This window comes from Homoserinibacter gongjuensis, from assembly GCF_030161875.1.
GTDB lineage: Bacteria > Actinomycetota > Actinomycetes > Actinomycetales > Microbacteriaceae > Homoserinibacter > Homoserinibacter gongjuensis.
The window spans coordinates 1,234,210-1,290,871 of sequence record NZ_BSVA01000001.1; the positions used below are offsets into that span (position 1 = coordinate 1,234,210).

Genomic DNA, 56,662 nt, shown 5'->3' on the forward strand with positions numbered 1-56,662 from the left:
ATGCGACTCGTGCTGATCATCGTGCTCTTCCGGCTCGCGCTGCTGTTCACGCAGCTCTACGGCCTCTACTTCGTCACGCGTGCGCGCTCGCAAGTGGGCAAGATCACCGCGATCCTGACGATCGGTCTGGTGTGGGTGACGGCGCTCATCCTCGCGATCCCCGCCGCGTTCCCCGAGCCCGAGTGGCCCGACTGGTGGTGGCGGGTGGCTGGCGCGGCGACGCTCGTCGCCGTTGTTACCACGGTGATCCCGCTCATCGTGCGTGCGTTCGAGCCGAAGGCGCCGAAGCCGGCCCAACCCGTGCAGACCGTGCAGCAGCAGTACTACCAGGCGCCCGGGTACTACGCGCAGCAGCCCGTGCAGGTGCAGCCGGTGCCGCCGGGGTGCAGCAGGTGCAGCCGACGCCGCCCGGTGTTCAGCCGGTGCCGCCGCAGGCCGCGCCGCAACAGGCGGTTCCGCCCGTGCAGCAGCAGGGCGTGCCTCCCGTGCCGCCGGCTCCTGGCGCCCCGACGCCTCCCCAGTAGGCGTCAGTCGGCGTAGTCGCTGAGTTCCTCCCGCAGCGATTGCAGTGCACGCGAACGGGCGATCCCCGTGGCGGCGCGCTCGCGGCCGAGGCCGGGGACGGATGCCGTAGTCGCGGTGATCTCGTCGAGGGCCCGCAGCCGCGCCTCGGTGATGAGGGTGCTGACGGTCGTGTCGTCCTGCATGAGCCGCCGCAGCTCCTCGACGAGTTCCTCGAGCACGCGTGCTCGCCGTTTGAGGTGTCGGCTGTCGGCCGCGCGGTAGTCGTCCGCCGCCCGCGCGACCCCGCGCCGCCGCCGGGTCGCCTCGCGTACCTCGCGCAGGCGCGCCGCTTCCGCAGCCGCCTCCCCCGCGAGCTCCTCGAGTTCGCGGCGGGCGGCATCCGCGTACCACTCCTCGTCGAAGTCGACGTCGTCGCGCAGCGCCCGCACGAGCATCACGTTCTTGACCGCCTGCCGTACCGCCGCGAGCGACACGAGCGTCGCATCGGCGACCATCTCGGATCGTCGTGGTCGTGGGGGCACGGGCCTCACGCTAGCCGCGCTCGAGCGGTGGGTGTAGAGGCGGAAGACCTGCAGCGGGAGTTCAGCGGCGTCGTGAGGGCGCGCGGCGCGCGAGCACGCGCACGAGGTTGCGACGCTCCGCGGTCGCGGGCAGCGTGATCGGCTGCGTCACGATCGCGTCGACCACCATCGAGCCATCGCTCGGGCCGACGACCGGGATCGGCGTGGTCGGGGTGACGAGCGCCGGGGCGATGGGCTCATGGGCGAGCGCGCGGTGCGCACGCACGTAGGCCGGGATGAGAATGACCATCGCGCCGAGCCAGGCGAGCGGGTTGCTCCAGACGACGCCGACGTAGCCGAAGGCGGCGCCCAGCACCACGGCAGCACCCACGCGCATGACGAGCTCGACCACGCCGGTCACCGTCGGGATCATCGTGTGGCCGAGGCCCTGCAGGGCACCGCGCAGCACGAAGAGCACCCCGAGCGCGGTGTAGCACGCGCCGTTGATGACGAGCATCTCGGCGGCCATCGCAGCCACCGCATCCGACTGGTCGCCCACGAACAGCCGCACGAGCGGGGTGCCGAGAGTGATGAAGACGGCGCCGAGCAGCACCGCCGCGCCGATCGACATCCAGGTGCCCTGCAGCACGCCTCGGCGGATGCGGTCGGGTCGGCCGCCGCCGAAGTTCTGCGCCACGAACATCGACACCGCGAGACCGAGCGACTGCAGCAGCGCGACCGCGAGGCCGTCGACCCGCGACGCGGTCGTGTACGCGGCGACCGCATCCGCTCCGAGATCATTGAGGCGGATCTGCACCGCGAGCGTGCCGATGGCGATGATCGAGGCCTGAAAGCCCATGGGCAGTCCGAGCCGCAGGTGGACGGCAAGGTCGGTGCGGCTCACTCGCCAGTCGGCGCGACGCACGTGGAGGGCCGGAACGCGACGGCGCACGTACTCGAGGCACAGCAGCACTGACACGGCCTGCGACACGACGGTGGCGATGGCGGCGCCCGCGACGCCCCAGCCGAGCGGTCCCACCATGAGGATGACGAGGCCGATGTTGAGCCCGCACGCGATCATGAGGAACACGAGCGGGGTGCGCGAGTCGCCGATGGCGCGGATGATCGCCGCCAGGTAGTTGAAGAACATGATCGCGCCGGCGCCGAGGAAGTTGATCTGCGCGAAGATCACGGCCTCGAGCAGCAGCTCGGGCGGGGTGTTCATGATGCGGAGCGCGGCCTCGGCGATGAGCGGGGCGCCGATCGTCAGCACCGCCGTGGCGCCGGCGGTGAGGATCGTGCCGGCCGCCACGGAGCGGCGCACGCCAGCCATGTCGCCCGCGCCGAACGCTTGCGCGGTGGGGATCGCGAACCCCGAGGTGAGCCCCCAGGCGAAGCCGAGCAGCAGGAACAGCAGGCTGCCCGTCGCCCCCACAGCGGCGAGCGAGCCGATGCCGAGGTAGCGCCCCACGACGACCGCATCGACCACCTGGTACAGCTGCTGCACCACGTTGCCCACGAGCAGCGGGGCCGAGAACAGCAGGATGACGCGCCAGGGGTTGCCCGTGATGAGCGAGGTGGACATGAGGGTGCTCCGGTAGAGGACATGACGAAAGCCCCCGGCGTTGCGGGGGCTTTCCGTGGTGGCTCCGACGGGCGTCGATCCCGTGACCTCACGATTTTCAGTCGTGCGCTCTACCAACTGAGCTACAGAGCCTCAGCGGTCGCCCGCTGATTGTTCAAGAGCCTCCCCTTTCGGAAAGGCTCTCGATCAGCGACCCTGACGGGACTTGAACCCGCGACCTCCGCCGTGACAGGGCGGCACGCTAACCAACTGCGCTACAGGGCCTTGCATATGAAATTGTACGGTGCGATTTGGTGACCCCAACGGGATTCGAACCCGTGCTGCCGCCGTGAAAGGGCGGTGTCCTAGGCCACTAAACGATGGGGCCATGGCGGCGAACCGCATAGCAACCGACGCTCAAGCATACGTGGCGATCCGCCTTAACGCTAATCGACGCCGAAGCGCCACGACGCGAGGTGGATGCTGCCCCGGCAGCCTGCGTCGCATCCGTTTTTCGTCGGATGCGGCCGCGCCGGGCGCGCCCTCCGCCACAACTTCAACTCATAGTTGAGGCTTGACCCGCCGCAGCATGCCTTGGCGACCGCGGCTCATGTTGTTAGTGTGAGTGATGTTGCTCATGTGACATAACGCCGAGAGACGACGTCACGGGACGGGGAGAGATGCAACACCGGGGGATCAGCCGCGCACAAGGCGCCGGATCGCGCGCGACCGCGATCGTGGCGGGAGCCGCGTCGATCGCGCTCGCCTTCACCCTCGGCGTGCAGCCCGCCGTCGCGGCTCCGACAGCCGACTTCCCGAGCTGGACGGACGTACAGGCCGCCAAGCGCGACGAGGCGGCCGCCAAGGCTCAGCTCAAGTCGCTCAACGCGAGCATCGCCGCGGCGCAGGTCGAGGTCGACCGCACCCAGGCGGAGGCCGAGCGGCGCGGCACGGAGTACGCCGACGCGCAACAGAAGTTCGACGAGCAGTCGATGGTCACGCAAGCCGTGAAGGATCAGGCGGCCGCCGCTCAGGCCGAGGCCGACAAGGCGCGGCTCGAGTCGACGCAGCTCATCGCCAACCTCGCCAAGCAGGGCGGGGGCGGCGACCTCACCGCCGGACTGCTCGGCGACTCCGGGAACGCCGACGGCTACCTCTACCGCATCGGCACGATGCAGAAGGTCACCGAGCACAGCGACGCCGTGTACTCGAGGGCCGTGCAGCTGCAGAAGACCGCGAGCTCGCTCGCCGAGCAGGAGGTGCTCGAAGAGGCCAAGCTCGACGAGCTGCGGGCCGATGCGCAGGCCAAGTTCGAGATCGCCCAGGCGGCCCAGATCGACGCGCAGCAGAAGTTCGACGCGTTGCAGGTGGCCAAAGCCCAGGCCGAATCCCTCGTCGCCTTCCTCACCGAGAAGCGCGAGGTGACCGAGGCCGACTACCTCGAGGGGCTCAAACAGCAGTGGGGCTCGGGGGCCGCGGGCGAGGTCAGCGCGAGCGGATGGGCGCGCCCAGCCGGCGGCTACATCTCGTCGAACTTCGGCTGGCGCTACGACCCGATCAACGGCTCGCGCGCCTTCCACACCGGCGTTGACCTGGCGGGCGGATGCGGCATCCCGATCTACGCGGCTCACGCCGGCACCGTCGTGTACGCCGGCTGGTACGGAACCTGGGGCAACTACATCCGCATCGAGCACGGCAACGGCACCAACACCGGCTACGCGCACATCATGCCGGGCGGTATCGGCGTGCACGTGGGTCAGCAGGTCGGCCCCGGGCAGCTCATCGCGCGCACCGGCACAACGGGCCACTCCACCGGATGCCACCTGCACTTCATCGTGCGGTACGGCGAGACGCTGACCGACCCGGTGCCGTTCATGCGCAACCAGGGGATCACGCTTGGCTGATCGCCCCGATCGCCCGGAGCGTCCGGGAGGATCCGCGTTCCGCCGACCCGCCGGGCCGGCGGCGACCGCGGCTGTCTCGATCGCCGCGGCCTTCGCGCTGACCGCGACGGGCGGGATCTCGGTCGCGGCGGCACCGGGCGATGACTATCCCACGTGGGCCGAGGTGCAGGCGGCCAAGCAGAGCGAGTCGGCGAAGAAGGCCGAGATCGCCAAGCTCGAGGGCCTCGTCGGCGAACTGCAGGCCCAGGCGGCCGCGCTTGAAAAGGTCGCGATGCAGAAGGCGGAGGACGCCCTGCTCGCCCAGAACGAGCTGCAGGCCGCGGAGGCGAAGACCACCCGCCTCTCCGACCAGCTGGCCGATGCGACGCAACGCGCCGAGTCATCCGCGAAGCTCGCCGCGAGCCTGGTGGCGCGTCTCGCCCGCACGGGTGGGAGCGACGCGATGAACTCGCTCGTCTTCTCGTCGGAGGCCGACGCCGACAGCCTGCTCTCGCGGCTGGGAACGATGTCGAAGCTCAGCGAGTCGTCGGCGGCGCTCGTGGAGCAGGCCGTGTTCGACCAGAAGGCAGTGTCGTCGCTCACCGCCGAGGCGGAGCTCGCCGAGAGCGAGCGTCGTGCGCGGGCCGAGGCTGCACAGCAGGCACAGTCGGATGCCGAGCAGGCCGCCGCGGACGTCGAGACGCAGGTCGCGGCGCAGCAGGCGAACCAGTCGGTGCTGTACGCGCAGCTCGCCAGCCTGAAGGGCACCACGGCTGAGCTCGAGCGCGCCTACGCGGAGGGTGTCGCGGCGCAGCAGCCGCAGCCGCCCGCGGGCGGCACACCCGGCGGCGGAAACGGCGGCGCGCCGGGTGGAACCCCCGGCGGCGGCTCGTCCGACCCTGCCCCGCCGCCGACACCCGTGACCTCGGCGGTCGACGGCGCGATCGCGTACGCGAAGGCGCAGCTCGGCGAGCGGTACCAGCTGGGCGGCATGGGCCCCGACGCGTGGGACTGCTCCGGTCTCACCAAGGCGTCGTACGCATCCGTGGGTGTCTACATCGGCATCCACAGCTCGACCGACCAGTACAACTACATGGCCGCACAGGGGCGTCTCGTGCCGTTCAGCCAGGCGCTGCCGGGCGACCTGATCTTCTACTCGGATGGCGGCTCGGCCACGATCGCGCGCAAGTACCACGTCGCGATCTACCTGGGCGGCGGCATGATGATCGAGGCCCCGAACCCGAGCGCGCCCGTGCGCATCGTCTCGGCGCGCGCCTACGACCGCGTGCCCTACGTGGGGCGCCCGACCGGCTGAGCTCCGCCGCGCCTGCCAGCGGGTTGAGGAGCGCGGCGAGGCCGCGCGTCTCGAAACCCCGCGCCACGCCCGAGCGCCGCGGATTACCGCGGGGCATTGGAACTCAGTGCCCGGGGAACGCCTCGATGCCCGCCTGCACGATGGCCTCGGCCTCGGCGGCGTCGCCCCAGCCCTCGGTCTTGACCCACTTGCCGGGCTCGAGGTCCTTGTAGTGCTCGAAGAAGTGCTCGATCTCCTTGCGGGTGTACTCCGGGATGTCGGAGACGTCCTGAATCTGCGCCCAGCGCGGGTCCTTGGCCTGCACGGCGATCACCTTGGCATCCGACCCGCCGTCGTCGGTCATCTTGAACACGCCGACGGGGCGCACCTTGACGCCGACGCCGGGGAAGAGCGGGTAGTCCAGAAGCACGAGCACGTCGACGGGGTCGCCGTCGAGGCCGAGGGTGTTCTCGAAGTAGCCGTAGTCGGTGGGGTAGACGAACCCGGTGAAGAGCACGCGATCGAGGAAGACGCGGCCGGTCTCGTGATCGACTTCGTACTTGTTGCGGCTTCCTTGGGGATCTCGATGACGGCGGCGTACTCGGCCATGGGGGCTCCTGTCGTTGCTGCGGTGCGCGCAATAACGTTAGCTGATGCCCGCCGACGCCCCGCGACCCCGTCTCACGCCCGCTCGGGCCGACATCCGCCGTGCCGTGCGCGTGTCGCTCGCCGACCTGACCGCCGCGTCCGCCTCCGCCGCCGCCGCCTCCGTCAATGTCGAAAATGCAGGAGATTCTGCGGCGACCGCCCGAGAATCCGGGGCGCGGCCGACGACACGCGCGGGTTCTCCTGCATTTTCGACACAGACGACCGGGGGTGAGGCCGCGCCGCTCGTGCTCGTGGCGCTCTCCGGCGGCGCCGACTCACTCGCGCTCGCGGCGGCGACCGCGTTCGAGGCGCCGCGCGCCGGCATCCGGGCGGGTGCCATCGTCGTCGACCACGGGCTGCAGGAGGGCTCGGATGCTGTGGCCGCCCGCGCCGCGGAGCAGGCCCGCACGCTGGGGCTCGACCCCGTGATCGTCACCCGCGTCGAAGTCGGCACCGCAGGCGGCCCCGAGGCGGCGGCCCGCGAGGCGCGGTACGCGGCGATCCTCGCGGCCGTCACCGAGACCGGCGCGAGCGCGACGCTGCTCGCGCACACCCTCGACGACCAGGCCGAGACGGTGCTGCTCGGGCTCGCGCGCGGCAGCGGCGGCGCGAGCCTCATGGGAATGGAAGCGGATGCCGGCACCCTGCGCCGCCCGCTGCTCGGCATCCGGCGGGCGACCACCTGGCAGGCCTGCCTCGACGAGGGACTCGAGCCGTGGGACGACCCGCACAACCTCGATCCCACGTACGCACGGGTGCGCGTGCGCGAGCGGGTGCTGCCCGTGCTGGAGGCAGAGCTCGGGCCGGGCGTCGCCGAGGCCCTCGCGCGCACGGCCGAACTGCTGCGGCAGGACGAGGAGGCGTTCGTGCACCAGATCGAGGAGGTGGCCGAAGACATCTGCGAGCCGGCCGAGGCCGGGATCGCGGTGTCGGTGCCCGCCCTCGCGGCGAACCCCGCAGCCGTGCGCCAGCGCGTCATCCGCTACGTCGTGGCGTCGGAGTTCGGGGTGTCGCTCAGCTGGGCGCACACCGTCGAGGTGGCACGCCTCGTGACCGACTGGCACGGCCAGGGCCCCATCGACCTGCCGGGCCTCACGGCACGCCGTGAGGGACGGCTGCTGGTGTTCTCGGCCCATGGGGCACCGTCGGCACGCAAGTAGGGTTGACCCATGGAGCCGGCCGACATCACAGGTGACCTGACAGAGGTGCTGCTCAGCGAGGCGCAGATCCACGAACGCATCGCCGAGCTGTGCCGCGAGATCGAGCGCGACTACGAGGGCCGTGAGCTGCTGCTCGTGGGCGTGCTCAAGGGCGCGGTCATGGTGATGGCGGATGTATCGCGCGAGTTGCGCAGGCACATCGAGATGGACTGGATGGCGGTGAGCTCCTACGGCGCCGGCACGCAGTCCTCGGGCGTGGTGCGCATCCTGAAGGACCTCGACTCCGACCTGACCGGCCGCGACGTGCTCATCATCGAGGACATCATCGACTCGGGGCTCACCCTCTCGTGGCTGCGCGAGAACCTGTCGTCGCGCGGCGCTGCGACGGTGGAGATCTGCGCGCTGCTGCGCAAGCCGGAGGCCGCGAAGGTCGACGTCGACGTCAAGTACGTGGGCTTCGAGATCCCGAATCACTTCGTCGTCGGCTACGGCCTCGACTACGCCGAGCGATACCGCAACCTGCGCGCCGTCGGCATCCTCGCTCCTCACGTGTACTCCTGACCCGTCTCAAACGCTGCAGCGTTTGACCCAGGGCGGCAGAGATTGCTGGCGCGGGGGAGGGAGCGCTGCAGCGTTTGGCAACCACTCCATCCGCCTTGGGCGAACGTCCAGACGGGATAAAGGAGCCGGGCGGTAGCCTGAGGGGCACGTCTCAGAGGAAAGGATGCGGGTTCCCGCCCGCACGCACATGGACTTCAAGCGCATCTTCCGTGGCCCGCTCATCTACATCCTGCTGGGCGCGGTCATCCTCATCGTCGGCTTCAACCTGCTGACGGCATCCGGCTTCCGCGCGATCACGACCCAGCAGGGCCTCGAGCTGCTCAATGGCTCGACGGTCGAGAAGGTCAAGATCGTCGACGGCGAGCAGCGCGTCGACCTCACCCTCTCGAAGGCGTACGTGGCGGATGACGTGGAGCTCGGCACGCAGGTGCAGTTCTACTACGTCACGCCTCGCGGCGAGGAGATCGTGCAGGCGATCACGGCGTCGAAGGCCGAGTTCGACGACGAGGTGCCCCAGACCAACTGGTTCACGAGCCTGCTCGGCATCCTCATCCCGTTCCTGCTCATCGGCGTGATCTTCTGGTTCCTGTTCAGCTCGATGCAGGGCGGCGGCAACCGCGTCATGCAGTTCGGCAAGTCGCGCGCCAAGCTCGTGAGCAAGGAGAGCCCCAAGGTGACGTTCGCGGATGTCGCGGGCGTCGACGAGGCGGTCGAGGAACTGCAGGAGATCAAGGACTTCCTGAAGGACCCGTCGAAGTTCCAGGCCGTGGGTGCCCGCATCCCGAAGGGCGTGCTGCTGTACGGCCCTCCCGGCACCGGTAAGACGCTGCTCGCGCGCGCCGTGGCGGGCGAGGCCGGCGTGCCGTTCTACTCGATCAGCGGTTCGGACTTCGTGGAGATGTTCGTGGGCGTCGGCGCGAGCCGCGTGCGCGACCTCTTCGAGCAGGCGAAGCAGAACGCGCCGGCCATCATCTTCGTCGACGAGATCGACGCCGTCGGGCGTCATCGTGGCGCCGGCCTCGGCGGTGGCCACGACGAGCGCGAGCAGACGCTCAACCAGCTGCTCGTGGAGATGGACGGCTTCGACCCGAAGACCAACGTCATCCTGATCGCCGCCACCAACCGGCCCGACATCCTCGACCCCGCGCTGCTGCGCCCGGCCGCTTCGACCGGCAGATCGGCGTGGACGCGCCCGATCTCAAGGGCCGCGAGAAGATCCTCGAGACGCACGCCAAGGGCAAGCCGATGTCGAAGAACGTCGACCTCGCCGTGCTCGCCCGCAAGACTCCCGGCTTCACCGGCGCCGACCTCGCGAACGTGCTCAACGAAGCCGCACTGCTCACGGCGCGCAGCAACGCGCAGCTGATCGACGACCGCGCGCTCGACGAGGCCGTCGACCGCGTGATGGCCGGTCCGCAGCGCCGCACCCGCGTGATGAAAGACAAGGAGAAGCTCATCACGGCCTACCACGAGGGCGGTCACGCGCTCGCGGCGGCGGCGATGAACCACACCGACCCCGTGACGAAGGTCACCATCCTGCCGCGCGGCCGGGCCCTCGGCTACACGATGGTGCTGCCGCTCGAAGACAAGTACTCGGTGACCCGCAACGAGCTGCTCGACCAGCTGACCTACGCGATGGGCGGCCGCGTTGCGGAAGAGATCGTGTTCCACGATCCGACGACGGGCGCGTCGAACGACATCGAGAAGGCCACCGCGACGGCCCGCAAGATGGTGACCGAGTACGGCATGAGCGCCACGATCGGCGCCGTCAAGCTGGGTCAGTCGCAGGGTGAGGTGTTCCTCGGTCGCGACATGGGCCACCAGCGCGACTACTCCGAAGAGCTCGCCGAGAAGGTCGACCTCGAGGTGCGCGCGCTCATCGAGCAGGCGCACGACGAGGCCTACCAGGTGCTCACCGACAACCGCGACATCCTCGACCGCCTCGCGCGCGAGCTCATCGAGAAGGAGACCCTCGACCACAACCAGCTGGCCGAGATCTTCGCCGAGGTGCGTCGCCTGCCCGAGCGCCCGCAGTGGCTCTCGAGCACGCATCGTCCGCTCAGCGACCTGCCTCCGATCGAGATCGCCGCATCCGCGCCCGTCGACCCGGGCGCCGTGGATGCGGGGGTCGACTCCGAGCCGCCGGTGAAGCCGCAGCGCACCCCGCGCCCGCGGCAGACGCCCGGCATCGCGCCCGCGTAAGGCTCGCCGTGCCCATCGACTCGGGACGCATCGAGGCGGCCGTCGTCGAATTGCTGCGTGCGATCGGCGAAGACCCGGCGCGCCCCGGACTCGCGCGCACCCCGCAGCGGATCGCCGCGTCGTACGCCGAGCTGTTCGCCGGCATCGACGAGGATCCGCTCGCACACCTGGCGGCATCGACCGACTTCGCCGACGAGCACAGCGCGGGTGAGCTCGTGCTCGTGCGCGACATCGCGTTCCGCTCGACCTGCGAGCACCACCTGCTGCCCTTCACGGGCGTCGCCCACCTCGCGTATGTGCCGAACGAGCGCATCGTCGGCCTCGGCAAGCTCGCGCGCGTGGTCGAGACGCTCAGCTCGCGCCCTCAGCTGCAGGAGCGGCTCGGCGAGCAGATCGCCGACACGCTCGAGGAGGGGCTCGCCCCGCGGGGCGTGCTCGTGGTGCTCGATGCCCAGCACGGATGCGTCACCGCGCGTGGCACGCGCCAGGCATCCTCCACGACGGTCACGGTCGCGAGCCGCGGCACCCTCGCCGAGCCCGCGAATCGCGCGGGCGTGCTCGCGCTCATCGGGCGTGGAGCGGATGCCGCAGAGGCTTCGGAGGTGCTGTGACCGCGATCCTCGGTGTGCTCAACGTGACGCCCGACTCGTTCAGCGACGGCGGTCGGTGGCAGCGCCTCGACGACGCCGTGGCGCATGCCGCGCGGATGCGCGACGCCGGCGCCGACTGGATCGACGTGGGCGGCGAGTCGACGAGGCCGGGCTCGATCGCGATCGACCCCGACGAGGAGCAGCACCGCGTGCTGCCGGTGATCCGAGCGCTCAGCGACGCCGGCATACCGGTGTCGATCGACACCCGCAACTCGGCCACGGCGCGTGCGGCGGTCGAGGCCGGCGCGACCATGATCAACGACGTCTCGGGCGCGCTTCACGACCCGCAGATGGCGGTGGTGGCGGCCGAGACCGGCGTGCACTTCGTGGTCATGCACTGGCGCGGTGGCGTCGACGTCGAGCCGCGGTACGACGACGTGGTGGCGGAGGTGCGCGCCGAGCTCAAGGCCCGGCTCGCCGAACTGCTCGTCAGGGGGTGCGCCGCGAGCAGCTCATCATCGACCCGGGCCTCGGCTTCGCGAAGTCGGCCGAGCACAATTGGCAGCTGCTGCACGCCCTCCGCGAGCTCACGCCTCTCGCCCCCGTGCTGATCGGAGCTTCGCGCAAGCGATTCATCGGGCGGCTCCTGCCCGACAACGCCCCGCTCGGCAAACGCGACGCCCCCACCGCCACGATCAGCGCGCTCGCGGCGGCCGCAGGAGCCTGGGGGTTCGCGTGCACGACGTGGCAGCGACGAGACTGGCACTGGATGTGGAGGAGCATTGGAACCCGAGAGGACGCCATGAACGCTCGCGATGAGATCGCCCTGACCGGGCTGCGCGCGATGGGCTACCACGGCGTGCTGCCGCACGAGCGGGTCGAGGGCCAGCTGTTCATCGTCGACGTCGTGCTGCACCTCTCGCTCGCGCCCGCCGCCGAGGGCGACGCGCTCGCCGCAACCGTCGACTACGGCGAGCTCGCCAACCGCGTGGTGAAGGCCGTCGAATCCGACCCCGTCGACCTCATCGAGACGGTGGCCGACCGCGTCGCGGGCATCGCCCTCTCCTACGAACGGGTCGACTCGGTCGACGTGACCGTGCACAAACCGAACGCGCCCATCGAGGTGCCGTTCGCGGATGTCGCGGTCACCCTGCGACGGGACCGCGCATGAGCAGCGACCTCACTCCGGCCGTCGTCGCGTTCGGCGCGAATCTCGGCGATCGCGCCGCCACGATCCAGGCCGCCGCCGCTGGCCTCGCCGCGACCGAGGGCATCGAGCTCGTGACGCTCGCGCCGCCCATCGAGACACCGGCGGTGCGCCCCTATGGGGTGGACCGCGAGGCGCCGCCGTACCTCAACACGGTGGCCGTCATCCGCACCTCCCTCGCCCCGCACGAGTTGCACGCCGTGTTGCGTGCGCTCGAGGATGCGCACGGCCGCGTGCGCACGGAGCGCTGGGGGATCGCACGCTCGATCTCGACCTCATCGTCTACGGCGATCTTCAGCAGGACGATCCCGTGTTGACGCTGCCGCATCCGCGGGCCCACGAGCGTGACTTCGTGCTGCGCCCGTGGCTCACGGCCGATCCGCACGCGGAGCTGCCCGGCAGGGGGCGGGTCGACGAGCTGCTCGACGCGCTCGATGCCGGGCACGAACTCGGCGGGGGAGCGGCGTGACACGCACCCGGGCGTCGTTGCTCGTCGTGCTGGCCGCGGTCGGCGCGGTGGGCGGGTTTCTCGTGCAGCTCGCCCTCGGCGCCCTCGGCGTGCAGAAGCTGCTGCCCGAGTTCACGCTCGCGATCACCCTCGTGCTCATCGCCGTGATCGTGGTGGCGCTCGCCGTTCCCATCAGGCGGGCGACGCGTGGCAAGGTGCGCCGACGGGTGGACCCGTTCTACGCGACGCGCGTCGTGCTGCTCGCGAAGGCGTGCGCCGCGGCGGGCGCCCTGCTCACGGGTGCGGCCGCCGGCATGATCGCCGAGCTGCTCGTGCGTCCGGTGAGCGCCTCGGAGGCGCTGTGGCGGATGCTCGCGATGCTGATCGCCTCGGTGCTGGGTCTCGTCGGTGGTCTGGTGGCGGAGTCGCTGTGCATCGTGCCGCCCGACGACGACGAGAACCCGTCGACCGGGGCGCCCGCCTAACACCCGCCTGACCAGGCTTTTGCCGAAAACCGTTGCAGATGGTGACGTTCACATGTTAACGTCACCATCGCACCACAATCACCCCTCTGGGATGCTCGAGGACGAGCACACAGCGAGGACGCAGCGTCGCGTTCGAGGCATCCCTCCACCAAGGAAGGATCTTGCTGTGAAGCGAACGACGAAGATCGCAACCGCGGCCGTCGCCCTCACCATGCCGGTCGCGCTCATGCTGGCCGGATGCTCGGGGACTCCGGCGGCGACGGCGGAAGCGACGACAACACCCTCACCGTCTGGGCGTGGGACCCGGCCTTCAACATCTACGCGATGCAGGAAGCCGAGAAGATCTACCAGAAGGACCACCCCGACTTCTCGCTCGACATCGTCGAGACCCCTGGGACGACCTGCAGACCAAGCTCACGACCCTCGCGCAGTCACAGGAGTTCGGCGAGCTGCCCGACATCTTCCTCGTGCAGAACAACGCGTTCCAGAAGAACGTCATCAACTACCCCGACCTGTTCAGCGAAGCGACCGACGCCGCCGACTTCTCCGAGTTCCCGCAGTCGGTCGTCGACTACTCGACCGTTGACGGCGTGAACTACGGCGTGCCGTTCGACTCGGGCACCGCGATCGGTGCCTACCGCACCGACGTGCTCGCCGAGGCCGGCTACACGATCGATGACTTCACCGACATCACCTGGGATGACTTCGTCACCAAGGCGAAGGACGTGCTCGCCAAGACCGGCAAGCCGCTGCTGTCGGGCCAGGCGGGCTCCTCCGACACGATCATGATGATGCTGCAGTCGGCGGGCGCGAGCCTCTTCGACGCCGACGGCAACCCCACGATCGCCGACAACAAGGCGCTCGAGGCGTCGATCGACACCTACGTCGACCTCGTGAACGCGGGCGTCTTCACCGAGGTCAACTCGTGGGATGAGTACATCGGCACCTTCGTGAACGGTTCCGTCGCCGGCACCATCAACGGCGTCTGGATCTCGGGCTCGCTGCAGACCGCGACCGACCAAGCCGGCAACTGGGCGGTCACCAACCTGCCCAAGCTCGACGGCGTCTCGGGCGCGACCAACTTCTCGGCCAACGGCGGCTCCTCGTGGGCCATCAGCTCGAACGCCGACGTCGACCTCGCGAGCGACTTCCTGAAGTCGACCTTCGCCGGCTCGACCGAGCTCTACGACACGATCCTGCCCTCCTCGGGTGCGGTCGCGAACTGGATCCCGGCAGGCGACAGCGACGTCTACGCGCAGCCCGTCGACTTCTTCGGCGGTCAGGCGGTCTACGCCGACGTCGTGACGTTCGGCGCCTCCGTGCCGAGCAACAACACGGGCGTGTACTACTACGAGGCGCGGGATGCGGTGAGCACGGCGATCACGAAGATCATCAGCGGAACCGACATGGCATCCGCGCTCGACGAGGCGCAGTCCGCGGTCGAATTCGCCATGGGCTAGCCGTACACACGGGGGCGGCTGGGCGCCGCCCCCGTGTGTACCCGCCCCCACCAGCTGCGCGACAGCGGACGGCAGCGCCGCCCGCTGTACGCCGACCGCGGGCCGCCACCCGACATCCTTTCGACCCCACAGAACGAGGTGCCACATGAGTGCACTGACCGCGACGAAACCGCGCGGCGACCGGAGACGGCTCGGAACCGACCGGCGCCACAACCTCACCGGCTGGGGGTTCCTGCTGCCGGCTGCCGTGCTGATCGTGCTCATCAGCTTCGTGCCGATGATCCAGGCGCTCATCCTGTCGCTGCAGACCGGCCGCGGCACCCGGCTCGATTGGGCCGACCCGCTCTGGTACAACTACCAGCGGCTGCTCGGCGACGAGATCTTCAAGCAGACGCTCGGCAACACCTTCATCTATCTGCTGATCCAGGTGCCGATCATGCTGCTGATCGCCCTGGCGCTCGCCAACCTGCTCAACAGCCCGCGCCTGCGCGGTCGAGCCTTCTGGCGCACCGCGATCTTCCTGCCGTGTGCGATGTCGCTCGTGGCCTACTCCCTCGTGTTCCGCACCATGTTCGCGACCGACGGCTTCGTCAACGACTTCCTCGGAGCCTTTGGCGTGGAGCCCGTCAACTGGCTCGGCGACCCGACCACGGCGCGCGCCGTCATCATCCTGGGCCTGCTGTGGCGCTGGACCGGCTTCAACATGATCTTCTTCCTGGCCGGGCTGCAGAACATCGACCGCTCGACGATCGAGGCGGCCCGCATGGACGGTGCCAACAGCCTCCAGGTCTTCTGGCGCGTGACGGTGCCGCAGCTGCGCCCCATCATCCTGCTCACCGCGATCATGTCGACCAACGGCACCCTGCAGCTCTTCGACGAGTCGTGGGCCCTCACCCAGGGCGGCCCCGCGCATGCCTCGATGACGATGTCGCACTACCTCTACGAGATCTCGTTCCAGAGGAACCCCAACTTCGGCTACGGCGCGGCGGTCTCGTACGTGATCCTGATCCTCGTCGCCGTACTCGCCTTCATCCAGCTGCGGATCGGAGACGAGCGTGATTAAGAAGCTGCGGGAGGTGCCCGGCTACGCCTTCCTCGGGATCTGGACGGTCTTCTCCCTGTTCCCGCTCTACTTCATGCTCGTCTCGGCCACCAACACGAGCCAGGACGTGCTCTCGTCACGGCTGCTGCCGGGCGGCGCGCTGTTCGAGAACTTCGTGAAGCTTTTCCAGGCGCAGGATGTGCTGCGCGCGATGGGCAGCTCGGCCGCGATCGCGCTCGGCACCACGGTGCTCGCGCTCGTCATCTGCTCGATCGCCGGCTACGGCTTCGAGGTGTACCACTCGCGGGGCAAGGACGTGCTCATGGCGGTGCTGCTGCTCGCCATGATGATCCCGTTCGCGGCCACGATGATCCCGCTGTTCCAGGTGTTCGCGAAGCTCGGGCTCGTGAACTCGCTCTTCGCGGTCATCGTGCCGGCGATCTCGACGCCGCTGCTGATCCTGCTGTTCCGGCAGTCCTCCCGTGCGTTCCCCACCGAGATCCTCGAGGCGGCGCGCGTCGACGGTCTGAACGAGCTCTCGATCTACGCCCGGATCTACATCCCCACGATGCGCGCGACCTTCGCGGCTGCCGGCGTCATCACCTTCATGACGGCGTGGAACAACTACCTGTGGCCGCGCGTCATCCTCATCAAGAACGAGGTGCAGACGATGCCGATGCTCATCGTCAACCTGAGCGCCGGCTACGTCACCGACTACGGCGTGCTCATGCTCGCCGTGCTGCTGGCATCGCTTCCGACCGTCGTCGTCTTCCTCATCCTCCAACGTCAGTTCGCCAACGGCATCACGGGAGCCATCAAGTGACCCTCGACCTCACCCGCATCGCCGACCCCCGGGTCGTCTCCGAGAACCGGATGCCGGCCCACTCCGACCATCGCTGGTTCCGTGACGGCGTGGAGGCGGCATCCGGCACGAGCTCCTTCGAGCAGCTGCTGAGCGGCAGGTGGAAGTTCCACTACGCGCCGAGCCCCGCCGACACCGTCGAGGGTTTCGCGTCGCCCGACTTCGACGCGTCGGGGTGGGATGAGATCCCGGTTCCCGCGCACATCCAGCTGCAGGGCTACGACCGTCCGCAGTACGTCAACGTGCAGTACCCCTGGGACGGCCACGAGCAGGTCGAGCCGGGACAGATCCCGACGCTCTTCAACCCGGTGGCGTCGTATCGCCGCACCTTCGCGCTCGAGCAGCCCCTCGAAGCAGGCGAGACCGTGTCGATCGTCTTCGAGGGCGCCGAGAGCGCGATCGCCGTGTGGTGCAACGGCGTGTACATCGGCTACGCCACCGACAGCTTCACGCCCTCCGAGTTCGACGTGACGGATGCGCTCGTCGCGGGCGAGAACGTGCTCGCCGCCCAGGTGATCAAGTGGAGCTCCGGCTCGTGGCTCGAAGACCAGGACATGTACCGCTTCTCGGGGCTGTTCCGCGACGTCGTGCTGCGCCGGCGGCCCGCCGTGCACGCCGAGGACCTGCGGGTCACGACCGCACTCGCCGACGACACCGCGAGCGCGGAGGTGCGCCTCGCTGTCGCGCTGCGGGGCGAGGGCACGGTGAGCGCGCGGCTCGAGGGCGTGGGCGAGCTCCTGTCTGCCGACGACGGCGCCCTCGTCGTGCGCGTCGAGGAACCAGAGCTGTGGAGCCCCGAGCGCCCCTTCCTCTACGAGCTGCTCATCGAGGTGCGGGATGCCGCGGGCGAGGTGACCGAGGTCGTGCCGCAGCAGGTGGGCATCCGGCGGTTCGCGATCGACGACGGGCTGCTGACCCTCAACGGGCGGCGGGTCGTGTTCCACGGAGTGAACCGTCACGAGTTCGGGCTCGAGGGTCGCGTCATGACGCGCGAGCAGACTGAGGAGGATCTGCGGGCCCTCAAGCGCATCAACGTCAACGCGATCCGCACGAGCCACTACCCCAACAACTCCTTCTTCTACGAGCTCGCCGACCGCTACGGCTTCCTCGTGATCGACGAGATGAACCTCGAGACCCACGGCATGTGGGACCGCCTGCGCTACCTCGGCGCGGGCGACGACGAGGCGTTCCCCGGCGACCGGGCCGAGTGGGTGCCCGCGCTGCTCGACCGCGCCGCGAGCATGCTCGAGCGCGACAAGAACCACCCGAGCGTCGTCATGTGGTCGTGCGGCAACGAGTCGTACGGGGGCACCGGCATCCTCGCGGTCGCGGACTGGTTCCGCGCCCACGACACCCGGCCCGTGCACTACGAGGGCGTCGACTGGGACCCGCGCCATCCCGAGACGAGCGACGTGCTGAGCCGCATGTACACGCCGGCCCGCGAGCTCCCGGCGTACCTCGCCGAGCATCCGGGCAAGCCCCTGATCCTGTGCGAGTACGCGCACGCGATGGGCAACTCCTTCGGCGCCGTCGACGAGTACCTCGACCTCGCCTATCGCGAGCCGCGATTCCAGGGCGCCTTCATCTGGGACTTCTCGGATCAGGCGATCGCCCTCGTCGACCCGGATGGTCGCAGCTACTTCGGCTACGGCGGCGACTGCGGCGATGCACCGAACGACGGCGACTTCTGCGGTGACGGCATCTTCTTCGCCGACCACACGCCGTCGCCGAAGGCGCAGGAGGTGGCGAAGCTCTACCAGGGGCTCGTCGTCACCGTCGAGCGTGACGCGTTCACCGTCGAGAGTCGGCTGCTCGCCACGCGATCGTCGGAGTACGAGTGCCGGGTCACGCTCTCGCGGGAGGGCGAGGTGCTCGAGACGACCACCGTGCCCACCGACGTCGCCCCGGGCGAGCGCGCGACGCATCCGCTGCCCGTCACGGTTCCGGATGCGGCGGGCGAGTACGCGGTCGAGGTCTCGTTCCGGCTGCGCGAGGCGACCTCGTGGGCGGATGCGGGACACGAGGCCGCGTGGGGCCAGGGGTCTTCGGCGCCTGGGCGCCACCCGCCCGCGTGGGCGCCGAGCCGCTCCGGCTCGTGCGGGGCATCCACAACACGGGCGTGCACGGCGCGCACTTCCACGCGCTGTTCTCCCGCCTGCACGGCGGTCTCGTGTCGTACCGCTACGGAGAGGGCGCCGACGGCGGCCGCGAACTGATCCGCGGCGTGGTGCGCCCCAACTTCTGGCATGCGCCGACCGCCAACGAGCGCGGATGGGGCGGGCCCGTCGAAGACGGCGCCTGGCTGCTGGCGAGTCGCTACCGGACGGCGCCGCCGGATGCGAGCGACCCGGTGGTGTCGGTGGGAGACGACGGCAGTATGACCGCGGTGTATCGCTATGCGCTGCCCATCCAGCCGGCCGCGGTGTGCGAGCTCGCGTACCGGGTGGACGCGTCGGGTCGGGTCGAGGTGACCCAGACGATGGAGCTCATCGACGGGCTGCCCGAGCTGCCGGAGTTCGGCACTCTGCTCACGACCGCCGACCGCCTCGACCGCTGGCGGTGGTACGGCGACGGCCCGGAAGAGAGCTACGTCGACAGGTGCGCGGGCGCGCGGCTGGGCGTGTACGAGACGGACGTGCGCACGGCGCTCACCCCTACCTGCGACCGCAGGAGGCGGGCAGCCGCACCGGCGTGCGCTGGGCGGAGGTGACCGATGACCGGGGCGCCGGGCTGCGGTTCGATGCCGAGAGCGGCATGGAGTTCTCGGCGCTGCCGTGGACGCCCGACCAGATCGAGGCGGCCGCGCATCCGAACGAGCTGCCGCCGAGCCACCGCACCGTGCTGCGCCCCGCGCTCATGCGGCGGGGTGTCGGCGGCGACGACTCCTGGGGAGCGCGTACACTGCCCGCATACCGGCTGCCGCGTGCGGGCGTGCTGCGCTTCACGTTCACTTTCACGGGGGTCTGACATGGAAACGCGGCGTCCTTCCATGCGGGACGTCGCGCGGGTGGCGGGTCTCTCCTTGCAGACCGTCTCCCGGGTCGCCAACGGCGAACCGAACGTCAACGCCGATACCCGCGACCGCGTGCTCGGCGTGATGCGCGACCTCGGCTACCGACCGAACCTCGCCGCGCGTGCCATGCGTCGCGGGTCGTTCAAGACGATCGGCATCGTCTACCAGGGCCTGCACGCGGTCGGAACGCGCCGCACGGTCGAGGCCGTGTCGGAGTACGCGGCCCTCAAGGGCTACGCCACGACGCTCATGCCGATCGCCGCCGCGACGGGGCTCGCCACGAGCGGCGCCTTCACGCGTCTCGAGGAGATGGCGGTCGACGTGCTCGTGCTCATCGTGACCTCGCAGATCGAGTACGACAGCAAGGTGCAGTTCCCGACCGGCGTGCCCGCCATCCTCGTGGGACCCCAGAGCACCCCCGAGGTCTCGGCGCTCGACTCCGACCAGACCGGCGGCACGACGGCGGCCGTACGGCACCTGCTGGATGCGGGGCATCGCACGGTGCACCACATCGCGGGAGCTCCCGGATCGTTCTTCGCCGCCCGCCGCGAGGAGGTCTGGCGAGGGCTGCTCGAGCGGGAGGAGCGGCCCGTTCCCGCGCCGCTCTCGGGCGATTGGACCGCACGATCCGGCTACCGGGCGGTGCGGCGGCTGCTCGAGACGACCCCGCCCGAGGAGTATCCGACGGCGATCTTCTCGGCCAACGATCAGATGGCGCTCGGTGCCTACCGCGCCCTCGGCGAGGCGGGGCTGCGGATCCCGCACGACGTCTCGATCGTGGGCTTCGACGACATCGAGGAGGCGGCCGACTTCTCTCCGCCGCTCACGACCATCGCGCAGGACTGGGACCTGCTCGGGCGTGAGGCGCTTCGCGTGGCGAAGGAGTCGCTGGCCGGGGCGCCCCCGCAGGAGGTGCTGTTGCCCACGCGGCTCGTCATCCGCGAATCGGTGGCGCCGCCGCGGCCATCCGCCGCCGGGTAGCGTGGTGCCGTGACTGACGACGCCCCCGCCGCATCCGCGCGCCTCGAACCCGTGACCGGTGAGTGGCGCCGCGTGTCGCCCAAGTACATCGTGGTCGACCTGGTCGGCAACCTCATCACCGGCGTCATCGCGACCCTTGGGTCCTCGCTTCCCGTGTGGCTGTTCGGCTGGGGTCCGTGGTGGTGGCTGCTGACCGTCGGCGTCGGGGTCGTGTCGCTCGTGCTCGTCGCCCTCACCCCGCGGCGCGTGCGGTCGATCGGCTACCTGCTGCGCGAGGACGATCTGCTGTTCCGGCGCGGCATCATGTTCCAGCGCTTCGTGGCCGTGCCGTTCGGGCGCATGCAGCTCGTGGACATCACGCGCGGGCCGCTCGCGCGCGCGCTGGGACTTGCCGAACTCAAGCTCGTGACTGCGGCGGCAGCGACCGGCGTGGTCATCCCGGGGCTCCCCTCGCCGACGCCGAAGAACTGCGCGATCACCTCGTGGCGCTCGCCGAGACCCGCCGGGCGGGACTGTGACCGAGCTCGCCGACGGCGAGTGGCACCGGCTCCATCCGGCCACTCCGCTGCTGCGCGGCGGGATCGCGCTCATCGCGATCCTCGGCATCGTCGTCGCCAACCTTCGGGAGCGCCTCGTGGAGTGGCTCATCCCGGGCGTCGAGTGCCCGCCCGGGGTCTGCCAGGAAGACCCGATCTCGATCATCCTCGAGCGCTACCTGCTGCTCGCCCTGCTCGGCATCGTGGTCGTGATCCTCATCGTGATCGGGCTGTTCTGGCTGTCGTGGCGCATGCACACCTTCCGCGTGACCGGTGAGGTCGTCGAGGTGCGCTCGGGCGTGCTGTTCCGTTCGCACCGCAAGGCGCGCCTCGACCGCATCCAGGGCATCAACATCGCGCGCTCGCTCTTCGCACGCATCTTCGGGGCCGCGCGGCTCGAGATCAGTGCGGCCGGCTCCGACGCCAATGTGCAGCTCGCCTACCTCTCGAGTGCCAACGCCGACGGACTGCGCGCCGAGATCCTCGCGCGGGCCTCGGGTATCCGGGCGCGGGAGGCGGCGGATGCGGTCGCCGCAGCGGAAGCGGCCGCGGCCGCGGACGGCCCCGAGATCGCAACCTCGGATGCCGTGCGCGCGAACCTCGCTGAGGTCGCCCGGGCGCGCCTCGCCGAGTTCACCGCCCCCGAGCTCGACCCGAACCTCGCGCCACCGCAATCGGTCGTCACCATGAACGCCGGACGGCTCATCGGGTCGACCGCGCTCAGCTCGGGCACGCTCATGTTCGTCGCCATCGTGGTCGGCGTGCTCGTGGCCATCAGCGTCGGCGGCGCGGGCGGCTGGGCGTTCTTCGGACTGATCCCGACCGTCTTCGGCCTCGGCTCCTACCTCGTGAACCGCGTGCTCAAGTCGCTGCGCTACTCGATCGCGGCGACCCCCGACGGGGTGCGCGTCGGCTTCGGCCTGCTGTCGACCACCAACGAGACGATCCCGCCCGGCCGCATCCATGCCGTCGAGATCACGCAGGAACTGCTCTGGCGCCCCTTCGACTGGTGGACCGTGCGCGTCAACCTCGCCTCCCAGTCGAGCGCGGGAGGGGCGGCGGCCCAGCAGAGCACGACGCTCCTGCCGGTCGGCTCGCGTGCCGAGGTGCTCAAGGTGCTCGAGCTCGTGCTGCCGAGTCTCGTGACCGACGAGACGCGCATGCTCATCGAGGGCGGCCTCGCCCCCGCGCGCGCCGACGACGGCTTCACGACATCCCCGCGCCGCGGCGCCGTTCTGCGCTGGTTCTCGTGGCGGCGCAACGGGTTCATGCTGAATCCGGATGCCGTGATCCTGCGCCGAGGTGCCGTCTGGCGCTCGCTCACGGTCGTGCCGACGGCGCGCACGCAGAGCGTCGCCGCCCACCAGGGTCCGATCGAGCGGCTGCTGCGCCTCGCGAAGGTGCGGCTGCACACCGTGAACGGGCCCGTCACCGCGAGCGTCGGTGCGCTCGACGTGCGCGACGCATCCGCCCTGTTCCGTGACGCGGCGGCGGCCGGTGCGGTCGCCATCCGCGCCGACCGGTCGCACCGCTGGGGTTCCGCGTGACCCCACGCGACGGGCGTCTCGGCGTCGGCGTAATCGGAGCGGGACATGTCGGCCCCGTGTTGGGTGCGGCGCTCGGGGGAGCGGGGCACGCGGTGGTCGGCATCGCGACGGTGTCGGATGCGGGGCGCGAACGCGCGGACGCCCTGCTGCCCGGCGTTCCGGTGCTGGCGGTGCCCGAGCTCGTCGAGCGCAGCGAGCTCGTGCTCATCGCGGTGCCGGATGCGGAACTGCCCGGGCTCGTATCGGGACTCGCGGCGGTGGGCGCGTGGCAGCCGGGTCAACTCGTCGTGCACACGGCGCCCGGCCACGGCACGGGCGTGCTGCAGCCCGCGACCGCAGCGGGGGCGATACCGCTCGCGATCCACCCGGCGATGACCTTCACGGGAACCAGCATCGACCTCGCGCGCCTGCACGAGACCTGGTGCGCGGTGACGGCTCCGGCGCCCGTACTGCCGATCGCCCAGGCGCTCGTCGTGGAGCTCGGTGCCGAGCCGGTCGTCGTGGCTGAGGCCGCGCGGGCGCGCTACGGCGAGGTGATGGCGGCCGCGCGCGATTTCGCGACGGATGCCGTGTCGGAGTTCGCCGCATCGCTGCGGGAGGCGGGCGTCGAGCGGCCGACCCGCTTGCTGGGCCCCCTCATCCGCTCGGCCGTCGAGAACGCCCTCGCGGCGGTGCCGGACGAGCCCGATTCGCTCTGACGGAGGGGTTTCGAGACGCGCCTGCGGCGCTCCTCGACCCGCTGATGAGCGGAGGCGCATGCTCAGCTGATTGAGGAGCGGCGTAGCCGCGTCTCGAAATCAGCGTCGCGCCAGGTGCTCTCCCTGCACCGACTAGCCTTGTCATCCGTGACCCAGCCCCAGGTCGTGACGACGATCGCCGAACTCCGTGCACGGCTCGACGGTCGCCACGTGGCCCTCGTTCCGACGATGGGCGCCCTGCACGACGGCCACCTCGCGCTCGTGCAGCGGGCCACCGAACTCGCCGAGACGGTCGTCGTCTCGGTGTTCGTCAACCCGCTGCAGTTCGGCCCCTCCGAGGATCTCGACCGCTACCCGCGCGACCTCGCCGCCGACGTCGCGACCCTCACCGACCGGGGCGTCGACGTCGTCTTCGCGCCGTCGGTCGCCGAGATGTATCCCGATGGCGACCCGCGCATCACCCTGCATGGCGGCGGCGTCTCCGAGCTCTTCGAGGGGCGCACCGCCCGGGTCACTTCGATGGGATGCTGACGGTCGTGGCGAAGCTGCTCGGCATCGTGCGCCCCGACTTCGCCCTCTTCGGTCAGAAAGACGCGCAGCAGCTCTGGCTCGTGCAGCGCATGGTGCTCGATCTCGACCTCGACACCCGCATCGAGCCGGTGCCGACGGTGCGTGAGCCCGACGGCCTCGCGCTCTCGAGCCGCAACCGCTACCTCTCCCCGCGGATCGCGCCGCCGCCCCCGTGTTGCACCGCGCGCTCGCGGCAGCAGCATCCGCCGCCCCGCGGGGTGCGGATGCGGCACGCGCGGCCGCGCGCGAGGTGCTCGCTCAGGAGCCGCTCGTCACGGTCGACTACCTTGAAGTGGTCGACCCGCGCACCTTCGAGCCGGTCGACGGCGGCCACCACGGCCCCGCGCGCGCGATCGTCGCGGCGCGACTGGGGTCGACGCGCCTCATCGACAACGACACCCTGACCCTGCCCTGACTCCACGACACCGACCGGAACCGAGAACGTGACCGAGCCCACCGCATCCGAGACCACCCCGAACTGACCGGCGACGAGATCGCCGAGCAGAAGGCCGTGCGTCTCGCCAAGCGCGAGCGGCTCATCGCCGAAGGGGCCGAGGCCTACCCCGTGCGGCTGCCGATCACGGCCACGATCCCCGAGCTGCGTGAGCGCTTCGGCGAGCTCGAGGCGGATGCCACCACGGGCGTCGAGGTCGGCGTCGCCGGCCGCGTCGTGCACCTGCGCAACACCGGCAAGCTGTGCTTCGCGGCGCTGCAGTCCGGTGACGGATCGCGCATCCAGGCGATGGTGTCGCTCGCCGAGGTGGGCGAGGAGTCGTTGCAGCGGTGGAAGGAGCTCGTCGACCTCGGCGACCACGTGTTCGTCGCGGGCGAGGTGATCTCATCGCGCCGCGGAGAGCTCTCGATCCTCGCGCGCGAGTGGCGGATGGCGTCGAAGGCCGTGCTGCCGCTTCCGAACCTGCACTCCGAACTGAGCGAGGAGACGCGCGTGCGGCAGCGCTACCTCGACCTCATTGCGCGCGAGCAGGCGCGCGCCACGGTGCTCGCGCGTGCCAAGACGGTGGCGTCGCTGCGGGCGACCTTCGCATCCCACGGCTTCGTCGAGGTCGAGACGCCCATGCTGCAGACGATGCACGGGGAGCAGCGGCCCGCCCGTTCGTGACCCACTCGAACGCGTTCGACACCGAGCTGTACCTGCGCATCGCCCCCGAGCTCTTCCTCAAGCGCGCGGCGGTCGGCGGCATCGACCACGTGTTCGAGATCAACCGCAACTTCCGCAACGAGGGTGCCGACTCCACCCACAGCCCCGAGTTCGCGATGCTCGAGGCTTACCAGGCCTACGGCGACTACACGACGATCGCCGACCTCACGCAGGAACTCATCCAGAACGCCGCGATGGCCGTGTCGGGGTCGCACGTGGTGACGTGGGCCGACGGCACCGAGTTCGATCTGGGCGGCGAGTGGGCGCGCATCTCGATGTACGACTCGCTCTCGGATGCCGCGGGCGTCGCGATCACGCCGGCGACGCCTCTCGAGGAACTCGCCTCGCTGGCCGAACGCGAGGGTGTCGAGGTGAAGCTGCCCACCCACGGCAAGTACGTCGAGGAGCTCTGGGAGCACTTCGTGAAGGGCGATCTGGCGCACCCGACCTTCGTCATGGACTTCCCCGTCGACACCTCCCCGCTCGTGCGCGACAAGCCGGGTGCGCCGGGCGTCGTGGAGAAGTGGGATCTCTACGTGCGCGGTTTCGAGCTCGCGACGGGCTACTCCGAGCTCGTCGACCCCGTGATCCAGCGGGAGCGCTTCGTGGAGCAGGCCAAGCTCGCCGCGCGCGGCGACGATGAGGCCATGCGGCTCGACGAGGACTTCCTCACGGCGATGGAGCACGGCATGCCGCCCATGGGCGGTATGGGCATGGGAATCGACCGGCTGCTGATGGCGATCACGGGCCTCGGCATCCGCGAGACGATCCTCTTCCCGCTCGTGAAGTAGCGGCGGCCCGCGCGCCCCGGATGGGGGAGGTGCGTCGGGCGGTCGAACGTTAGCGTGTGGACCGGAGCTTTCCTTACCCGGGCTCCGACCTCTGCCGAACCCACGGCTCCCTCACCCGAAGAGGCCCCATGAACACGCCTGCCCTGCTTCGCCGTACCGTCGCTGCTCTGGGAGCTCTCGCCGTCGTGGCGTCCTCGCTGCTCGTGGCGTCGCCCGCCGTGGCCGCCGATGCCCCCGAGATCGTCATCACCGCCCCTGCCAACGGCACGGTGTTCGGCCCCACGGACTACATCGCCGTCCTGGGCTACGTCACCGACCCCTCGGTGCCCTACACGCTTTCTGTGAACGGCGGGATGCCGACACCGTTCCCCCTGTGGAGCGGCGACCAGATCAGTCTCGGGATGTCCAACCCCGGAGTCTCGAGGACGTACACCTTCGCGTTCAGCGGAGGGGGCACGAGCAGTTCGGTCACCTTCAGCGTCGACGGCGACGGCCCGGATGTCGTGATCACCTCCCCGGCGGAGAACGAGGCGGTGCGCGACTCCGTGTCGGTGGACTTCACGAGCGACGATGGCGTCTCGAGCTGGATCGCCGTCGACGACGACGGCGAGGTGCCCGTCGTCGGAGCGCCCCCGTACCTGGTCGACACCTCGGCGCTGTCATCCGGTTCGCATCAGCTGCGGGTGCGGTCGGTCGACTCCTTCGGGAACTCGACCACCGCCACGCGCAACTTCGTGATCGACCGCACCGGCCCCACCGTGGCCCTCACCATGCCGAGCGACGGCGCCTGGGTGAACCCGGAACTGCCGTTCACGATCATGGCCACCTCGGACGAGGCACTCATCCAGACGTGGGACCTTCGCGTCGACGGCGTGACCGTCGCGGGTGGGCCCGGCGGCACCCTGATCGGCTACGGCATGCCGGCGCCCACCTCGTGGACCAACAACTCGGTGCACACCATCACCGCCCAGTCCACGGATGCGCTCGGCAACGTCGGCGGGCTCGCGACCATCACCGTGCGGGCCGACAAGCGCCGCCCCGATGTGTCGATCGACGCGCCGACGGCCGCTCTCGGTCGCACGGGCACGATCACGGGCACCGCATCCGACACCGGTTCGGGCGTCGCGGATGTGACGGTCGACTTCCGCAAGCTGCGCGCCGACGACAGCTGCGGAGCAGTGCAGTTCAGCGGCACGGCGGTCGTCACGGGCGGCACCTGGTCGTTGAGCCTGCCCGGCTCGGCGGTGTCGGGTGCCTACTGCCTTCGCGCCACCGCGACCGATGGCGTGGGGAACACCCGCGTCGCGAGCGACCAGCCGGCGGTCGTCGTCGACATCACCGGCCCCGCGGTGCCGACGGGACTCACGCCGTCGGGTGAGCTCTGGGCGGTGCCCACGGCGATCGCGTGGGACGCGAACCCGGATGCCGTGTCGTACCGCTACCGTCTCGCCGCGACGGAGCTCGAACTCGACACCGCCGCTGTCTTCACCACCAGCGTCACTTCGGTGACTCCGGCCTTCGACCTCGCGGGCACCTGGTTCTGGCAGCTCCAGGCCGTCGACGCTCTCGGCAACGAGGGCGCCTGGTCGACGCCGCAAGCGGTCACGGTGCTCGGGGCGCCGGTGCTCGACGGCACGTGCTCGATGCTGTGCGGCATCGTCGGCGATGAACTCGACCTGTCCTGGACCTCGGTACCCGGAGCGATCGGCTATCGCGTGGTGGTGCGTTGGCCGGGCGAGGTCGGCGACCCGAGCGACAACATCTCGGAGCGCTACCTGCTCGGTGCCGCCACGAGTGCGACGATCGCGCTTCCCGACGATCTGCCGTCGGGCACGATCGTGGTGCAGGTGCGGGCCGTGCTCGATCACCGGGTCGAGGGCAGCAAGCAAGGCCCGTGGAGCGAGAAGCTGCGACTGCTGCACGTGGCCGCCCCGCAGACCCCCGCACTCATGACCCCCGCCGACGGCGCCTACGTCGACGGCGACGCCGTCGAGCTCGCCTGGAGCGACGACTCCGCGGTCTTCGCGTGGGAGGTGCGGCTCGCATCCGCTCCGACGCTCGGTTCCGACGGGGGCCTCGACACCGAGGTCGCCTCGCCGCTGCTCGACCCGATGGTGCTGCTGTTCGTCCTGGGCGGCTCGTCGGGCAGCATCCCGCGCGACGTCGACCTGGACGAGGTCGACGCGGTGCTGGACTGCGCCGCCTTCTGGGATTTCGCGGGCGTCGACCCGGAGGACGAACTGCCGATCGGGTGCGCGGACGGTTCCTTCACGATCCCCGAGACGCTTGCCGATGGGCACTACTACTGGCAGGTGCGCGGCTTCGGCATCAGCGCGCTCACCGGCGACACCGCCGGGCACTGGTCGACCGTGGGGCACTTCATCGTGGGCCAGGCGCCCGCGGGCCCCGGGCCAGGTAGCACCGTGCCGAGCTCGGGCACCGAGAGCGGATCGGGCTCGGGCATCGTGACGCCCGTGGGTGACCCCTCGCCTGACGAGCCCGAGTCGGAGGAGCCCCCGTGACGCAGCCGGATTCCGGCGACGCGTCGGGTGGGTCGGATGCCTCCGGTGCGGGTGATCCGGATGCCACGGGCGGCTCCGAGAATGCCTCGGCGGCTGGTGAGTTCCCGTTCGGTTGGCTGTTCGCGGGTCTCGGCGGGCTCGTCGTGCTGGCCGGAGCCGGAGTCTTCATCCGCTTCCTCGTCGTGCGGGGCCGCTGAGCCGGGCGGGGTAGTCTCGCTGTCATGCCCGACCGTCTGCCCGGCGACCCGCCTCCGAAGATCTCGACGAGCCGCATCATCATCTGGATCGTCGTGGCCGGGGTGGGCCTGTGGCTCATCGGCACGGGCATCGCGGGCATCATCGCGAAGGGCGGCTGATGGATCGCCGCACCTCGCGGCTCGTCATGTACGGCGGGCTCGTTCTGATGGTGGCGATCGTGGTGGTCGTCGTACTGTTCAGCCAGCGCTGAGCGGTATCCGCGTAGGCTGAGGGCATGCCCACCGACTTCTGGGGAAACGCGATCTTCTCGGTCGTGCCGACGATCGCGCTCGGGCTCGTGTTCTGGTTCGTGCTGCGCGCCATCGTGCGGGCCGACCGCACCGAGCGTCGCGTGTACGCCGAGCTCGAAGCCGAGGAGCGCGCCCGCCGCGCGTCGACCCGCGACGCCTCCGCGAACTCAGCTGGTTAGCGCCGCGCCGGACGCAGGCGCAGCTGGTTGAGGTGCGCCGCGCCGGAGGCGTGACGCGTCTCGAAACCAGCGTCACTGCCCAGCGTCACCCGGCCCCGCGGTTTCGAGACGCCGCTTCGCGGCTCCTCAACCACCCTTGCGTTCCCGCGGACGCAGCCGCACGTTCGGCAGCTCGGGCGCCGGCAGCGGGCCACCGTCGTACCCCGTGACGCGACCGAACCGCCCGCCCGGGTCGGCATCCGCGATCACCTCGTGCTGCCACTGCGCGCGCCAGGCGACGATCTCGTCGTGGCTGCGGCCCACGAAGTTCCACCACATGACGATGGGCTCCTCGAGCGGTACCCCGCCGATCACGAGCACGCGCAGCGGACCGTCCGTGGCCTCGATGCGCAGCGATGCGGCGCCCGTCGGCACGACACCGAGGTGATGCGCGGGGATGTCGACTCCCTGCAACCGCGCGGGCTCGTGGTCGACGATGAGGCCGTACTCGAACGCCGCATCGGCGGGCAGCTCGACGCTCGCGCCGGCCGGCAGCGCCAGCTCGGCCGCCACGAGGGGCGTGTACGCGGTGACGGGCGAGGTGACACCGAGCCACGACCCCACGAACACGCGCAGGGTGGCCTCGCCGAGCGTGGCGACATCCGCGACGTGGTGCTCGAAGAACGGCGCGACGCCGCGGTCGGCCTCTGGCAGTGCCGTCCACAGCTGCACGCCGTGCAGCGTCGCGGCGGCGGTCGTCGACACCTCGGAGTGCTGGATGCCGCGCCCCGCCGTCATGAGGTTCACCTGTCCGGGGTCGATGAGCTGGTGCGCGCCGGTGGAGTCGCGGTGCTCGATCTGACCCTCGTAGAGCCAGCTGACGGTCTGCAGCCCGGTGTGCGGATGCGGCGGCGTGTCCATGACGCCGGCGCGCGGTACCGGCGTGGGGCCGTAGGAGTCGACGAAGCACCACGCGCCGATGAGGCTGCGCGCCCGCTGCGGCAGGGTGCGGCGCACGAGCAGCGCCCGCGGCCCGCCGAGCGGCACCTCACGCGGGCCGAGCACCTCGACGCCCGCGGTATCCGGGGTGGTGACGGCCACCACCTCCTGCGGGTCGCGCTCGAGGTTGCTCATGTCAGGACCCTACGCGCCCGCGCGAGCCCGCGCATCAGACGCTCTCCGGGTGGGTTTCGGCGTCGGATGCGCGGTCTCGCGGCCCGAACGGGGGCGGGTGGGACGGGAGGGGGCTCGGTAGCGTGTCGCGGGTGAGGAGACGTCAGGGGCGGCGGATGGTCGCGGCAGTTGCGGGTGTTGCGGCGCTCGGCATGCTGCTCACCGGCTGCAGCTTCGCGGAGCAGTACCAGCAGGTCGTCGACGACATTTCCCACACGCAGCAACTGCAGGCCGACTTCGACAGGCTCGTGGGCGACATCCGGGAACAGGACGGCGTCGAGAGCGTCAGCGCCGATTCAGCGCTGGCGTTTGCGCCGCGCTCCGCGAGCATCGCCGTGCGCATGCGCGCTGAGAGTTCGCCCGCGCAATGGCGCGCGGTGGCCGACAGCGTGATGGTCGCTGCAGCGGCCGAGCTCGCCGAGGTCGAGTTCGAGGTCGCGCAGCAGACAGACGCCCTGCACCTCGAGTACCCGGCGGCTGTGGTTGCCGGCCTGGAGGTCGAGGCCGAGGTCGAGCTAGCGGCGCGGCTCGAGGAGGCCATCGGCCCGGGCCTCGAGGTGCATCTCATCCGTGCCGCACCCTCCTGGTCGCGCGTGATCGGCGCGATCGACCGCGCGGACACCTCGGTCACCCATGCACTCGTCGCCAATACGGATGCCGTGCGTGCCGCCGTCGCGAGCGCGCCCGAACTCACCACCCAGTGGCTGCTTCCGGGGCTCAGTTTCATGGGTGGGTTACCGCCGGACGCGGTGCTCGCGCTCGTCGGGCAATCCGATCTCGCGCTGCCGCCCAACATCCTGCCGGGTGATGACGACTCGGGGCTGGAGCTGCCGGATGAGGCGGTTTGGTTCGGCTACCACCTCAACGACGCGGCCGAATCGGTCGTCATCGGTGCCCTGTTCTCCCATGCGGACACGCCATCTGAGGCGGAAGGGTGGGCGCGCTTCCTGCAGCTCGTGAGTACGGCCGTTTCGACCGTCGACGGCGTGCTGATCGTCAATGTGCAGTGGGCGACGTCGGGTGGCATCGTCAGCCGGACGACGTGCGTTGACGGCATTCCTACTGCCACGGCGGGCGACGACGCGCTGCTCGATTCGCTCGCCTCCGGTGGTCTCGAAATCACGGGCATGATCGCGGGGTATTGCGCGACATGACTGGCAGACACGACGTACAACACGACGCGGCGCTCGCGGTGGCGACGGATGCGGCATCCGCGTTTCCGGGGTCACGGGTGGGGCTTCAGCCGTACGCCCCGGGTGTGGGTGAGGTCTGGGTGACGACGCCCGACCCTGCTGAGCGACTGCTGGATCGCCTCGCGGAGGATCCCGTGATTGTCGGGCTGGTGGACGCCGCAGCTGCCGCGAGCACGAACCTCGCGTTCGTCGCCCCGGGGCTCGAGCTGTGGGGCGTGCCGGCCGCCGAGGTCAGGTCGGCGTACTCCGGATGCGGGGGCGTCAAGAACACCTGCCACGTGGATCGCCCGGCAACCGCCACCCGCTCAGCCCAGCACGAGCAGGAGCCCGAGTTGGCGCGCCCCGGCTTCACTGCGCGGGCCGCGCGCGCACGCGAAGCACTTCCTGGATCCGGAAGGTGCGGATCGTCGACGCTTCCGTCGCAGCGAACCTCGACTCCGTGGCGGGGATGAAAGTGGGCTGGTCGACGAGGTAGCGGTGCCCGTCGTGGTGCAGTTCGGCGGATCCGGCGGCCTGCAGGTTCTTCACCCAATCGACGTCGCGCCCGTAGACGAGCGACACCTCGAAACCCCCGTCGACGGGGACGGCGCCGATAGGCGTGACACGTGCCGTTCCTGTGACGCGGCCGCGATGGTGCAGGAGCGCGCATGCGGCCCCCGCACGCCCCGCGCGCCGCAGCTGGATGCGATTGAGCCCATCACGATTGATCCGGCGGATGAGGTGGTTCGCCCACGGCACGCGCGCCCGCAGGCCGATGAAGAGCAGCGCGATGAACGCCCCGACGATCGCCACAAGCGCGGCGAGCACGACGAGCGCCGCGACCCATCCCGGGCTCATCGGGCGCGCCCGCCGCCCCTGAGGAGCATCCACACCGCGAGCCCCGCCTCGCCGACGATCGACGTGGCGCTCACGAGCACCACCGCGACCGCGAGGGCGGGGAGTCGGAGGGCAGCAGCAGGCGCGCCGCGCTGTCGAACGCGTAGCTCGCGCCGGCGAGGGCGACGATGCAGCCGATGAGCGTAGGCGTGGTCCGCGTGCGGATGACGAGCGCGCCGAGCAGGATCAAGTGCCCTCCGAAGACGAAGAGCCCGAGCTGCCACGTGGCGCTGAACGCGGTGGCCCCGGATGCGACGGATGCGTCGTCTGCTCCGGCGCGCGCGAGACTCAGCGCCGTCGCGAGCTGAGCCGCAGCCACGGCGAGCACCGCGGAGTAGGCCACCCGCATCCAGCCCGCGAGGCGTGCGAGCGGTCGGTCGGCGAAGAACTGGGTGATTCCCCACGCGGCGATGATGTCGAGCACGACGACGATGCCGAACGCGATGACGGCGAGGGCGACAGGCAGCGCACCCTCGAGTACGCGGTCGGTCATGCCCGCGACCTCCGTGCCGAGGCCGAGGGTGACGACGTTGCCGAACATGCCGAAGGGTGCCATGAGCAGGATCGCGGCCCCGGTCGTGCGCGCGACGCGGCGGGGGTCACCGCTCGCGACGGAGCGTCGGAGCGGGGCGGCGGATGTGGTGGTGGCGGGGGGCATGGGCAGCCTTTCGTGTTTACGGTGTAAACATGTTTACAGTGTAAGCATGGCAGCCCGCAAGCCCCTCTCGCGAGAGCGCATCCTGCGGGAGGCGATGGCCGTCGCCGACCGCGCGGGGTTGGCCGGCGTCACCATGCGCAGTGTCGCCGACGGGCTCGGGGTCGAGGCGATGGCCCTCTATCGGCATGTGTCGGGCAAGAACGACCTGCTCGACTCGCTCGTCGAGCTCATCGTCGCCGAGATCAACGAGGCGTGCGAGGCGCTTCCGGAGCCCGCCCCCGAGGAGGACTGGCGGAGCGTGCTGCGTCGCCGAATCCTCGCGGCGCGCGCGACGCTGCTGCGGCATCCGTGGGCCCCCGCGCTGCTCGGCAGTCACGGCACGATGGGCCCCGCGCTCATGCGCTACTTCGACGAGTTCGGGGCGATCATGCGGCGTGCCGGCTTCTCGGTCGACGCCGTGCACCACGCCCTGCACGCCTTCGGCAGCCGCGCGCTCGGATTCACGACCGAATTGTTTCAGCCCGGTGCTCCCGCCATCGAGGAGACCGAGGTGGATCCGGAGCAGGCACTCGCGGAGCTCGCCGCGTTCGCCGACAGCCTCCCGTTCCTCGCCGAGATGGCGGCGCACCTCCAGCATGACGCGGCGACGACGATCGGCTGGTGCGACGACCAGCGGGAGTTCGAGTTCGGGCTCGACGCGCTGCTCGACGGCCTCGAGGTGCGCCGCGCCGCTTCCCGCTGAGCGTCGCGCCTCACGAAACCGCGCATCCGACGCGCGAACTCCTGGGTTCGGCGTCGAATGCGCGGTCTCGCAGATCGAGGTAGGTCAGCGCAGCACGAGGAGGTCGCCCGGTTGGCACTCGAGGGCGTCGCAGATCGCGGTGAGGGTCGAGAAGCGGATGGCGCGGGCCCGGTCGTTCTTCAGTACCGAGAGGTTCACGAGGCTCACGCCCACGAGCTCTGAGAGCCGCGTCAGCGTCATGCCGCGCTCCTCGAGCAGCTCGTCGAGGCGGCAGTGGATGCGTCCCTCGTCGTCGGGTTCGGCGGGCGCCATCAGACGAGCCCCTCGGTGTCGCGCTGCAGACGCTCGCCCGCGCGGATGATGTAGGCCAGAACCCCGAGCACGATCGCGAGGCCGAGAAGGGTGAAGTTGGGCACGAAGGTGTAGGTGCCGACGCCCCACTCGAGGGGAAGCGACGCTCGATCGACGGTGGCCGGGTCCGCATCCTCGGGATATCGGAGGCCCGTGTAGAGCATGAGGTTGCGCACGAACTGCACGACGGTCGCACCGAGTGCGAGAACGACGGCGAGTGCTGCGGTCGAGCGCGACACCGCGGTGTCGAAGCGCACCCCGCGACGCACGCGCCAGGCGAGATCCGCGATGATCCACGCCATGCCGCTCACCACGAGGCATGCGAGCAGGAACGAGATGGCGTTCAGCAGACGGAGGCCGAGCGGAAGGCCGGACAGCAGACCCCGTTCGGGTTCGAAGATCCCCGCGCCGGGTGAGGCGACGGTGTCGCCCACGATCGAAACGATGAGGTAGGCGATCCCCACGACCATCGCGCCGACCGCGACGGCCAGCCCCGCGATCCGGATGCCGCCGAGCGCCACGAGGCGCGTCGCGCCCGCCGCACGTGCGGCCGTGATCACGCCCATCACACGAGCCCCTCGGCCTCTCGACGCAGGCGGTCGCCGACGGCGAAGACGGTGCCCGCGAGCGCCGCGACGAACGCGCCCAGCACGAAGGGGAAGAGGTCGACCGCCATGATGACGTTGTCGAAGGTGCCCTGGGAGAGCTGCGCGAAAGCGGCGTTGGCGCCCATGTTGCCGAAGAACGGCACCGCCGCGAAGCCGAGCACGCCGACGATGCCCGCCGTGCCGACGAGGCGCGTGTTGCGGCGGCTGAAGGTGCGGCCGCGCATGGCCGAGACGGTCACGAGGCCGAGGGTGGTCACGAGGGTCCAGATGGTCGCGACGACGGCGAGCTGCTGCAGCACGAGCGCCGCGACAGCGGCGCCGGGCAGGCTCGGCACGGTCAGCACGGCCCGATCCAGCTCGACCTCGATGAGCGCGCCGTCGGGGCCGATGGGGGCCTGCGCGAGGGTTCCGGTGAACTCGCCGAGCACCTCGACGTCGTGATTGCCGAGCACCTCGGCGATGCGGATGCCGGCGAACACGGCGGTGGTGACGGCGATGGCCGCACCAGCCGCCATGAGGATCCACATGCTCACCCGGTCGGCCCGCGAGAGGTGGGGTTCCAGCTGCACGCTGTTCTGCATCCGAGTGTCCTTCCTTATCGACTGTCGTTAACATAACGACTATCGATAACCCCTCGCAAGCCCCATCCGCGAGTAGTCGTATCGGGTGCCCTTCCGGGCCGGTATCGGCACCTGATACGACTACTCGCGATGAGGAGGAGAGCGGATGCGCCCACGGCGAACAGGGGCATGCGGGAGCGGGGGCGCTCGTTACCCTCGATGTATCGCTGCGGCAACCGTTGGTCGCGGCGTCAAGGAGTTGAAATGTTCGAGCGCTTTACCGACCGAGCCCGTCGCGTGGTCGTCCTCGCCCAGGAAGAGGCGAAGATGCTCAACCACAACTACATCGGCACCGAGCACATCCTGCTCGGCCTCATCCACGAGGGTGAGGGCGTTGCCGCCAAGGCGCTCGAGTCTCTCGGCATCTCGCTCGACGCGGTGCGCGAGCAGGTGCAGGACATCATCGGCCAGGGCCAGCAGCAGCCGACCGGCCACATCCCGTTCACCCCGCGTGCCAAGAAGGTGCTCGAGCTGAGCCTGCGCGAGGCGTTGCAGCTCGGCCACAGCTACATCGGCACCGAGCACATCCTGCTGGGCCTCATCCGCGAGGGTGAGGGCGTCGCCGCCCAGGTGCTCGTGAAGCTCGGCGCCGACCTGAACCGCGTGCGTCAGCAGGTCATCCAGCTGCTCTCGGGTTACCAGGGCAAGGAGCAGGTCGCCGTCGGCGGCAACGAGCAGGCCGCCACCGACAAGGGCAGCCAGATCCTCGACCAGTTCGGCCGCAACCTCACCCAGGCCGCGCGCGAGGGCAAGCTCGACCCGGTGATCGGGCGCGAGAAGGAGATGGAGCGCGTCATGCAGATCCTCTCCCGCCGCACCAAGAACAACCCCGTGCTGATCGGCGAGCCCGGCGTCGGCAAGACCGCCGTCGTGGAGGGCCTCGCCCAGGCGATCGTGCGCGGAGACGTGCCCGAGACCCTCAAGGACAAGCAGCTCTACACGCTCGACCTCGGCAGCCTCATCGCCGGCTCCCGGTACCGCGGAGACTTCGAGGAGCGCCTCAAGAAGGTCACCAAGGAGATCCGCACGCGCGGCGACATCATCACCTTCATCGACGAGATCCACACGCTCGTCGGCGCGGGCGCTGCCGAGGGTGCGATCGACGCGGCCAACATCCTGAAGCCGCTGCTCGCCCGCGGCGAGCTGCAGACGATCGGTGCCACGACGCTCGACGAGTACCGCAAGCACTTCGAGAAGGATGCCGCGCTCGAGCGCCGCTTCCAGCCCGTGCAGGTGGCCGAGCCGAGCCTGCCCATGACGATCAACATCCTCAAGGGCCTGCGCGACAAGTACGAGGCGTTCCACAAGGTGTCGATCACGGATGGCGCGATCGTCTCGGCCGCGAACCTCGCCGACCGCTACGTGCAGGACCGCTTCCTGCCCGACAAGGCGATCGACCTGATCGACGAGGCGGGCGCGCGACTGCGGCTCTCGATCCTCTCGGCCCCGCCGGAGTTGCGTGAGTTCGACGACAAGATCGCCGCCGTGCGCGCCGAGAAGGAGGGCGCGATCGAGGATCAGGACTTCGAGCTCGCCGCGACCAAGCGCGACGAGGAGAAGCGCCTGCTCGGCGAGCGTCTGCGCCTCGAGAAGCAGTGGCGATCGGGCGACGTGGCCGCATCCGGCACCGTCGACGAGGGCGTCATCGCCGAGGTGCTCGCGAACGCGACCGGCATCCCGGTGTTCAAGCTCACCGAGGAGGAGTCGGCACGCCTCATCTTCATGGAGGACGCGCTGCACCAGCGGGTGGTCGGCCAGCACGAGGCCATCTCGGTGCTCGCCAAGACGATCCGCCGCACGCGCGCCGGCCTCAAGGACCCGAAGCGTCCGTCGGGCTCGTTCATCTTCGCCGGCCCCACCGGTGTCGGTAAGACCGAGCTCGCCAAGGCGCTCGCGGAGTTCCTGTTCGACGACGAGGATGCGCTCATCGCGCTCGACATGTCGGAGTACGGCGAGAAGCACACCGTCTCGCGGCTGTTCGGTGCCCCTCCCGGCTTCGTCGGCTTCGAGGAGGGCGGCCAGCTCACCGAGAAGGTGCGCCGCAAGCCGTTCAGCGTCGTGCTCTTCGACGAGATCGAGAAGGCGCACCCCGACATCTTCAACTCGCTGTTGCAGATCCTCGAAGAGGGCGTCTGACCGATGGCCAGGGCCGCGTGATCGACTTCAAGAACACGGTCATCATCATGACGACCAACCTCGGTACCAAGGACATCACCGGTGGCCCCGTGGGCTTCACGCTCGAGGGCAACACCGAGAACTCCTACCGGGCGATGCGCGCGAAGGTGGTCGAGGAGCTCAAGAAGCACTTCAAGCCCGAATTCCTCAACCGCGTCGACGAGACGATCGTGTTCCCGCAGCTCTCGCAGGAGGAGCTCGGCCAGATCGTCGAGCTGTTCATCAAGCGCCTGAGCGAGCGTCTGCTCGACCGTGACATGACGATCGAGATCACGGATGCCGCCAAGGGCCGCCTGATCGAGCTCGGCTGGGAGCCCACCCTCGGTGCGCGCCCGCTGCGCCGCGCGGTGCAACACGAGATCGAGGACAAGCTCTCCGAGGAGATCCTGCACGGACGCCTCGACGCGGGAGACCACGTGCACGTCGACCTGGTGGACGGCGAGTTCGTGTTCACCACCGGGCGTCAGCCGGGCCGCGAGCTTCCTGCGGGGGTGGGTGCGGCATCCGCGCCTGTCGACGCGGGCGACGCCGAAGCGGTCTAGGCACGCGAACGGGCGGGGCGGGAGTCGTGAGACTCGCGCCCCGTTTCCGTGCGTGCGGGTAGCGTCGGGACATGACCGCTTCCGCTGCCGTCCCCGCGTTCGCTCTCTCGCTCGGCCTCGCGGGGAGCGTTCCCGCCGAGGTGGTGCGGCAGGCGGCGCGCGCGGCCGAGCAGGCGGGGCTGCACGCGCTCTGGCTCAACGACACCCCGGCAGGTGATGCGCTCGCGGGGCTCGCGGCCGCTGCGGAGGTCACGACGACGCTGCGCCTCGCGACGGGCGTGATCCCCTCGATCGGCGCCCCGCCGCCGAGATCGCATCGAGCATCGCGCAGCTCGATCTGCCGCTGGATCGCCTCGTGCTGGGGGTCGGATCGGGTGCTGCGCGCCGCCCGCTGGGTCTCGTCGCCGAGGGCGTGGCCGAGTTGCAGGCGCGGCTCGACGTGCCGATCGTGCTGGGCGCCCTCGGGCCCGCGATGCGGCGCCTCGGTGCCGAGCGAGCCGACGGGCTGCTGCTGAGCTGGCTGACGCCGGCCACCGCATCCGCCGCCCGCCATGAGGCCGTCGCGGATGCGGCTGCCGCCGGTCGTGCGGCCCCGCGCGTCGTGCTCTACGCGCGTGCGATCACGGAACCGGGTGCGCTCGAGGCACTCCAGCAGGAGTCCGCGCGCTATGCGGGCTACCCGAACTATGCGGCGAACTTCGCGCGGATCGGCCACGGGGCCCTCGACGCGACGATCCGCGGCGTCGACCACGCAACCCTCGCATACGGTATCGCGGGCTACGTGGGCGCGGTCGACGAACTCGTGCTGCGGGCGATCACGGTCGACGACTCGGCTCACGCGGTGCGCCGGTTCATCGACACCGTCGTCGGATGAGCACGGGGCTATCAGCGGGGGCGGGGCTACCGCTAACCTGACAACGTCTCGGCGCCCTCCGAGTTCACCCGAATCCACCCGAACCCACCCGATCGGAGACGCCATGCGTCGCGCCCGTACCCTGCCTCTCGCTCTCGCGGGCGGAGTCGCCCTCGCCCTCGTGGCGACGTCACCGGCCGCGGCCGCAAGCGTCACGTGGGTCTCACCGACAGATTCATGGTGGTCGGTCGGCGGCCCGTGGAGCGGCGGCGCCATCGCCGCGACGGGTGACGATGTGACGTTCGCGGGCGGCGACCGCTCCACCTACAACCTCGGCAACGTGACGTTCTCCTCGTTCCACTTCACCAATGCGCACACGATCGCCAACGGCGGTGGTGCGATCGGCCTCACGAACGGCCTCACCGTCGACGCGGGTGCACCGGTGACCATCCAGCCCGGAGTCACCACCTCGGGTGACCAGAGCTGGGCGGTGGCGACCGGTGCCGCGCTCACGCTCCCCTCGCAGGTGAACGTCGACCCGGCATCCACTCTCACCCTGCAGGTCGACGGCGTGATCGAGGTGACTACCGGCAACCTCGACGGTGCTGCCGCCGCATGCATCGTCAAGACGGGTGCCGGCGTATTGCGCTTCGCGGGCGGTGGTGGCGGCGTGGGATCGTGCGGTGCCGAGCCCGAGGGTCTGCGCGTGGAGGCCGGCGAGGTGCAGATCACGCCGGGCGCGAATCTGGGCGGCAAGTCGTTCCGTGTCGCGGGCGGCACCTTCACCGGCGGCGCGCTGGGCGCGGCCTCCGTCGTGCGGCAGCTCAACCTCGGCACGGGCACCGTGAGCCCGGGCGTCGCAGGAACCGACATCGGCGCCATCGACCTGTGGGGCACCTCGACCTGGACCGGCGGCAGCTACATGGTCGACTGGAACCCGGCCACCGGCGACGCCGACCTCGTGCGTGGCGTCGGCCAGGCGGTTTCGGTGGTCGACACCGTGCTCGAGCTGCGCCTTGCGTCCGCCGCGGCCGTCGGAGACGCCGTGACCGTGCTCAGTTCGGATGTCGCGGTCACCGGCGCCTTCCGCTCGCCGGCGGGCGCGGTGCTCGCCGACGGCGACGAGTTCGTCTCGGGTGGTCAGCGCTACGAGATCGGCTACACGGGCACCGCCGTGAACGTCACCTGGCTCGGCGCGGTGCCTGTGGCCCCCGCGCCCGCCCCGGCCGCCGACCCGACGCTCGCCGAGACGGGTGTCACGCCCGGCACCGGCCTCGCCGCGGCTGCCGCCGTGCTCGCGCTCGTGGGCGGCGTGCTGCTGGTGCGCCGTCGGCGCGCGACCGCCCGCCTCTGACCCGAGCGGGATCCACCCGACCGCACCCCCGAACGGGGGTCGCTAGGGTCGAAGGCATGAACCACCACCGACTGCTCGTGCTTCCCGCGGTCGCGGCGCTCGCATTCGCCCTCACCGCGTGCGGCGGGCTCCCGTTCCCTCTGCCCGGCGGCGCCACGCCGTCGCCCGCCGTCCCCGCGGTCGATCCGCAGGCGGTCGACGTGCAGGCCGCCGAGGACCTCATGCGTGAGGCGCTGCCGGTGGCGCCGGCCGACTTCGATGTCGAGAACAGCGAGGGTCTCGGCGAGCAGACCTTCGCCTCCGACTGGTCGGTCGTCGATCACGACGCCCGTCGGGTCGCGCGGGTGCTGCGCACCTCGGAGAGCCCCGGCTGGGCCGATTACAGCCGCGGTCCCGGCTATGTGTTCGACGTCGAGATCGTGCTCATGGAGAGCACGGATGCTGCGGGCGCCGCGTACAACGAGATCGCCTCCGCCGTCGCGCAGCCCTACGAGTACACCTCCGACGACGAGACCCTGCGCACCGAGTACGCGCCGCTGCCGGAGCCGAGTGGACGCTGGCCGTTCGGCACCGTGGAGCAGGCGACGGAGCAGACCTGGTCGACCGGGGAACGCGCATCCGGGTGGATCGTGTACTACCTCGCCGGCCCGTTCATCCTCACGGTGCGCGCCTCGGCCATTCCGGGCAACGACTCGGAGGGCGCGCTCGCGGAGTATGCCGATTCGGTCGTGCCGGGTCTCGCGGTGGCGGTCGACGCCCTGCCGGCGAAGCTCGCCGACGCCCAGGGGTGAGGGCGGTCGCCCTAGGCTGATCAGGTGACCAGCTCCTTCCGGGTGCGCCACGCGCGCACGCCCGACGTCCGCGGAATGCTCGAGATCATCGACCCCTACGTCGAGCGACGCATCCTGCTGGGCAAGGAGCGCGTGACGCTGTTCGAAGACATCCAGGAGTTCCGGGTGGCCGAGACGCCCGACGGCGAGCTCATCGGCTGCGGCGCGCTGCACGTGATCTGGGAGGACCTCGGCGAGATCCGCACGATCGCGGTCGCCGAGCCCTGGCTGCGCAAGGGCGTCGGGCATGCACTGCTCGAGCAGCTCGAGAGCGACGCTGCCGACCTCGGGCTCAGCCGACTGTTCTGCCTCACCTTCGAGACCGACTTCTTCGGCGGCCACGGCTTCGCCCCGATCGGCGAGCAGCTCGTCGACCCCGAGGTCTACGCCGAGCTCGTGCGCTCCCCCGACGACGGCGTGGCCGAGTTTCTCGACCTCGCGCGCGTCAAGCAGAACACCCTCGGCAACACCCGGATGCTGAAGCAGCTGTAGCGGGCCGCGGCACCTCCGAATCCCCCGGGAGTCCGCGCCATGCCGCGTGCGCATCCGGGTTCCCCGCGGGCCCGGGCCTACCCTGGCGGCATGACGAGCCAGCAGCCGGGTCGCCTGCCTGCGTCGGTGTACCGACGTCGGCGTCTGGTCGTGGGTCTCGGGGTGCTGGCCGTGGTCGTCGTGATCGTGCTGCTCATCGTGCGACCCGGAGCAGGAGCGGGCGAGAACCCGAAGGGCGCCGACGCCTCGAAGTCTCCCGATCCGAGCGCGAGCGAGACCGCGAAGTCCGACGGCAGCACGCCGTGCGACCCCGCCGCGATCCAGCTGACGCCGGTGACCGACAAGGAGAGTTACCAGCCCGGCGAGACCCCGATGATCTCGATGACGATCAAGAACGCGGGTGCCGCCGCGTGCACCTTCGACGTCGGCACCGCGGCCCAGCTCTACGCGATCGTGAGCGGCTCCGACCCGATCTGGAACTCGCGGGACTGCCAGAGCGACCCGCAGCCGCTCGAGCAGGTGCTCGAACCCGGGATCGAGCTCACCACGACCCCGTTCGCGTGGGACCGCACCCGCTCATCCGCCGACACGTGCGAGGCGGATCGGCCGCAGGTGACGGCAGGCGGCGCCACCTACCGCCTGTCGGTCTCGCTCGGCGAGGCGACGTCGGCGAGCGACGTGGCGTTCCTGCTGTTCTGAGTCTTCTTGCGCGGCGGTAATCCGCCGGGCTGCGCCGTTGTCGGTCACGAGCGTGGTCGCGACCGACAACGAGTGCGCACACCGCATCGTCGTGGCGCTGCCATGCGGTAGCGTCAAGCCAGCGCTGGAGCCCCATGTCCGACACCACCACCACCGTCGCCGCGGAGCATGACGAGCAGCCCGCACAGCCGCGACCCGTCTCGCCGCTGCGGCGTGCCCTCGTGTGGGTCGCGGTGATCGGAGTCGTGGTGGCAGGGTCTGCGGGGCTCGCGGCGTCGGACCTCACGACGCCGGCCGTGCGCGGCGGCGCGGCGGCGCGGTTCGTGCCGGGCGACGGCACGGCATCTCTCGTGACGGCAGCGGATGGGGCGCGCACGGTGCGCGAGAACGCGCGCGACACGGGCCCCGGGCTGCTGCTCGAGCTGCCGAGCCTCGCGGGGGCGCATTTCTTCGAGGAGCGCACGAGCGAGTCGCTCACCTCGGCGCAACTCTGGCGCGAATCGCTGACCTACCTCGACGACGACACCCCACAGAACACCACCCTGTACGAGCTCGACGACCGCGGCGTCTCGATGCTGACCTCGCTCGGCGGCGAGGTGGGTTTCAGCTACTCTCCCGGGCTCGTGGTGCTGCCGGCAGATGCCGCCCCCGGGGCGACCTGGCGGGGAGAGGGCGCGGCGATGCCGGGCAATCTCTACAGCTACCGGATGACCGGGGAGATCGCGGCCGCCGCCGACGGGTGCCTCCTCGCCACGACCGACACGCGGTACATCGAGCCGGAGAGCGGCGACGAGGTGCTCGCGATCCTCGAGGAGGCCACCTGGTGCCCGGGCCGCGGGATCGTGCTCGACGAGGGCGACGTGTCGGGCACCCGCGTGAGCTTCACGAGCGAACAGCTGCCCTCCACGGGCGGCCTCGCCCGCGACGTCGTGACCGAGCCGGCGGCATCCGAGTGGGACGAGGCGTCGCGCTGGCGGGCGCGCGACCTCGCGTTCCAGCTGAGCGACCCGGCCTACGGCGACTCGCCGCAGGGGTGCCCTTCGACGGCCTCGCGGCGGTGACCTCGGACGGCACGCTCGTGGCGTCGGTGGGCAGTCGCCTCGCCGGCTACACGGTCGAGGGCACGACGGCGACGCGCAGTTGGGTCGCCTCCCCGGCGGTGACCTGCTCGAGGTGACGGCCATCGGCGAGGTCACCCTCGTGACGACGGCCGAGCGCCGCCTGCTCGCCTACGACGAGCGCGGTGCGCGCCTGTGGTCGATGCGGTTCCCGGATGTCGTGGTCGCCTCGCCGACGCCGGCGGGCGACGGCGACATCGTCGTGGTGAGCCTCGACGGCACGCTGCGGCGCATCGACCTCGCAACGGGTGAGACGGTGTGGTCGGTCGCGCTGCGCACGGATGTCTCCGAGGCTCCCGCGGTCGGCGGCGGCCTCGTGGTGATCGTCGACCGCGGTGGCGCCGTGCTCGCGCGCTCGCTCGCGGACGGCGCGGAACGCTGGAGTACCGAGCTCGCCTCGGCCGAGCGGGCCGCCATCGGCGACGGGCTCGTCGCGGTGCAGGGCAGCACGGGCGCGGTGTGGGTTCTGGAGGCGCGCGACGGCGCACGGCGCTGGGACTCCGACCAGCTCGGCGTCTCGCGCCGCATCGTCGTGCTCGGGGGAACCGTCGTCGCGCAGAGCGACGAGGGCACTGTCGCCTGGGATGCCGCGGGGCACCGGATCTGGTCGTCGGCGGCGAGCGAGGCGCTCGTGAGCGACGGGGACCACCTGGTGCTCGCGGGCGAGCAGGCGCTCGAGCGGCGCGGGCCCGATGGCGAGCTCTTCGATGAGGTCGAGATCGGACCCGGACCCCTCGGCGCGACGCGGGTGGTGCTCGCGACGCAGGGCGGCATCCGCATCCTGCACAGCAACACGACGGGGGTGGAGGTGCGATGACGGAGACGACCGCGCGCGAGCCGGCACCGGCGCCCGCCGCCGCGCCTGCGCCCGCGCGACGTCGCGCCCGAGACGTGGCGCGCGAGACCATCGCCGAATTCGTGGGGCACGTGATCGTCGAGCCGGTGCGCGAGGGGCGGCTGCGCGATGTGGGCTGGCCACTCGGCTTGCGGCCGATCGTGGCGGTCGCGATCGTCGGGTACGTCGTTGCGGCCGCACTCGTGCTGTTCTCGGGGCCGCTGCGTGAGCTCGTGCCGCTCTCGGCGCAGGCCGGAACGGTGCTGCTGACCCTGCCGCGCGCGCTCGTCTGGATCGTGCTTGCGCTCACCGCGTTCTCGGCGACTCTCGCCGCATCCGGGGCACTGCACGCGCGGCCGTGGCTGCGGTGGCTCATGACGGTGTTCGTGGTGAGCGTCATGCTCTTCACCTCGGTGCCGGACCAGGAGGAGCTGCCGGTCGCGCGCATCCTCACCGTGGTGGCGTGCGCGGGGCTCGTGGTGTTCGTGGCGCTGCGCGGCGGGCGCGGGTACCGCTGGTGGGACTTCGTGGTGATCGCCGGTCTGGTGTGGGGTCCGCTCACCGTGACGGCGGCCGTGCTGTCGGCCGTGAACCGGCTCGCGGGCTACGACTTCGTGCCGCTGCTGCTGAGCCTCATGCTCTCGACGCTCGGCCAGCTCGCGATTCCGGCGGGCCTTGCGGCGGGCGCGGCGATCGCGAGCTTCACGGTGTCGCTCGCGCTGTGGGCGGCGAAGGTCGTGCGCAGCGTGATCGGCCAGGTGGCGGTGTACGTCGTGCTCGCGCTCGTGGCGCTCTGGCGCACCGTCGACGTGGCGCTCGGGGCGGGCGGCTTCGTCGAGCCGGACGGCGTACGTGGTCTCGCGGGCGCGGTGCTGCTGCTCGTGCTGATCGCGGTCTCCTGGCTCGCGCTCGCGCGCATCCGTCCCGGCCGTGGCACGCCCTCGGCGCAGGGGATGGTGGATCGCGTCGATGCGCTCGCCCTCGTCGTGGCGGCCGTCACGACCACGAGCCTCGTGGCGACGCCGCTGCTGGTGCTCGCGCAGGTGGCCCTCGGGTACGGTGCCCCGCACGAGGTCGTGGCAGGGCTGCTCGCCGTGTCGGATGCGCTCACCGCCACGGTGGTCGTGTTCGCCGTGCGCGCGGTCGGCGCCGTCGCGCTCATCGGGCTCGCCGTCGTGCAGGCACGGCGCGGGCGTCGCACGCTGCCCGAGCTCATGGCGGCGGTCGGCATCGCGGGCGCGCTCATCGCCGCCGCAGTGCTCGTCGACTTCCCGCTGCTGTGGGGCCCGGATGCGCTCGCCGCCGTGGGCGCGGTTCTCGCGCTCGCGGTGCTCGTCGTGGCACTCGTGCGTCGACGCCTGACGGCGGCACGGGCCACCTCGGTGCTCGTGGCGCTGCTCATGTCGGCGCTCTTCGCGTATCGCGAGATCGTGACCGACCCGATCGCCTTCCTGCTCGGTTTCGCCGGTGGCGCGGTCGTGTTGTTCGGTTTCGTGTGGGCGTTCCTCACCGAGAACGGCGTCGCCAACGAGGACTCGCCCGGCTACCCGCGACCCGCCCGCGTGCAACTCGTGCTCGCCAACGGCGTCTTCGCGATCACGGTTCTCGCCTTCCTCGCGCTCGCTCGCGACCCCCAGGCGTCGGTGTCGCTCGGCGACCTGGCCGAGTTCGGATCCCAGGCCTACGGCGACCCGCTCGTGGCATCCGGGCTGCTGCTTGCCCTGTGGGCTGCCGTGCGCGGGCGTGAGGTGGATGAGGGCTCTCCCGACGGCTTCGAGACGCGTCCGCTGCGCGGGCGCTCCTCAGCCACCTGAGGGGTGTGCATGTCGAGCTGGTTGAGGAGCGCCGCGCAGCGCCGCGTCTCGAAACCGGCGCAAGCTGCGACCGTCAGCGGCCGAGCGTGCTCTCGCGGGGGATGACGGTGTGCGGCGCCACGAGCTGCACGGCCTCGGCATCCGGGTCGTCGATGCGGGCCGTGATGCGGGCGACGGCGCCGGCGGCGATGAAGGGCGTGTCGAGCGAGACGGTGCTGAGTGAGGGCGCGAGTAGCGGCCCTCCTCGATGTCGTCGATGCCGATGATGGCGACGTCTTCCGGCACGCGCAGCCCCGCGTCGAACACCGCGCGGAGCGCACCCATAGCGAGCAGGTCGGAATAGCAGAAGATCGCATCCGGGCGCGGGTCGCGCTCGAGCAGGGCGCGGGCCGCCTGATAGCCGTCGGCGCGGCGGTAGTGGGCGGCGGCCTCGATGCTCACCGGGGCGAGGCCGGCATCCGCGAGGGCGCTCTCGAAGCCGGCGGTGCGCTGCTGCGGGGTCGAGTACTCCTCGTCGGGCTGGGCGCCGATCGCGGCGATGCGGGTGCGACCGAGCGAGACGAGGTGGCTCGTGGCATCGTGGGCGGCCTGCACGTTGTCGATCGCGACGTGGTCGTAGCGGCCGTCGAAGTCGTGCTCGCCCAGCAGCACGAGCGGCATGGTCGTGCGGCCGTTCATCTCGAGCAGTTCGGCGGGGGTCACGAGGGGGCGAACAGGATGCCGTCGAACAGCATCGTGCGGTCTCCCCCGTGAGCAGTTCCCGCTCGCGTTCATGATCGTGGCCGGTCTGGTCGATCATGACGCGGTACCCGACCTCGGCGGCCGCGTTGATGACATCGCGGGCGAGCTCGCTGAAGTAGGGCACGTCGATCTCGGGCACCACGAGCGCGAGCATGCCCGTGCGGCCGGTGCGCAGGGTGCGGGCGACGGGGTTCGGTCGGTAGTCGAGCTGCTCGATCGCGTCGAGCACGCGCTTGCGCATCTTCTCGCTCACGTGAGCGTAGCCGCTCACGACATTCGACACCGTGCGCATCGAGACCTGGGCGCGCTCCGCGACGTCGCGCAGTGTTGCCGGCATCCGCACCTCCTCGTCTCATCCGAGCCGCTCTCGATGATCGTAGCGTTTGCAACGTGTGCAAACATGCTGTACCGTTTTGCGCACGTTGGCAAACTTCCCGCACAAAGGAGTGTTCCATGCACCAGCGCACCACCCGAGCCCTCGCGCTCGGCGGGCTCGCCGCGCTCACCCTCAGCCTGACCGCCTGCGGGCCGTCGATCGGCGGAGACGACGCGCCGGCCGACTCCTCCAAGCTCCAGGCTCCGACTGAGGCCTCGCCGAAGGGCGAGATCACCATCTGGGATCGAGAGGGCGACCTCTTCAAGGTCTTCGATGAGGCGATCGCGGCCTTCAATGAGAAGTACCCCGACATCGTCGTGCACCACGAGGCGGTCGACATCGGCGCCAAGCTGCAGAACACACTCATCACGGGCAGCGACGTCCCCGACGGCGTGTTCCTCGACGACCAGCTCGTGGCCGGCTACGCCGACCACCTGTGGGACCTGAGCGACGTGCTCGCGCCCTACGTCGACGACATCGCACAGCAGAAGCTCGACGTGAACTCGCACGACGGCGGTATCTACGGGGTGCCGTTCGACCTCGACCCGGGCCTGCTGTTCTACAACGCCACGGCACTCGAGACCGCCGGGGTCGACGCGGAGGGAATCGAGACCTACGACGAGCTGCTCGACGCCGCGCGCGCCTACAAGGCCGCCGTGCCCGACTCGGGTCCGATCCACCTCGAGCAGAGCCCTTCCTCGGCCAGCTGCAGCTCGAGATGTACGCGAGCCAGCTCGGCACCTCGATCGCGGATGCGGACGGCGAGCTGCGCCTCGACTCGACCGAGTACGAGCAGATCCTGACCTTCCTCGACACCGTCAGCACCGAGGGCCTCGGCACCCGCGCCGAATACCTCAGCCCGACCGACGTCGAGACGCTCGACTCCGGCAAGCAGGTGTTCTACCCCTGGGCGATCTGGTTCGACTTCGCCCCGCAGCAGTTGCTCGAGAACACCTCGGGCGACTGGCGCGCCATGCCGCTTCCCGCGTGGACGGATGGCGGGCCCCGGTCGGGCGCGATGGGCGGCTCGTCGTTCATCCTGCCGAAGGACGGCGAGAACTCCGAGCTCGCGTGGCTGTTCTACGAGTTCCTGATGTTCGACGAGGCCGGCTACTCGACCGTGTGGGGACCGAACTCGGTTTACCCCGAGGGCCTCAACACCTCGATCCCGAGCTACCTGCCCGCCGCCGACCCGACGAAGCCCCTCTTCCAGCCGCTCGACGCGCTCGGCGGCCAGGACCTGTGGGCCGTCGCGACCGAAGCCGGAAGCCAGATCCCGGGCAGCGTTCCGACGCCGAGCTGGTGGGCGGGAGCCGTCGACTACCTCGGCAACAACCTGCAGCTCATGCTCGACGGCAGCCTGACGCCGCGTCAGGTGATCGAGAACTCGACCGCCGACATCCAGACGAACCTCGTCGACCGGCAGTAGCCGGCCACCGCATCCGCTGAACGATCGAGATCGGGAGTCCCGTTGACCTTCACCACGCTGCCGGGCACCGCGCGCCCGCGTAGGCGTCGCACCGGGCTCCCGGTCTCGAGGCGGATCGCGCCGTACGTCTTCGTCGCGCCGTTCGTCGCCCTGTTCCTCGCCTTCGGCATCTACCCGATGCTCTTCACGCTCCGGCTGAGCTTCACCAACTGGCGGGGTGCGGGATCGGCGCAGTGGGTGGGCTGGGACAACTACGGCTACCTGCTCACCAACCCGGCGTTCTGGAACTCGCTCGCGAACTCCGCGGTGCTGTGGCTGCTCATCATCCCCGTGCAGCTCGTGATCGCGCTCGCCGCCGCGATCCTGCTCGACAACGCCAAGCTCAAGGCGCGCGGCTTCTACCGCACGGCGTTCATCGTGCCGTTCGTGACGCCGCTCGTCGCCGTCGCCCAGATCTGGGTCGTGCTGTTCGATACGAACTACGGCGCCGTCAACGCCGTGCTCGGTGTGTTCGGACTGCCGGATGTCGCCTGGCTCACCTCGAGCGAGTGGGCGAAGCCGACCCTCGCCCTGCTGTTCATCTGGAAGACCACGGGCTTCATCATCGTGATCCTGCTGTCGGGCCTGCAGGCGATCGACTCCTCGGTCTACGAGGCGGCCGCGCTCGACGGCGCCGGACGGATGCGGCGCATCTGGAGCATCACGGTGCCGCTCATCCGGCGCACGCTGATGTTCTCGGTCGTGCTGCAGACGCTCGCCGTGTTCCAGATGTTCGCCGAGCCGTTCGTGGTCACCCAGGGCGGGCCGTACTCCTCGACGACCACGGCGGGCCTCTACCTCTACAACCACATCACCCGCGGCGACCTCGGAACCGGGGCCGCGAACTCGTTCCTGCTCGTCATCCTCGTGATGGCGCTGTCGCTCGGGTTCGTGCGTCTGCTGCGAGCGAAGGACTGAGCCGTGACCATCTCCACCCAGGCAGGCGAACGCCGCCGGCCGCGCATCGGATCGCACGCGTTCCTCATCCTGCTCGCGCTCGCGTTCCTCGCACCCGTCGCGTGGGCCGTGCTCTCGGCGTTCAAGCCCGCGAACGACATCATCCGGCATCCGCTCGAGTTCGACCTCGGCACCTTCGGGCTCGACAACTTCGTGGGCATGTTCCACGACGTGCCGATCCTGCACGGCTTCCTCAACACAGCGATCGTGCTCGTGGTGAAGGGCTCGATCACGCTGTTCTGCGCGCCGTTGGCCGCCTACGCCTTCGCCAAGTACGACTTCGTCGGCAAGAACCTGCTGTTCGGCACGGTGCTCGTCACCCTCATGCTGCCGACCATCGTGCTCATCATCCCGCTGCTGCTCGAGATGAAGGAGCTCGGCTGGGTCAACACCTACCAGGCGCTCATCCTGCCGGGCGCCGTCGACGCCTTCGCGATCTTCTGGATGCGACAGGTGATCGCATCCGTTCCCGACGAGCTGCTGGATGCCGCGCGCGTCGACGGCTGCGGCGAGTTCGGGCTGTACTGGCGCATCGTCGTGCCGATCATCCGTCCGGGTCTCGCGGGGCTCGCGGTGCTCACCGTCATGAACATCTACAACGACTTCGTGTGGCCCGTCGTGGTCGCGAGCTCGGAACGGATGGCGACGCTGCAGGTCGTGCTCTCGACGCTGGCATCCACCATCTCGGGCAACAAGATCGGCGCCGACTACGCCACCGTGACGGGCGAGCTGCTCGCCGCGAGCACCGTGGCCCTCGTGCCGCTCCTCGTCATCTTCTTCCTCCTTCAGAAGCACTTCATCAACGGCATCCTCGCCGGGAGCGTGAAGGGCTGAGCTATGGAAAGGCACCACATGACCCACCCCGTCCCCAAGCCCGAGTACCCCCGCCCCGACCGCGACCGCTCCGACCGGTGGCTGAGCCTCAACGGGCAGTGGGCGTTCTCGAGCGACGAGGGCGAGACCCAGATCACGGTTCCCTTCGCGTGGGAGACGGCGGCGTCCGGGGTGCAGCGCACCTGGCTCGAGCGCGGCGTCTATCGCCGCGAGGTTCCCGCGACCGACTGGCCGCGTACCTACCTGTGCTTCGGCGGCGTGCATCACCGCGCGCGCGTGCTGCTCGACGGCGAGCTGATCGGCGAGCACCTCGGCGGTTCGGTGTCGTTCGAGTTTGAGGTCACCGGGCGCTCGGGTGAGCTCGTCGTGGAGGTGGAGGCGCCGGCCGACAAGCGCGAGATCGTGCACGGCAAGCAGCGCTCCATTCCGCGCGACGACTACGACGGCGTCTCGTTCACCCCCACCTCGGGCATCTGGCAGTCGGTGTGGCTCGAGGGTCGCGGGCGTGAGGAGATCCGCTCCGTCGTCGTGCGCGGCGACTCCCTCACCGGCTTCGACGTGTCGGGCGAAGCGGATGCGGCCGAGGTGCGCGTCGACGGCGTGCCGTTCCCGGTGGTCGACGGGCGCTTCGCGGGGCGCATCGACCTCGCCGACCCGCGCCTGTGGTCGCCTGCCGATCCGCACCTCTACGCACTCGAGGTGACGACCGCCGACGACCGCGTCGTGGTGACGGCGGGCCTGCGCCGCATCGAGACCCGCGGCGAGCAGCTCTTCCTCAACGGCGAACGCCTGTACTTGCGCGGCGTGCTCGATCAGGGCTATTGGCCTGAGACCGGACTCACGGCGCCGAGCGAGGAGGCGCTTGTGCGCGACCTCGAACTCGCGCGTGAGCTCGGCTTCAATCTGGTGCGCAAGCACATCAAGCTCGAGGAGCCGCGGTGGCTGCACCACGCCGACCGGATGGGCCTGCTCGTCTGGGCGGAGCCGCCGGCACCCAGCCGCTGGACCCCGGCATCCGCCGAGGCCTTCCTCGCGCAGCTCGCGCCGATGGTCGAGCGCGACGGTAACCATCCGTCGATCATCGTGTGGGGGCTGTACAACGAGGAGTGGGGCCTCGACTGGGACATCCCGGGCAGCCCCGAGCGGTCCGCTGCTGCCATCACCGCGTATGACGCGCTGCGTGCGCTCGACGACACCCGCCCGATCGTCGAGAACTCGGGCTGGAACCACGTGCGCACCGACCTCGTCGACTGGCACTACTACGACGAAGACCCGGGCTCGTGGGCCAGCGGCGTCGCCGCGCTCGCCGACGGCACGCGCGAAGACTGGCCGGTCAAGCTCGGCCCCGACTTCGTGGTCGACAAGAACCTCTACGGCTCGGCGGAGTTCCCGCGCACGGGCGTGCCCATCCTCAACAGCGAGTACGGCGGCGGCTTCACGAGCCTCGAACGGGCCTGGCACAGCAGGTGGCAGACCCAGGAGCTGCGTCGCCACGACCGGTTCGCGGGCTACGTGTACACCGAGTTCGCCGACGTCGAGCACGAGATGGCGGGAATCGTCGACACCGATCGGCGCGCGAAGGATGCCGGAGGTCTCGACTACGCGGCCGCGCACGCCGACACGGTGCTCGTCGTCGACCTCGTGCCCGCGCACGCCGGGGCAGACATCCCGGTGCCGACCGAGCCGTTCGCGCTCGACGTGCACGTGTCGCACCACGGATCGGATGCCGTGCGCGGCACGGTGCACGCGGCGTGGGGAGCTGCCGGGTCGCGATTCCGGCCGGGGCTCACGCCCGCGGCGACCGCACCCGTCGAGGCGCAGCCCTTCGAGCTCAGCGCCGCGGTGAGCCTCGACGTGCCGGCTCCGGGGCGCGCCGCTCGCCTGCACCTCTGGTTCACGGAGGAGAGCGGTGCGGTGCGGGCGAGCACCTTCGTCGATGCGGCGCCCATCGAGGAGCCCAACCGGCGGGGCGCCCGGGCCGGGTGAGACGTGGCGCGCGTCGGTTCTGCCAACGTCCGGCGCGCGTCACCCTTCTGCGGCGGCGGTTTCGAGACGCCCGCTGCGCGGGCTCCTCAACCACCTGACAGTCAGCCGGTTTCGAGACACCCGCTGCGCGGACGCTCCTCAACCACCGGGCCGTCAGCTGGTTGAGGAGCGGCGCAGCCGCGTCTCGAAACCAGCGTCCCTAGAACGTCGGCGCCGCCACCGTCTCCACGCCGGGCGCCGAGAACGCGAGCGACTCCGCCGTCTGCATCGAGCCGGCATCCGCGTCGATGATCGTGCGGTAGCCGAGCCGGCTCGCCTCGGTCGCGCGCTGGCGGCCGCCCGCGACCGGGCGCACCTCGCCCGCGAGGCTGATCTCGCCGATCGCGGCGAGGGTGCGCGGCAGGGCCTTGTCTTTCGCGGCGGAGGCGATGGCGAGGGCGATCGCGAGGTCTGAGCCGGGCTCGGCGAGGCGGATGCCGCCCACCGTCGACACGTACACCTCCTTGTCGGAGAGCTTGATGCGGCAGCGCTTTTCGAGCACCGCGAGCAGCATCGCCACGCGCGCCCCGTCGACTCCGCTCACGATGCGGCGCGGGTTGGGCGCGCTCGTGTCGACCACGAGCGCCTGCACCTCGACGGGCAGCGCGCGGCGCCCTCGAGCGTGACCGTGACGCAGGTGCCGGGCACGGGTGTGCGCGAGTGCGAGAGGAAGAGCCCAGACGGATCCGGCACCTCGGCGATGCCGTCGCCCGTCATCTCGAAGCAGCCGGCTTCGTCGGTCGGCCCGAACCGGTTCTTCATCGCGCGCACGAAGCGCAGCGCGGTCTGCCGGTCGCCGTCAAAGCTCAGCACGACATCCACGAGGTGTTCCAGCACTCGCGGCCCCGCGATCGAGCCGTCTTTCGTGACGTGCCCCACGAGCAGCAGCGGGATGCCGCGCTCCTTCGCGACGCGGATGAGCGTGGCCGCCACCTCGCGCACCTGGGCGGGCTGGCCCGGCGCGCCGTCGGAGAGCGCCGACGACACCGTCTGCACCGAGTCGACGATGAGCAGACCGGGACGCACCGCATCCACCTGCCCCAGCACCGTGGCGAGGTCGGTCTCGGATGCCAGGTACAGCTCGTCGTCGAGCGCGCCGGTGCGCTCGGCTCGCAGGCGCACCTGGCTCGCCGACTCCTCGCCCGAGACGTACAGCACCCGCGTGCCGCCGCGCGCGGCGCGGGCGGCGACCTCGAGCAGCAGGGTGGATTTGCCGACGCCGGGCTCGCCCGACACGAGCACCGCGGCACCCGGCACGAGGCCGCCACCGAGCACGCGGTCGAACTCGCCGATCCCGCTGGGACGGTGGGCGGCATCCTGCGCGATGTGCGCCGTGATGGGCTTGGCCGCCCGAGACGGCGGCACCGAGGCGGCGGCGACCGCGCTCGTGGGGGCGCCCCGCTCGATCACGGTGCCCCAGGCCTGGCACTCGGGGCAGCGGCCGAACCACTTCGCGCCGGTCCAGCCGCACTCGGCGCACGCGAAACCGGGAGCAGAGGGACGGGCCATGCGGCCAGCCTAGGTGCCGCGACCGACACCCCCGAAGGGGTGCGCCGGGAGGCGGCGGCCGGGAGGCGGGCGCCGAGAAGCGCGGCGGCTAGAAGAACAGGTGGGCGGCGAGGGCGACGGCGGTGAGGGCGAGAGCGCCGAAGCCGAGCCAGCCGGCCGCGAGAGCGGTGCGCTCCTCGCGCCAGGTGAGCACGGTCTCCTCGAGGGGTGCGCCGTCGACGAGCCGCTGGGCCGCCGCGAGGGAGTGCGAGCGGCCGATGCGCGCCCCGTGCTGGTCGGAGGTCACGAATCCGCCGTCGACGAACTCCACGGTGCCGAGGAAGTCGCCGTCGCGGGTACCCGCCCACAGCCCTTCCGCGACGGCAGACCAACGGGTGCCCATGGGCACGGTGACGTGAGCCGGGGGATGAGTGTGGTGGTCATGTCTCGTCCTCTCGTGGTGACGATCCGGGGGATCGGGCTGTCGTGCTGCCCGACCGCTTCATCATCTCCCGCAACTGGACATCTCGTCCAAAAACCGACGGGGCCTTGCGGGGGCGTGCCGAGGCTGCTATGGCCAGGTGTGCCTGCATCGTGAAAGGGGGCGGTGCTACGGTCGTGCCGGGTGGGCTGGCACCATCCGACCCGATCTGCTCGTTTCGCGTCACGTTCGTGCAGCTCCGCACTCGTCTAGCGGGGAGCGGAGTATCCATGCGGGGGAGGGCCGTCGCGCGTCATGACATCAGCAGTCGAGCCGTTCGCGACCGAGCCCTCCGACGCCGAGCTCATCCGTCGCACCCGTGACGGCGATGCGGACGCCTACGGTGCGCTCTTCGCCCGGCATGCCGATGCCGCCCGCATGCTCGCCGCCCGCCTGACGAGCGGCACCCCGGTGGCCGCCGATGATGTCGTATCGGATGCCTTCGTCGGAGTGCTCGCGGCGTTCCGCGCGGGCAAAGGCCCGGAGGAGGCATTCCGCCCGTACCTCTACACTGCAGTGCGCAATGGCGCCGCCGCCCTGCGCGAGCGGGAATCGCGTGCGATCACCGTGGACGATCTCACCGCCTACGAGAAGCCGGGCGAGGCGGTCGACCCCGCGGTGACGGCTTTCGAATCCGAGGTCGTGCAACGCGCCTTCGCCTCATTGCCCGAGCGCTGGCAAGCCGCCCTCTGGTACCACGTGGTCGAGGGGATGAAGCCCGCCGCGATCGCGCCGTTGCTCGGAGTGAGTCCCAACGGCGTGTCGGCGTTGCTCGTGCGCGCGCGTGAGGGCTCCGCGAGGCCTACCTCGTCGAGCATCTGGGTGCGGTGGGCGATGATCGACCCGCGTGCCGCGACACCGCCAGGCGCCTCGGGGCGTACGTACGCGGGTCCCTCTCCCGCCGTGACAGGCGGAAGGTCGACGCGCATCTCGCCGAGTGCGCGGACTGTCGGGCGATGGCCGCCGAGGTGGCCGAGGTCGACCGGGGCCTGGCGTTCGTCGTCGCACCGTTCGTGCTGGGAGGCGTCGGCGCCGCCGGCCTGGCGGCTCAGCGTGCGGACCGCGGGGATGCGACCTCGGCACAGACCGCGAGCGGCGGTGTGCGCGCGGCATCCTGGCGGGTGACGAAGGGCGGCACGGTCGCCATCGCGGCGGCGGGGATCATCGTGATCGCGATGGTGGCGCTCGCGGTGGCCGGCGTGCTCGGCGGCGAGCCCACCGATGTCGCAGCGCCCCCGTCGCCCGCACCACCCGCGCCGTCGAGCGATCCCCTGCCCGACACCTCGAACGACGACACCCCGCAGGAGACGCCGCCCGCCACGGAGGCGCCCGAGCCGCCGACCGACGCGTCGCCACCGCCGCGGCCTCCCGCCCCCAGCGGCCCTCCTCCGCAGGTGCCGCCCCAGGAGCCCGAGCAGCCCGAGATCCCGACGGTGACGCTGCCGCAGACGGCGCTCACCGGGGCCGTCACCGTGGTCGACCGCGATCATCCGAGCCTCGCCCTGACCGGCACCCTGGCGTTCGCCACCGTCACCTGGGTGTCCGATACCGCGCTCGGCGCGGGCGACATCTTCTTCGAGATGCCCACGGGTGAGTACCGCATCCCGGCCACCTCGACCGAGCAGCAGACCCTTCCCGGCGGCGCCATCCGATACGTCTCCACGGCGGATGCGACGGCGATCGTCGCGGCGTTCAGCACGAGCGACTGGTCCGTGGACGAGAGCTTCGGGGTCGTCGACTGGCGCATCGAGATCGTCGAGGATGCCGTCGACATCGGCGGTGTGCGACTCGACGGCCCCCTCGAGCTGGCCGCCGGCGAGCAGGTGGCGATCGCGCTCATCGCGCCCGGTTCCGGCACGGCCTACCTCACGACGCTCGACGGCTCGCAGCCGGCCGCGACCGTCGTCGACGGCGTGCTGACGATCCAGGCCCTCACGCCCACGGTCGTGCAGAGAATCGTCGTCGTCTTCGACTCCTGAGGCACCTCGCCCCGAGGCGCGGCGCACGGATTCCGCGAAACCGCGTCACGATCACGCACCTCGGCGATCTCTCTCTATGTACGGATGCGCGTGCCCTGACGCCTCCGACCTGCTTCCCACCCCCTGCGAAGGAATCCGAAACCGATGCATTCCCCTGCCCGCCGTCATGTCGTGCGCCCCTCCCGCAGTGCGGGCCGGGTGCGCGTGTTCCTCTCGGCTCTCACCGCCATGCTGCTCGCCGTCGGCATGCTCGCCGTCGGTGCGCCCGCCTACGCCGACCTCGGCGACAACGGGCAGATCACGCTCGACAAGAACGTCGACGGTGCCGCGGAGATCACGACGCAACCGGGCGGCAGCTTCACCTACAACCTCGTGGTCGGCTGTGACGACAACCCCTGCATCGACGCCGTGCTGACCGATCCGCTTCCCGCTGAGTTCGCCGGGTTCACGATCAACAACCTCCAGACGAACCCGCCGTCGGCGGCG

General features: G+C 70.6%; 50 protein-coding genes, 3 tRNA genes and 13 pseudogenes (2 of these 66 running past the window's edge). 49 read left to right on the top strand and 17 right to left on the bottom strand.

The window, feature by feature from the left end; all coding sequences use genetic code 11:
- On the top strand, positions 1–540 hold the 3' portion of the coding sequence (locus QQK29_RS06680) for a G protein-coupled receptor family protein (RefSeq protein WP_284298858.1). Its footprint begins 381 nt before the window's first position; 540 of the gene's 921 nt are visible here — the last part of the coding sequence; its start codon lies beyond the left edge, outside the window; its stop codon occupies positions 538–540.
- Here QQK29_RS06680 and QQK29_RS06685 read toward each other — a convergent pair.
- The 5 genes from QQK29_RS06685 to QQK29_RS06705 form a co-directional block, all read right to left on the bottom strand.
- The gene (locus QQK29_RS06685) at positions 528–1,019 is read right to left on the bottom strand and encodes a hypothetical protein (protein ID WP_284298860.1); all 492 of its coding nucleotides are present in this window, start codon (positions 1,017–1,019) and stop codon (positions 528–530) included. The genes QQK29_RS06680 and QQK29_RS06685 overlap by 13 nt on opposite strands.
- A gap of 88 nt (positions 1,020–1,107) precedes the next feature.
- Positions 1,108–2,610 carry an MATE family efflux transporter gene (locus tag QQK29_RS06690; protein WP_284298862.1) on the bottom strand — a complete coding sequence of 501 codons (1,503 nt, stop codon included), beginning with the start codon at positions 2,608–2,610 and terminating at the stop codon, positions 1,108–1,110.
- A 56-nt stretch (positions 2,611–2,666) separates the two neighbouring features.
- A tRNA-Phe gene (locus QQK29_RS06695) sits at positions 2,667–2,742 on the bottom strand.
- A 58-nt stretch (positions 2,743–2,800) separates the two neighbouring features.
- Positions 2,801–2,874 (bottom strand) — tRNA-Asp (locus tag QQK29_RS06700).
- 27 nt (positions 2,875–2,901) lie between these two features.
- Positions 2,902–2,977 (bottom strand) — tRNA-Glu (locus QQK29_RS06705).
- A 292-nt stretch (positions 2,978–3,269) separates the two neighbouring features.
- On the opposite strand from QQK29_RS06705, the gene QQK29_RS06710 reads away from it, so the two are divergent.
- Both QQK29_RS06710 and QQK29_RS06715 read left to right on the top strand, forming a co-directional pair.
- Positions 3,270–4,493, top strand: a complete 1,224-nt coding sequence (locus QQK29_RS06710; RefSeq protein WP_284298864.1) for a M23 family metallopeptidase — start codon at positions 3,270–3,272, stop codon at positions 4,491–4,493.
- On the top strand, positions 4,486–5,787 hold the full coding sequence (locus QQK29_RS06715) for a C40 family peptidase (protein ID WP_284298866.1): 1,302 nt from the start codon (positions 4,486–4,488) through the stop codon (positions 5,785–5,787). The genes QQK29_RS06710 and QQK29_RS06715 overlap by 8 nt, the downstream gene beginning before the upstream one ends.
- Positions 5,788–5,890: 103 nt before the next feature.
- Here QQK29_RS06715 and QQK29_RS06720 read toward each other — a convergent pair.
- Positions 5,891–6,375: pseudogene (locus QQK29_RS06720) on the bottom strand (inorganic diphosphatase).
- 44 nt (positions 6,376–6,419) lie between these two features.
- On the opposite strand from QQK29_RS06720, the gene tilS reads away from it, so the two are divergent.
- The 24 genes and pseudogenes from tilS to QQK29_RS06840 all read left to right on the top strand — a co-directional run bounded on the left by tilS (position 6,420) and on the right by QQK29_RS06840 (position 28,915).
- A complete protein-coding gene (gene tilS / locus QQK29_RS06725) occupies positions 6,420–7,574 on the top strand; it encodes a tRNA lysidine(34) synthetase TilS (RefSeq protein ID WP_284298868.1) in 1,155 nt (384 codons plus the stop codon).
- A gap of 9 nt (positions 7,575–7,583) precedes the next feature.
- On the top strand, positions 7,584–8,135 hold the full coding sequence (hpt, locus tag QQK29_RS06730) for a hypoxanthine phosphoribosyltransferase (RefSeq protein ID WP_284298870.1): 552 nt from the start codon (positions 7,584–7,586) through the stop codon (positions 8,133–8,135).
- Between the two features lie 187 nt (positions 8,136–8,322).
- Positions 8,323–10,337 (top strand): annotated as a pseudogene (gene ftsH, locus QQK29_RS06735) (ATP-dependent zinc metalloprotease FtsH).
- Positions 10,338–10,345: 8 nt separating this feature from the next.
- Positions 10,346–10,948: a GTP cyclohydrolase I FolE gene (gene folE, locus QQK29_RS06740; protein ID WP_284298872.1), complete on the top strand. Its 603-nt coding sequence runs from the start codon at positions 10,346–10,348 to the stop codon at positions 10,946–10,948.
- A gap of 23 nt (positions 10,949–10,971) precedes the next feature.
- Positions 10,972–11,594 (top strand): annotated as a pseudogene (folP, locus tag QQK29_RS06745) (dihydropteroate synthase); the annotation flags it as partial.
- 177 nt (positions 11,595–11,771) lie between these two features.
- Entirely contained in the window at positions 11,772–12,098 is a 327-nt protein-coding gene (gene folB, locus QQK29_RS06750; RefSeq protein ID WP_284301917.1) for a dihydroneopterin aldolase, read from the top strand.
- A pseudogene (folK, locus tag QQK29_RS06755) lies at positions 12,095–12,420 on the top strand (2-amino-4-hydroxy-6-hydroxymethyldihydropteridine diphosphokinase); the annotation flags it as partial. The gene folB and the pseudogene folK, both read left to right, overlap by 4 nt.
- A 24-nt stretch (positions 12,421–12,444) precedes the next feature.
- Positions 12,445–12,603 carry a hypothetical protein gene (locus tag QQK29_RS06760; protein ID WP_284298877.1) on the top strand — a complete coding sequence of 53 codons (159 nt, stop codon included), beginning with the start codon at positions 12,445–12,447 and terminating at the stop codon, positions 12,601–12,603.
- On the top strand, positions 12,600–13,067 hold the full coding sequence (locus QQK29_RS06765) for a DUF3180 family protein (protein ID WP_284298879.1): 468 nt from the start codon (positions 12,600–12,602) through the stop codon (positions 13,065–13,067). The genes QQK29_RS06760 and QQK29_RS06765 overlap by 4 nt, the downstream gene beginning before the upstream one ends.
- A gap of 296 nt (positions 13,068–13,363) precedes the next feature.
- Positions 13,364–14,527 (top strand): type 2 periplasmic-binding domain-containing protein, encoded by a 1,164-nt coding sequence (locus tag QQK29_RS06770; protein ID WP_284298881.1) that lies wholly within the window; start codon positions 13,364–13,366, stop codon positions 14,525–14,527.
- 145 nt (positions 14,528–14,672) lie between these two features.
- Positions 14,673–15,590 (top strand): carbohydrate ABC transporter permease, encoded by a 918-nt coding sequence (locus QQK29_RS06775; protein ID WP_284298883.1) that lies wholly within the window; start codon positions 14,673–14,675, stop codon positions 15,588–15,590.
- Entirely contained in the window at positions 15,583–16,392 is an 810-nt protein-coding gene (locus tag QQK29_RS06780) for a carbohydrate ABC transporter permease (protein WP_284298885.1), read from the top strand. Before QQK29_RS06775 ends, QQK29_RS06780 begins: the two co-directional genes overlap by 8 nt.
- Entirely contained in the window at positions 16,389–18,647 is a 2,259-nt protein-coding gene (locus tag QQK29_RS06785; protein WP_284298887.1) for a glycoside hydrolase family 2 TIM barrel-domain containing protein, read from the top strand. Before QQK29_RS06780 ends, QQK29_RS06785 begins: the two co-directional genes overlap by 4 nt.
- A pseudogene (locus tag QQK29_RS06790) lies at positions 18,602–19,398 on the top strand (beta-galactosidase small subunit). Before QQK29_RS06785 ends, QQK29_RS06790 begins: the two are co-directional and overlap by 46 nt.
- 22 nt (positions 19,399–19,420) lie before the next feature.
- Positions 19,421–20,425: a LacI family DNA-binding transcriptional regulator gene (locus tag QQK29_RS06795; protein WP_284298917.1), complete on the top strand. Its 1,005-nt coding sequence runs from the start codon at positions 19,421–19,423 to the stop codon at positions 20,423–20,425.
- Between the two features lie 9 nt (positions 20,426–20,434).
- Positions 20,435–20,943 (top strand): annotated as a pseudogene (locus QQK29_RS06800) (PH domain-containing protein).
- A complete protein-coding gene (locus QQK29_RS06805) occupies positions 20,940–22,508 on the top strand; it encodes a PH domain-containing protein (protein ID WP_284298919.1) in 1,569 nt (522 codons plus the stop codon). The pseudogene QQK29_RS06800 and the gene QQK29_RS06805 overlap by 4 nt, the downstream one beginning before the upstream one ends.
- Positions 22,505–23,206 (top strand): Rossmann-like and DUF2520 domain-containing protein, encoded by a 702-nt coding sequence (locus QQK29_RS06810; protein ID WP_284298921.1) that lies wholly within the window; start codon positions 22,505–22,507, stop codon positions 23,204–23,206. Before QQK29_RS06805 ends, QQK29_RS06810 begins: the two co-directional genes overlap by 4 nt.
- Before the next feature lie 147 nt (positions 23,207–23,353).
- A pseudogene (panC, locus tag QQK29_RS06815) lies at positions 23,354–24,191 on the top strand (pantoate--beta-alanine ligase).
- A gap of 45 nt (positions 24,192–24,236) precedes the next feature.
- Positions 24,237–25,726 (top strand): annotated as a pseudogene (gene lysS, locus QQK29_RS06820) (lysine--tRNA ligase).
- A 128-nt stretch (positions 25,727–25,854) separates the two neighbouring features.
- Positions 25,855–28,248 carry a hypothetical protein gene (locus QQK29_RS06825; RefSeq protein ID WP_284298923.1) on the top strand — a complete coding sequence of 798 codons (2,394 nt, stop codon included), beginning with the start codon at positions 25,855–25,857 and terminating at the stop codon, positions 28,246–28,248.
- Entirely contained in the window at positions 28,245–28,445 is a 201-nt protein-coding gene (locus tag QQK29_RS06830; RefSeq protein ID WP_284298925.1) for a hypothetical protein, read from the top strand. The genes QQK29_RS06825 and QQK29_RS06830 overlap by 4 nt, the downstream gene beginning before the upstream one ends.
- 24 nt (positions 28,446–28,469) lie before the next feature.
- Positions 28,470–28,604 (top strand): hypothetical protein, encoded by a 135-nt coding sequence (locus QQK29_RS06835; RefSeq protein ID WP_284298927.1) that lies wholly within the window; start codon positions 28,470–28,472, stop codon positions 28,602–28,604.
- Positions 28,605–28,720: 116 nt separating this feature from the next.
- Positions 28,721–28,915, top strand: coding sequence for a hypothetical protein (locus tag QQK29_RS06840; RefSeq protein WP_284298929.1), 195 nt, complete (start codon positions 28,721–28,723; stop codon positions 28,913–28,915).
- Between the two features lie 126 nt (positions 28,916–29,041).
- Here QQK29_RS06840 and QQK29_RS06845 read toward each other — a convergent pair whose 3' ends face one another.
- On the bottom strand, positions 29,042–30,028 hold the full coding sequence (locus QQK29_RS06845; protein ID WP_284298931.1) for a pirin family protein: 987 nt from the start codon (positions 30,026–30,028) through the stop codon (positions 29,042–29,044).
- 191 nt (positions 30,029–30,219) lie between these two features.
- On the opposite strand from QQK29_RS06845, the gene QQK29_RS06850 reads away from it, so the two are divergent.
- Complete coding sequence (locus QQK29_RS06850) at positions 30,220–31,221, top strand: hypothetical protein (protein ID WP_284298934.1); 1,002 nt, start codon at positions 30,220–30,222, stop codon at positions 31,219–31,221.
- Positions 31,222–31,306: 85 nt separating this feature from the next.
- Here QQK29_RS06850 and QQK29_RS06855 read toward each other — a convergent pair whose 3' ends face one another.
- The 3 genes from QQK29_RS06855 to QQK29_RS06865 form a co-directional block, all read right to left on the bottom strand.
- On the bottom strand, positions 31,307–31,561 hold the full coding sequence (locus QQK29_RS06855; protein ID WP_284298936.1) for a hypothetical protein: 255 nt from the start codon (positions 31,559–31,561) through the stop codon (positions 31,307–31,309).
- Positions 31,562–31,608: 47 nt separating this feature from the next.
- Complete coding sequence (locus tag QQK29_RS06860; RefSeq protein ID WP_284298938.1) at positions 31,609–32,097, bottom strand: nitroreductase/quinone reductase family protein; 489 nt, start codon at positions 32,095–32,097, stop codon at positions 31,609–31,611.
- Between the two features lie 70 nt (positions 32,098–32,167).
- Complete coding sequence (locus QQK29_RS06865) at positions 32,168–32,794, bottom strand: DUF4386 domain-containing protein (protein ID WP_284298940.1); 627 nt, start codon at positions 32,792–32,794, stop codon at positions 32,168–32,170.
- 46 nt (positions 32,795–32,840) lie between these two features.
- On the opposite strand from QQK29_RS06865, the gene QQK29_RS06870 reads away from it, so the two are divergent.
- Entirely contained in the window at positions 32,841–33,536 is a 696-nt protein-coding gene (locus QQK29_RS06870) for a TetR/AcrR family transcriptional regulator C-terminal domain-containing protein (RefSeq protein ID WP_284298942.1), read from the top strand.
- A gap of 84 nt (positions 33,537–33,620) precedes the next feature.
- Here the strand turns inward: QQK29_RS06870 and QQK29_RS06875 are convergent, their stop codons facing one another.
- The 3 genes from QQK29_RS06875 to QQK29_RS06885 are packed head-to-tail and all read right to left on the bottom strand — an operon-like array spanning position 33,621 to position 35,076.
- Positions 33,621–33,848, bottom strand: coding sequence for a helix-turn-helix domain-containing protein (locus tag QQK29_RS06875; RefSeq protein WP_284298944.1), 228 nt, complete (start codon positions 33,846–33,848; stop codon positions 33,621–33,623).
- Positions 33,848–34,453, bottom strand: a complete 606-nt coding sequence (locus tag QQK29_RS06880) for a hypothetical protein (protein ID WP_284298946.1) — start codon at positions 34,451–34,453, stop codon at positions 33,848–33,850. The genes QQK29_RS06875 and QQK29_RS06880 overlap by 1 nt, the downstream gene beginning before the upstream one ends.
- On the bottom strand, positions 34,453–35,076 hold the full coding sequence (locus QQK29_RS06885; protein WP_284298948.1) for a hypothetical protein: 624 nt from the start codon (positions 35,074–35,076) through the stop codon (positions 34,453–34,455). Before QQK29_RS06885 ends, QQK29_RS06880 begins: the two co-directional genes overlap by 1 nt.
- Before the next feature lie 243 nt (positions 35,077–35,319).
- On the opposite strand from QQK29_RS06885, the pseudogene QQK29_RS06890 reads away from it, so the two are divergent.
- The 11 genes and pseudogenes from QQK29_RS06890 (at position 35,320) to QQK29_RS06940 (ending at position 45,827) form a co-directional block, all read left to right on the top strand.
- Positions 35,320–37,832: pseudogene (locus tag QQK29_RS06890) on the top strand (ATP-dependent Clp protease ATP-binding subunit).
- Positions 37,833–37,903: 71 nt separating this feature from the next.
- Positions 37,904–38,347 carry an LLM class flavin-dependent oxidoreductase gene (locus tag QQK29_RS06895; RefSeq protein WP_284298950.1) on the top strand — a complete coding sequence of 148 codons (444 nt, stop codon included), beginning with the start codon at positions 37,904–37,906 and terminating at the stop codon, positions 38,345–38,347.
- Positions 38,245–38,706, top strand: coding sequence for an LLM class flavin-dependent oxidoreductase (locus QQK29_RS06900; RefSeq protein WP_284298952.1), 462 nt, complete (start codon positions 38,245–38,247; stop codon positions 38,704–38,706). The genes QQK29_RS06895 and QQK29_RS06900 overlap by 103 nt, the downstream gene beginning before the upstream one ends.
- 103 nt (positions 38,707–38,809) lie before the next feature.
- Positions 38,810–40,039: an LPXTG cell wall anchor domain-containing protein gene (locus QQK29_RS06905; protein ID WP_284298954.1), complete on the top strand. Its 1,230-nt coding sequence runs from the start codon at positions 38,810–38,812 to the stop codon at positions 40,037–40,039.
- Positions 40,040–40,095: 56 nt separating this feature from the next.
- On the top strand, positions 40,096–40,830 hold the full coding sequence (locus QQK29_RS06910; protein WP_284298956.1) for a hypothetical protein: 735 nt from the start codon (positions 40,096–40,098) through the stop codon (positions 40,828–40,830).
- 24 nt (positions 40,831–40,854) lie between these two features.
- Entirely contained in the window at positions 40,855–41,361 is a 507-nt protein-coding gene (locus tag QQK29_RS06915; protein ID WP_284298958.1) for an amino-acid N-acetyltransferase, read from the top strand.
- Between the two features lie 90 nt (positions 41,362–41,451).
- Positions 41,452–42,060, top strand: a complete 609-nt coding sequence (locus QQK29_RS06920; RefSeq protein WP_284298960.1) for a hypothetical protein — start codon at positions 41,452–41,454, stop codon at positions 42,058–42,060.
- Between the two features lie 134 nt (positions 42,061–42,194).
- The gene (locus QQK29_RS06925) at positions 42,195–43,121 is read left to right on the top strand and encodes a hypothetical protein (RefSeq protein ID WP_284298962.1); all 927 of its coding nucleotides are present in this window, start codon (positions 42,195–42,197) and stop codon (positions 43,119–43,121) included.
- The gene (locus QQK29_RS06930; RefSeq protein WP_284298964.1) at positions 43,094–43,237 is read left to right on the top strand and encodes a hypothetical protein; all 144 of its coding nucleotides are present in this window, start codon (positions 43,094–43,096) and stop codon (positions 43,235–43,237) included. Before QQK29_RS06925 ends, QQK29_RS06930 begins: the two co-directional genes overlap by 28 nt.
- Complete coding sequence (locus QQK29_RS06935; RefSeq protein ID WP_284298966.1) at positions 43,234–43,995, top strand: outer membrane protein assembly factor BamB family protein; 762 nt, start codon at positions 43,234–43,236, stop codon at positions 43,993–43,995. The genes QQK29_RS06930 and QQK29_RS06935 overlap by 4 nt, the downstream gene beginning before the upstream one ends.
- Positions 43,992–45,827, top strand: coding sequence for a hypothetical protein (locus QQK29_RS06940; protein WP_284298968.1), 1,836 nt, complete (start codon positions 43,992–43,994; stop codon positions 45,825–45,827). Before QQK29_RS06935 ends, QQK29_RS06940 begins: the two co-directional genes overlap by 4 nt.
- Here the strand turns inward: QQK29_RS06940 and QQK29_RS06945 are convergent.
- Together QQK29_RS06945 and QQK29_RS18560 are read right to left on the bottom strand one after the other, a co-directional pair.
- Positions 45,816–46,529 carry a substrate-binding domain-containing protein gene (locus tag QQK29_RS06945; RefSeq protein WP_284298970.1) on the bottom strand — a complete coding sequence of 238 codons (714 nt, stop codon included), beginning with the start codon at positions 46,527–46,529 and terminating at the stop codon, positions 45,816–45,818. The two genes, QQK29_RS06940 and QQK29_RS06945, sit on opposite strands and share 12 nt — an antisense overlap.
- A gap of 241 nt (positions 46,530–46,770) precedes the next feature.
- Positions 46,771–46,905, bottom strand: a pseudogene (locus tag QQK29_RS18560) (LacI family DNA-binding transcriptional regulator); the annotation flags it as partial.
- A gap of 116 nt (positions 46,906–47,021) precedes the next feature.
- On the opposite strand from QQK29_RS18560, the gene QQK29_RS06950 reads away from it, so the two are divergent.
- The 5 genes from QQK29_RS06950 to QQK29_RS06970 are packed head-to-tail and all read left to right on the top strand — an operon-like array spanning position 47,022 to position 52,189.
- Positions 47,022–47,747: an ABC transporter substrate-binding protein gene (locus tag QQK29_RS06950; RefSeq protein ID WP_284298972.1), complete on the top strand. Its 726-nt coding sequence runs from the start codon at positions 47,022–47,024 to the stop codon at positions 47,745–47,747.
- Entirely contained in the window at positions 47,663–48,373 is a 711-nt protein-coding gene (locus QQK29_RS06955) for an extracellular solute-binding protein (protein ID WP_284298975.1), read from the top strand. Before QQK29_RS06950 ends, QQK29_RS06955 begins: the two co-directional genes overlap by 85 nt.
- Before the next feature lie 42 nt (positions 48,374–48,415).
- Positions 48,416–49,330 carry a carbohydrate ABC transporter permease gene (locus QQK29_RS06960; RefSeq protein ID WP_284298977.1) on the top strand — a complete coding sequence of 305 codons (915 nt, stop codon included), beginning with the start codon at positions 48,416–48,418 and terminating at the stop codon, positions 49,328–49,330.
- 3 nt (positions 49,331–49,333) lie between these two features.
- Positions 49,334–50,203, top strand: coding sequence for a carbohydrate ABC transporter permease (locus tag QQK29_RS06965; RefSeq protein ID WP_284298979.1), 870 nt, complete (start codon positions 49,334–49,336; stop codon positions 50,201–50,203).
- An 18-nt stretch (positions 50,204–50,221) separates the two neighbouring features.
- Positions 50,222–52,189: a glycoside hydrolase family 2 protein gene (locus tag QQK29_RS06970; protein ID WP_284298981.1), complete on the top strand. Its 1,968-nt coding sequence runs from the start codon at positions 50,222–50,224 to the stop codon at positions 52,187–52,189.
- 199 nt (positions 52,190–52,388) lie between these two features.
- On the opposite strand, the pseudogene radA reads toward QQK29_RS06970, so the two are convergent.
- A pseudogene (radA, locus tag QQK29_RS06975) lies at positions 52,389–53,737 on the bottom strand (DNA repair protein RadA).
- An 88-nt stretch (positions 53,738–53,825) separates the two neighbouring features.
- Entirely contained in the window at positions 53,826–54,125 is a 300-nt protein-coding gene (locus QQK29_RS06980) for a hypothetical protein (RefSeq protein WP_284298983.1), read from the bottom strand.
- Between the two features lie 327 nt (positions 54,126–54,452).
- On the opposite strand from QQK29_RS06980, the pseudogene QQK29_RS18565 reads away from it, so the two are divergent.
- The 4 genes and pseudogenes from QQK29_RS18565 to QQK29_RS06990 form a co-directional block, all read left to right on the top strand.
- Positions 54,453–54,974, top strand: a pseudogene (locus tag QQK29_RS18565) (RNA polymerase sigma factor); the annotation flags it as partial.
- Between the two features lie 50 nt (positions 54,975–55,024).
- Positions 55,025–55,102 (top strand): annotated as a pseudogene (locus QQK29_RS18570) (hypothetical protein); the annotation flags it as partial.
- A 51-nt stretch (positions 55,103–55,153) separates the two neighbouring features.
- Positions 55,154–56,176 carry a hypothetical protein gene (locus tag QQK29_RS18575; protein ID WP_431308803.1) on the top strand — a complete coding sequence of 341 codons (1,023 nt, stop codon included), beginning with the start codon at positions 55,154–55,156 and terminating at the stop codon, positions 56,174–56,176.
- Between the two features lie 171 nt (positions 56,177–56,347).
- Positions 56,348–56,662, top strand: partial view of a COG1361 family protein gene (locus tag QQK29_RS06990; protein ID WP_284298988.1) — the start only. Its footprint extends 915 nt past the window's final position; only the first 315 of its 1,230 coding nucleotides appear in the window; the start codon lies at positions 56,348–56,350; its stop codon lies off the right edge, out of view.

Coding starts and splice junctions, on each gene's coding strand:
- QQK29_RS06685 (WP_284298860.1), bottom strand. CDS start 1,019: ATGGTCGCCGATGCGACGCTCGTGTCGCTCGCGGCGGTACGGCAGGCG.
- QQK29_RS06690 (WP_284298862.1), bottom strand. CDS start 2,610: ATGTCCACCTCGCTCATCACGGGCAACCCCTGGCGCGTCATCCTGCTG.
- QQK29_RS06710 (WP_284298864.1), top strand. CDS start 3,270: ATGCAACACCGGGGGATCAGCCGCGCACAAGGCGCCGGATCGCGCGCG.
- tilS (WP_284298868.1), top strand. CDS start 6,420: ATGCCCGCCGACGCCCCGCGACCCCGTCTCACGCCCGCTCGGGCCGAC.
- hpt (WP_284298870.1), top strand. CDS start 7,584: ATGGAGCCGGCCGACATCACAGGTGACCTGACAGAGGTGCTGCTCAGC.
- folB (WP_284301917.1), top strand. CDS start 11,772: ATGGGCTACCACGGCGTGCTGCCGCACGAGCGGGTCGAGGGCCAGCTG.
- QQK29_RS06775 (WP_284298883.1), top strand. CDS start 14,673: ATGAGTGCACTGACCGCGACGAAACCGCGCGGCGACCGGAGACGGCTC.
- QQK29_RS06795 (WP_284298917.1), top strand. CDS start 19,421: ATGCGGGACGTCGCGCGGGTGGCGGGTCTCTCCTTGCAGACCGTCTCC.
- QQK29_RS06825 (WP_284298923.1), top strand. CDS start 25,855: ATGAACACGCCTGCCCTGCTTCGCCGTACCGTCGCTGCTCTGGGAGCT.
- QQK29_RS06835 (WP_284298927.1), top strand. CDS start 28,470: ATGCCCGACCGTCTGCCCGGCGACCCGCCTCCGAAGATCTCGACGAGC.
- QQK29_RS06840 (WP_284298929.1), top strand. CDS start 28,721: ATGCCCACCGACTTCTGGGGAAACGCGATCTTCTCGGTCGTGCCGACG.
- QQK29_RS06845 (WP_284298931.1), bottom strand. CDS start 30,028: ATGAGCAACCTCGAGCGCGACCCGCAGGAGGTGGTGGCCGTCACCACC.
- QQK29_RS06850 (WP_284298934.1), top strand. CDS start 30,220: ATGCTGCTCACCGGCTGCAGCTTCGCGGAGCAGTACCAGCAGGTCGTC.
- QQK29_RS06860 (WP_284298938.1), bottom strand. CDS start 32,097: ATGAGCCCGGGATGGGTCGCGGCGCTCGTCGTGCTCGCCGCGCTTGTG.
- QQK29_RS06865 (WP_284298940.1), bottom strand. CDS start 32,794: ATGCCCCCCGCCACCACCACATCCGCCGCCCCGCTCCGACGCTCCGTC.
- QQK29_RS06870 (WP_284298942.1), top strand. CDS start 32,841: ATGGCAGCCCGCAAGCCCCTCTCGCGAGAGCGCATCCTGCGGGAGGCG.
- QQK29_RS06875 (WP_284298944.1), bottom strand. CDS start 33,848: ATGGCGCCCGCCGAACCCGACGACGAGGGACGCATCCACTGCCGCCTC.
- QQK29_RS06880 (WP_284298946.1), bottom strand. CDS start 34,453: ATGGGCGTGATCACGGCCGCACGTGCGGCGGGCGCGACGCGCCTCGTG.
- QQK29_RS06885 (WP_284298948.1), bottom strand. CDS start 35,076: ATGCAGAACAGCGTGCAGCTGGAACCCCACCTCTCGCGGGCCGACCGG.
- QQK29_RS06895 (WP_284298950.1), top strand. CDS start 37,904: ATGACCGCTTCCGCTGCCGTCCCCGCGTTCGCTCTCTCGCTCGGCCTC.
- QQK29_RS06905 (WP_284298954.1), top strand. CDS start 38,810: ATGCGTCGCGCCCGTACCCTGCCTCTCGCTCTCGCGGGCGGAGTCGCC.
- QQK29_RS06910 (WP_284298956.1), top strand. CDS start 40,096: ATGAACCACCACCGACTGCTCGTGCTTCCCGCGGTCGCGGCGCTCGCA.
- QQK29_RS06920 (WP_284298960.1), top strand. CDS start 41,452: ATGACGAGCCAGCAGCCGGGTCGCCTGCCTGCGTCGGTGTACCGACGT.
- QQK29_RS06925 (WP_284298962.1), top strand. CDS start 42,195: ATGTCCGACACCACCACCACCGTCGCCGCGGAGCATGACGAGCAGCCC.
- QQK29_RS06940 (WP_284298968.1), top strand. CDS start 43,992: ATGACGGAGACGACCGCGCGCGAGCCGGCACCGGCGCCCGCCGCCGCG.
- QQK29_RS06950 (WP_284298972.1), top strand. CDS start 47,022: ATGCACCAGCGCACCACCCGAGCCCTCGCGCTCGGCGGGCTCGCCGCG.
- QQK29_RS06955 (WP_284298975.1), top strand. CDS start 47,663: ATGTACGCGAGCCAGCTCGGCACCTCGATCGCGGATGCGGACGGCGAG.
- QQK29_RS06970 (WP_284298981.1), top strand. CDS start 50,222: ATGACCCACCCCGTCCCCAAGCCCGAGTACCCCCGCCCCGACCGCGAC.
- QQK29_RS18575 (WP_431308803.1), top strand. CDS start 55,154: ATGGCCGCCGAGGTGGCCGAGGTCGACCGGGGCCTGGCGTTCGTCGTC.